Origin of the sequence: Paenibacillus humicus NBRC 102415 (genome assembly GCF_004000905.1) — a bacterium.
GTDB classification, from domain to species: domain Bacteria; phylum Bacillota; class Bacilli; order Paenibacillales; family Paenibacillaceae; genus Paenibacillus_O; species Paenibacillus_O humicus.
The window spans coordinates 1-57,346 of the sequence record NZ_BIMD01000003.1 but is presented as its reverse complement, the minus strand read 5'-3'; the positions used below and the strand labels follow the sequence as shown (position 1 = coordinate 57,346).

Below are 57,346 nucleotides of genomic sequence, written 5' to 3'. Positions count from 1 at the left end.
TGCAGGATGCTTTGCAAGGCTCATGCGCCCGGAATCTTGATCGGCCCGTTTTTCCCCTTGTCATCCAGCATGTTCCCATTCCGCTCCCGGTTCACATTCAGTTCACATAGATGTTCTAATCTTCATGGAGAATCATGACGAGGAGGAACTTACGTGAATCATATTCAGGCGAAAGAGCCCAAAGGCGAGTGGGCTGTCGAGGCAAGGGGCCTCGTCAAAACCTTCGGCGACAACCGCGCCGTCGACGGGGTGGATCTGAACGTGCGGGCCGGCTCGATCTATGGCGTGCTGGGTCCGAACGGAGCGGGCAAAACGACGACGATCCGAATGCTGGCCACGCTGCTGAAGGCTGATGCCGGATCGGCGAAAATATTCGGCCGCGATACGGTCAAGGAATCGCAAATCGTGCGGCAGCTGATCGGGGTGACCGGCCAGTACGCGTCGGTCGACGAGTCGCTCAGCGCGACGGAGAACCTCGTCATCTTCTCCCGCTTGCTCGGACTGGGACGCAAGGAGGCGAAGCGCAAGGCCGAGGAGCTGCTGGAGGAATTCGGCTTGACGGAAGCCGCCAGGAGGCCGCTTAAGAACTTCTCCGGCGGCATGCGCAGGCGGCTGGACCTGGCGGCAAGCCTCATCGCGCAGCCGCCGCTCATCTTCCTGGATGAACCGACGACCGGTCTGGACCCGCGCACCCGCTCGCAGATGTGGGAGACGATCCGCCGCCTCGTGAACACGGGATCGACTGTACTGCTTACGACGCAATACCTCGACGAGGCGGATCAGCTGGCCGACCGGATCGCGGTCATCGACAGGGGCCATGTCGTCGCCGAAGGCACCGTAGACGAGCTGAAAGCTTCGGTCGGGACTTCTTCGCTGCATTTGAGAGTAAGCGAGCCCCGCGACATCGGAAATGCCCGGCGCCTGGTGGAGCAGGTGCTGGGGGCACAGTCGAGCGTGTCGTCCGAAGCCGGCAAAATCACGGCGCCGATGGCCGATGCCGATGCCATCACCGACTTGCTCATCGCGCTTCGCGCGGAGGGGATTTCCCTGTCGGAGATGAGCGTGCAGAAACCGACGCTCGACGAGGTGTTCTTGACGATTACAGGCCAAGGGGTCAATCACGAAGCGGAAGCCGCTTCGGCTAAGGAGGTTACGGTATGAGCCAGCCGACCGCACGCACGCTCAAGAACCATACGAGCTTCGGCCAAACGATCCGCAATTCGCTGACGATGGCATACCGCGGCTTATTGAAAATCAAGCGAACGCCGGAGCAGTTGTTCGACGTCACGCTTCAGCCGATTATCTTCACCTTGATGTTCACGTATATTTTCGGAGGCGCCATCTCGGGCGATGTGGCGAGCTATCTGCCGATCATCATTCCGGGCATCCTCGTGCAGACGGTCATCGGGACCTCGGTCGTCACAGGCGTTCAGCTCAGGGAGGATATGGACAAGGGTGTATTCGACCGCTTCAAATCGCTGCCGATCGCGCGCATCGCGCCGCTGGCGGGAGCCCTGCTCGCGGATACGATCCGCTATACGATCGCAACCGTCCTTACCTTCACCATGGGCTTCATCATGGGCTACAGGCCGGAAGGCGGCTTCGGGAATGTCGTTTTGGCCGCTCTGCTGGTCATTGCCTGTGCCTGGGCGATCAGCTGGATCTTTGCTTTCTTCGGCGTCATCGCGCGCACCGCATCCAGCGTGCAAGGCATTTCGATGCTCGTGCTGTTCCCGCTCACCTTCTTGTCCAACGCTTTCGTGCCGGTCGACACGATGCCGAATTGGCTTCAATTTTTCGTCAAGATCAATCCGATCACCCATCTTGTCAGCGCGGTGAGGCAGTTGGCCAACGATGGAACCGTGGGCTGGGATCTGAGCTTGTCGCTCATTGGCGCGGCTGTCATCGTCGCTGTTTTCGCCCCGATTACCGTCCGGGCGTATATGAGGAGGACATAGGCTGCCGAGCTGCAGCACGGCATAACGAATCCGGCTGCCGGAAGGCTCGTCAATCCTTGGATGAAAAAACCGCCTTTCATCGGGGCGGTTTTTTTGCTTGCCATGGATTCAATGTCTCGAGAGCCGCTAGTGGCCGCAGCGTCTGCGGCTGCGACAGCGGGCATCCCGGTATTACCCATGCATAGCGGCTTTTGCGGCGGGCAACCTATTTGTGTTCGCAATTATATGACCAAATGGAGGCCAACCAATGAAAAAGCTCGCTCTTACAATCGTAGCTGCAGCCGGCATCGCCGGAACGATCGCAAGTCCGGCATTCGCCAACAACAACGACATGATGCGCAATATGGAACGGGGAATGAATGCCGAGCACTATAATGCAAGCATGAGTGGCTATGGCATGAAAAGCGCCGGCACGAACGGTGTCGGCATGAATGTCGTTCCAAGCTATCCAAGCAGCACATACGGCACAGGCATGAACCGCACCGGCTATGGAATGAATGGCGTCTCCTCGTATGGAACCGGATTGGACGGTACCCGCATGGACGACTATCGGACCAACAGCTACAACGGCTACCGGACCAACAGCTACAACAAGAACGGCATGGCCGCCAACAGCTACACGGCCAAAGCCGCAACGGGCAAAGGCTCCAACTGGGGCTGGCTCGGCTTGCTCGGCCTATTCGGCCTTGCGGGTATGAGAAGCCGCAATCCGGAACGCCATTAATCAAACGTAAGGGCCGCAGCGACGCTGCGGCCCTTTTTGCACCGCTCTGGACAAAAAAGAGGGGGGATGCGAAGAGGCCATTTTAAGGAGCCAGCCTACTCCGCCTTTCTTGTAAAGGAAAGAACGATGTCCTGGGCGTGGTCTCCGAAATCCGAGCCGAACAGGTTCAAGCCGCGGGGGTTGGCGGCATCCTCGGCGATCTCGAAGCGGACGCGGACGGGCTCGCTGAAGGAAAGCCCCAGCGCATCGATGGAAAGGTCTCCGCAAGAAGCTCCATTGATCAGGCTTCCCGTCCGGGTTACTTTCCATTCCGTCAGCAGGCCATACTCGGTATTACCCCGCCATTTTTCCGGCGTAAAACGGCCTTTTCGGTCGCCGAAATCACCCGGACTCGTCCAGGTTCCGACAAGCCGATCATTCATATAGAGCGATATGTCCGACGGCCAGTCTTCGCGGAAGCCCGGCGCCTCGGAGCACAGCTCCGCCGTCAGGCTGATTTCCTCCAGCTCGGTGCCGGGCGGCATCGGATTGGCGAAGCGGTATTCCAGGCTCCCGCTGCCGGAGAACCATACCACCGAGGCGTGAATGCGGTCCGGCATGTAGAAAACCCTCGGGTCGTCCGGCGATCCGATTCCGGAGCCGTCGCGCGAAGCCATGCCGCAGGGCGGCTGGATCGAGCAGGCGGAGAACATGCCGATCGGCATGCGGATCTGCTCCGTCCGGTGCAGGGCGTCGCCGGCTCTGGCAGGCATCTCGAGCAGGATGGAGCGGTAATTGACGGAGCAGATCTTCTCCCGGGCAGAGCCTTGGCGGCAGGAGATCAGCTCGGCCTGCTCCAGCGTCTGGACGTTGATGGATATGGTCGGCTGAGCCGCACCGAGCACCTCCGCCAGCTGGCTGACGCTCATCGGCTTCTCCCCGAGAGCCTCCAGGATGCGAAGGCGGACGTCGCTGGACAGAGCCTTGGCCACATCGATCATCCGGGAAGCGGGAAAGCGGATCAGTTCCTGTTTGGTTTCGCTCATGTCAACGCTTCCTTTGCATAAATGAATAGCTTCAGTCTACAAGGATTTCAGCATATTGTAAAATCATAATGTACATTGCCTAATTAATATATACCTGTTAGAATGGGGGCAATTCCCATTTGAAAGGTGTGTGCCGAATGCTTGATTCCTTAACCGCTCATGCGGGCCTTCTCAATCCCCGTCCCGAATATCCCCGCCCGGATTGGGAGAGGACGGATTGGCTCAATCTCAACGGCTCCTGGTCGTTTCGGCTGGATCAGGAAAGCATAGGAGCATCGGAAGCCTGGCAGCTCAAGGAGGAAAGCCATTTCGGCTCCACCATTGTGGTACCGTTTTCATGGTCGAGTCCTCTATCGGGAGTCGGAGAAAATGTAAAGGGAACGGGCTGGTATCGCCGAACCGTGAGCTGGGCTCCCTCGGAGGCAGGCTCGCTCGTGTTCCTCCGCTTCGGCGCCGTCGATTACGATTGCGAGGTCTGGGTGAACGGGGCGCATGCCGGTTCCCATCAAGGCGGATACGGCACGTTCGAGTTCGATGTGACATCGGCTTGGAAGACGGCGGAAGAGAACGTGATCGTCGTGCGCGCGCAGGATGAGGATCATGCCTACCAGGCCAGAGGCAAGCAGGGCTATGGGGAAATCCGCGGCATCTGGCAGACGGTCTGGCTCGAAGCCCGTCCCGAGGCTTATATCCAGCATGCGAAGTTCCATACTTTCATAGATGGACGCGTGGAGATCAGCGCGCGGATCAGCGCCGCGCGGGCTGGCGAAGCGCGGCTGGCGTTTGATTTCGGGGAGGGCTCCGTAACGGCGCAGTCGGTGCATCAGCTGAAGGCGGGCGACAATGAAGTCGCGGCGTCCTTCCAGGTAGCGGAGCCGCAGCTGTGGAGCCCGGACACGCCTCATCTGTATGAAGGAGCCGTCACTTTGACCTCCCTCTCCGGAGAGGACAGGGTGTCCACCTATTTCGGCATCCGCGAGATCGGATCGGCCCGGTTCGGCGAGCGCGGCTACCGCTGGCTGACGCTGAACGGCAAGCCGGTCTATTTGAACGGAACGCTGGATCAGGCCTATCACAAGACCGGCTACTTCACCTATCCAAGCGATGAGGACATGCGCGATGAGATCTACATGATGAAGCGCCTTGGCCTCAACTTCGTCCGGATCCACATCAAGCCGGAGGAGCCCCGCAAGCTGTATTGGGCCGACAAGCTGGGCATTCTCGTCATGGAGGATATGCCCTGCTTCTGGGGCGATCCGGACGAGACGGCGCGGGCGTCGTATGATCGCGAAGCGCTGGAGACGATCCAAAGGGATTGCAATCATCCGTCCATCTTCTCATGGGTCATGTTCAACGAAACCTGGGGGCTGAAAACGGACAGCAGGACAGTATCCGTGACGGGAGATTCGGCGCAGCAGCAGCTGTACCTTCCCGAGACGCAGGAGTGGGTCAGGGATCGGTACCGGTGGGCCAAGAGCATCGATCCGACGCGCATCGTGGAGGACAACTCCCCGTGCAACTGGGACCATGTGGAATCGGACATCAACACCTGGCATTTCTACATCAACGGCTACCAGCAGCTGCGCGACCACCTGGAGCATGTCGTCTCCGGCACCTTCCCGGGCTCGGAGCTGAACTATATCGGAGGCAACAAGCAGTCGGACGCGCCGCTGATGAACAGCGAATGCGGCAACGTATGGGGCATCGAAGGAGGAGCGGGCGACAGCGACCTGGCCTGGCATTACCGGTATATGCTCAATGAGTTCCGGCGCCACGACAAGCTCTGCGGATTCGTCTTCACGGAGTTCAGGGACGTGACCAACGAATTCAACGGCTATTACCGGCTGGACGGCTCGGCCAAAGACTTCGGCTATGACGGCATCGTGCCCGGCATGACGCTGCGCGACCTGCACTCGGCGGATTTCATCGTCGTGGATGCGGCCCCGTGCGTGACGACGGATGCCGGAGCCGAGGCAGCGGTTCCGCTGCTTCGATCCAGCTTCTCGGACCGCTATCACGGCGAGAGGCTGACGCTGGAATGGGAGCTTGCCTACGACGAGCTGGGGGTCCGCCGCGTCGAGAGCAGCGGTGTTGTCCAGCTGGACTGGGACGGCTACGGAACGTCCCCGCTGCAGCCTCTCGTGCTGACGATGCCGCAGCGCGACGCGCTGGCGATTCTCAGCCTTCGTCTAGTGGACGGCCAAGGGAAGGTCGTGACGCGGAACTTCACTGCGTTCGACGTGCGGAGCGGGCAGCCGGGCGGAGAATACGGAGCGGATGGCGGCACGCTCAGCATTCCGGTCCGCTCGTTCTCCGAACACAGCTTCGCGCATCAATGGGAGGCGATCGGCGGGCACAAGCAGAACGGCGGCAAGGAAGGCTCGTTCGTATTCGAGGCGGTGCTGCCGGATGCCGGAGAGCAGGCCTTGATCACGGACGTGGACATCTGGTTCGAAGCCAGCTCCAAGCGGCTGCTCGCCCGCAACTATGGAGTCGACAAGGAGCAGCGGACGGACATCAACTATATGCATGGGGACTCGGCGGATTCCGAATGGAACAGGAACACATATCCGATGACGGGAGAGCATAAGCACGAATCCCGGGTCGAGGTGCTGATCGACGGCGAGAGGGCGGCCAGCTTCGTGCTGCCGGACGATCCCGCCGACGCGCGCGGCATTCTCTCCTGGCATTACCAGCCTGCGGCGAACAAGCTGAATGAAGCCGGTTCCTACGGCTATCTGTGCCGGGCTTCCCTGCCGCCGAGCCTGACCGCCAAGCTGGATACGACGCGCCGGTTCAAGCTGGAGCTGAGGGCTTCGGAAGGCGGCCTCGCCCTGTACGGCCGCAACGCGGGCCGATATCCGGTGGACCTGGTTGTGCGCTATCGTTGAGAGCATCGGCAGCCTATGAACCTGAAGGGGCATTCCCCATGCGGAGGGGATGCCCCGTTGAAGGAGGAGAAGAGCATGAGAGGAATCGTGAATCCGATCGTACCGGGCTATTATGCCGATCCGGAAGCCCGGACCTATGAAGGGAAGTTTTGGATTTATGCGACCCGTTCTTTTACAGCCTATACCGATCAGATGAATCTGGATGCATTCAGCTCCGACGATCTGATCCATTGGGAGAAGCATGAAGGCATCGTCGAGATGGGGGATTTTCCGCACATCTGGAGAGCAGTCTGGGCTCCGACGGTCATCGAGCGCGGCGGGAGGTACTACCTGGTCTTCGCCGGCAACGACATCCAGTCGGACGAGGAGATCGGAGGCCTGGAGATAGCGGTCGCTGATACTCCGGCAGGCCCGTTCCGGGCGTATCTGGGCCGTCCGCTCGTAGACCGCTTCGTTCACCGCGCCCAGCCGATCGACGCTCATCTGTTCAAGGACGACGATGGAGAGGTCTATCTCTATTATGGCGGCTGGAAGCATTGCAACGCGGCCCGCATGAAGAGGGACATGACCGGCTTCGAGCCGCTTGAGGGCGGGGAGGAGATTCTCTCCGTCACGCCGCCCGGGTATGTGGAGGGACCCTGCATGCTGAAGAAGGACGGCCTCTATTATCTGATGTGGTCGATGGGCGGCTGGACCAACGGAACTTACTGTGTCGCCTACGGCACCAGCGGCAGTCCGCTGGGACCGTTCGAGAACAAGGGAACCATCCTGGAGAGCCAGCCGCCGATCGCCGAAGGTCCGGGCCATCACGGTTATCTGCATCTGCCGGAAGAGGATGAATGGCTGATCGTGTACCATCGCCGGATCATCGGCGACCGCGATCCCGGCAGCCGCATCCTTTGCATCGACCGGATGCAGGTGGAGGACGGCATCATCCGTCCTGTCGTCATGACGGATGCCTGGTAGGCAGGAATGAGCTCCGGATGGGATGAAAAAAGAAGGCAGCCGAAAAAGCCGGCCGCGTCTTTCGAGACCGCGGCCGGTTTTTCAATTGTCTGTTTTCTTCATTTGAAATGGTCGGAAAAAGCCTTGATCCTGTCCACGAAAATGCCCTTGAGCTGGTCGGCGCCTTCCGCGGGCGCGGCATAGGATTTGTAGCCTCCGAACGATTCGATGCCTACGGCCGCCTGCCTTAAATCCTCCGAGAAGTTCGCCTCGATGATTTCTTCCGTCTTTTTCGGCTTTTCATTGCAGATGAAATAACCGGTACGCTTGCCGAGCAGCTCGTCTTTGTTTTTTTTGATGTAGTCCCGGATCGGCTTATAGATTTTGCCGTCTCTTACTCCAGCTCCTACGATAACGGAATCAAAGGCGGCCAGATCCGGTTTTTCGGTCTCAATATTGCACAGGGTGCTGCCGGGAAGCTCTTCCGCCAATACGTTGGCGCACTGCTTGACGGCTCCGGTTTTGGTCGCGTACAGAACGATTGTTGCCATGATCTTCTCCCCTTAATATCGTTTATTTTCATCTCAAACGGATTTCCTTTATTCGTTCCTTCACCTGTGAATCGCTGTTCTTATTTTACTCCATTCAAACAGAAATTTCATCTATCGAGATTCTTGATTGTCGAACATCTTTGCGGAAGAGTTAGCAGAGGAAAGCAATGAATGCGGAATGACGGCCATTAATGGCTCCGGATAGCGAAAATAAAAGCGCTCGTCCAGAGGGACAAGCGCTGCGAATGCAGGATGAAATTCGAATGCAGCCTTAGGCCGATCCAATCCCGCCGGGCGAATCAGATGAAATTCATCCGGCCGAACGTTGAAATATCCTTCTTGACGGCTGCCGGCGGTTGACCGCGTGCTGGGCGAACGCCATCAAATCCTTTCGCCGTCATCGCGCGACTGTCAAGCCGTGCCCGATCGTTCTGCGAGCAGAACGCAGCCGAGATAAACGGCCGTTCCCCACATCATCAGCGCGGAAATACGGTTGATCCCCATCCGCATTCGTCCGGATGAATCGAGCTTTACCGCCGATTTGCCGGCAACGCCCAGGCCGATGAACCAGAGCCAGGAGACGGCCGCGCAGACGATCGTGAATGCGGCCTTCTCATAACCGGCGTAGCCGAGCGAGCTCGTGCCGACGACGCCGACAGTGTCGAGCAAGGCATGCGGGTTCAGAAGCGAGACCGATGCGGCGAAGGCCATCTGCTTTTTGGCCGACATGGCGCCGCCGGCTGCCGTGCCCGGGACGGCGGGCCTGGTTCTCCAGGAGGCGGCGCCCATATACATCAGGAAGCAAATGCCGGCGAGATAAAGGATGAGCTTGATTTCCTGATTGTCGAAGATAATGACGGAGACACCCCATACGGCGAGCAGAATGAGCAGCGTGTCGCATAGTCCGGCGGCGATGATGGCGGGCAGCGCGCGGGCGAACCGGACTTGAGAGGCTCCTTGATTGAAAATGAACACATTTTGCGGCCCTAAGGGCAGAATGAGCCCCAGCGCCAGCAGAAATCCGTGAATGGCTGCAGTCAGCATATGATCCTCCCGATGGTTGGTATAGCCATTGTAAGAGCAATCCGGCCGGGAGTCTCCATCCAATCGGTTGGCGGCAGAGCCAACCAATTGGTATAATGTCTCCACCGAAACGGATGGGGAGCAGGGGCATTCATGACCGAGAAATGGAAGCTGGAAAAGCGCGAGGCCGGGCCGCTCCACCAGCAGATCTATGATTTCGTGAAAGGAAAGATCAGAAGCGGCGAATGGCCGGTCGGGATGAGGATTCCTTCCCAGAGAGAGCTGGCAGCGGCGTTGGCGGTCAACCGCAGCACGGTGGTCCATGCGTTGGGCGAGCTGGCGGCTGACGGGCTGGTCGAATCCGCCGTCGGCCGGGGAACGGTCGTGGCGAACAGCACCTGGAATCTGCTTGCCGGCACCCGGCAGCCCGATTGGGGCCGCTATGTGAGCTCCGGCGCCTATCGGCCCAACCTGTCCCTGATCCGGCGGATCAATGAAGCCGAGCCGGATCCCAGCCTGATCCGCCTCGGAACCGGAGAACTGTCGCCGGAGCTGCTGCCGTCCACTCGGATCGCGGAGCTGCTGGCGGGCAGCGTCTCCGGACCGCTCAGCCTGGGATATCCGGAGCCGAAAGGCAGCTATCCCTTGAGGGAGGCTTTAAGCTCGTATTTGCAGCGAAAAGGGATCTCAGCCTCGCCGTCTTCCATTCTGATCGTGTCGGGGGCGCTCCAAGGCCTTCAGCTGATCTCGCTCGGGCTGCTGCGCCCGGGTTCCGTGATTTTAGCCGAAAATCCGACCTACTTGAATTCCGTCCATGTCTTCCAGTCCGCAGGCATGGAGCTTAGAACCGTCCCTATGGACGGGGACGGCATCCGGCCGGATGCCGTCGGGAGACTGATGCGCCAGCACGGAGCTTCCTTGCTTTACACGAATCCTACTTACCGCAATCCGACTGGCGGCGTGATGACGCTGAAGCGCAGGGAAAGCTTGATGCAGGCTTGCGCGGAGGCGCGGCTTCCGGTCGTCGAGGACGATGCCTACGGGGATCTGTGGCTGGACGAGCCGCCTCCGTCTCCGCTTAAATCGCTGGACAGCCAGGGACTTGTGCTGCATATGGGGAGCATGTCCAAATCGCTGGGACCGGGGCTGCGCATCGGCTGGATTGCCGGACCCGAGCCCGTCATCGAGCGCTTGGCCGATATCAAGATGCAGACGGACTATGGCTCCAGCACCCTTTCGCAGCATGCCGTCGCGGAATGGCTGGCGACCGGCTGTCATGAAGAGCATTTGTCCTTCCTGCGCGGAAAGCTGAGGGAGCGCAGGGGGATCGCTCTGGAAGCCCTGGAGGCCTCCTTCTCCGATCTGGCGGATTGGACGATGCCGCGGGGCGGATTCTATATCTGGCTGCGGCTGCGCAAGCCCTTGGACATGCGGCGCCTTTTCGAGACTGCGCTGCAAGCCGGAGTGCTGCTCAACCCGGGCAGCATCTACGACCGGGAGGACCGGCAGCATTTGAGGCTGTCCTATTCCTTTGCTTCCTTGAGCCAGCTGAGGGAAGGCTTGGCGGTATTGTCCAGCCTGATCCGATCGTTGACAGCTCCGTGATGGCCCGCTCAGGCTCGCATCAGCGTGCTGCTGCCAAGTTGGAAAGCTTCCAAGGAAGCCATCGACCTCGTCTGGACCTTGAGCATGAAGTTGTATGGGCCGCTCAGCTGATGCATCTCCGCGACATCCGGCGATTCGCGCCGGACTTCGCCAGCAGGATGGACAGCTTCTGAACGAACACCATCCTGGAGGAGATCGGAAGGGGCGGATGGATTAGCTAGAACCCGACCAGGGCTACCCGCTCCCCATCCCATCGCGGCTCTCACGAATCAAGTCGACGAGATTGGAGGCTGCCGGAGACAAGTTTTCTCCTCGGCGGGTACAGATCGCAATGCTGTTCCTCAGATTGACTCCCTCCACGTGCACGCGGCTCAGCTCGCCCCGGCGCACCTCGTCCCGGACGACGAGCGAGGACACGAAGCTGGCGCCGTAACCGGCGATGACGGCGCTGATCGCTTCATGGAGGCCGTTGAATTGGAGAGCGATCCGGGGGGAAGGGACATTATAGGTCCTGCAGAGGGAGAACAGCCTTTCTCTCGTGGAGCTGCCCTCCTCCCGCATGATGAAGGGCTCTCTCATCATGTCATCGAGGCCGATCGAGCCGCCGGCATGCCGATGCGTCGGGGCGACTACGAACCACAGCTCGTCCTGGAACAGCTCCTCGGCTTGAATCGTATCGGGATGCTCCTCCGGCAGCCCGCCGTATAAGGCGAGATCGGCTTCCATCCGCTGCAGCAGCCGCAGCGCTCCGCTGGAGTTGGTCGTCGTCACGCTCATTTCCACGCGTTCGTGCTTCTGCTTGAATTTGGCGAGCCAGGCGGGCAGCAGGAAGTTCGCGGGCAAATAGGTCGCCGCCAGCGAAAGCCGTCCTTGATCGCCTCGTCCGTACTGCTCCGCCAGCGTCTCGATCTGCCTCTCGACGGCAAAGAGGCGGTCCGCCAGCTCTTTCACCTGTCGGCCGGCGTCCGTGAGCCGTATTCCCCTTCCATCCGGCTGCAGCAGCGGCAGGGCAAGCTCCTTCTCAAACTTTTTGATCTGGGCTGTAATGGCCGGCTGGCTGATGCTCAGCTGCTCGGCCGCCCGGGTTACGCTGCCGGAGGAAGCGACGGCATGGAACAGGCGAAGGGCATGCAGGTTCATCGTTCATTCTCCTTTGCTCGGGAGTCGCTTTTCGATTTTCTATTTATAAATAAAATGTATCATTCACCGAATAACATATATTATATTTATATTTTCATTTCGAATATAGTGAAGTCAAGAGCCGAGGCCGCTCGGCTACTTCGCTGAAGGAGTGATTCATGATGATTCCGATCTGGACGCAAGTGGACGATTATATCGAGGACCGCCTGATCGAGGCGGATGGCGTATTGAGCGAGGTGCTCGCAGCCAATCGCAGGGAAGGGCTGCCGGAGATCGACGTGACCGCCGCTCAAGGCAAGCTGCTGCAGCTGCTCGTTCGGATGAAGGGAGCGAAGCGCATCCTGGAGATCGGAACACTTGGAGCGTACAGCACGATCTGGATGGCGCGAGGCCTTCCGCAGGACGGAACGGCCGTCAGCCTCGAGCTGGATCCTCGCCATGCGGACGTCGCCCGCCGCAACATCGCGCTTGCCGGCCTTGAGGCCAAGGTGGAGGTCCGGACAGGCGATGCTCGGGCGAGTCTGGAGGAGATGGAGAAGGCGGGGATCGAGCCCTTTGATTTCATCTTCATCGATGCCGACAAGCCGAACAACCCGGATTATCTGAAGTCGGCGCTGCGATTATCCCGTCGGGGCACCGTCATCATCGGCGACAACGTCGTGCGGAGCGGCGATGTCGTGAACAGGCACAGCACGGATCCGCGGGTGCATGGAGTCCGGACCTTCTTCGACCTGATGGCCGGAGACGCCAGGCTGTCCGCTACGGCGATCCAGACTGTCGGCCGCAAAGGCTATGACGGCTTTGCGATGGCGATCGTGCAGGGCTGACCTCATTGTCCGCAAGGATGCCAGCCGGTTATAAGCTGCATCGAAGAAAGCCCTCGGCTTCGATCTTCCTTGGATCGAAGCCGAGGGCATATTCCCGCAGCTTGCAGCGGCCGCCGGTCTGCTTGCGCGAATGTTTGCCGGAATCAAGCCATGAGAAACCGAACCATGCCGAGCACGGCGAAGGCGAACAGCGCCGTGCCGGAGCCGATGCCTGACAAGGCGCTGACGGCAAGCTTCAACCTGCGGGACAGGACCGATGCGGCCACAGAGACGGCAACGAGAAGCGCCGCCAGCACATGCAGGCTCCAGTCGTTGAAGACGCCTGCCAGCCCGATGAAATGAATGCCGACGACAAAGGAGATCCAAGCCGACACGTAAGCGGATTTCCGGGTACGGATCAGATAGAGGGCGCCGGCCCCGCCCAGCAGAACTTCGGCATAGACCGAAATCAGATAACCGCGGAATGATCGCGCTTCATTCAAGGCAGAGGGCGCATCCCAATTCCGAATGCTGGAATAAACGCCGAACAAGCATACGAGCATGGCGATACCCGAAGCGATGCCGAGGTATAAGCGCCAGCTCCTGGGCGGATTCTCCTGCGCCCAGCCGAACCAGCTGAAGCTGAACAGGCCGAATACAGAAGCGTACATAGCATAATCCCGCAAGTAGTCCATTCTGAACTTCCCCCTTTTTCAATCCTGACGGGCATGATGTTTTCTTTCTCCCATTATGAGGAGTTGGCTGGGCTGAAGCATCGGTCCGAAGGCGGAGCCGGGTCCTAAGCAATTGAGTTCATAATTCCACTCGTTCCGGCTTGACGTGTCCAATCCCGGCTCTTTCTCCCGGCATATTCTTATAGGGAAAGGAAGAGTAGAAGAGAGGGATCGGTTACATGAGGCTGAAAAAGGTGATGAAAAGCTATGACTTGATCGTCAGTCTGGGATCGTCCTGCTCCCCGGCCATTCACATGAGAAGGCACGGGCTCAGGAAGTTCTCCATGCCGCTCGACTGGATGGTGTCGCTCTCGCTCGGTGATGTGGCCCGGCTGTTCGATCATCGTTTCCATGATTTCATGAAGCTGGAGCATCTGGTCATGGCAGAGGAGACCTTTTATCCCCAATATTATCTGGACGACGGGGAGCCCATTTATTTGGAGCCGGTCGAAAAGACGCTGATCAAGTCCTATTTCATCAAGGATGCGCTGTACAATATCATTTCCGTCCATGATTTCCCCATTTTCGAGGGCCAGCACTGGACCTCCTCGTATCCGGCCTACAAGGCCAAGCTCGACATGCGCATAGCGAGATTGTGGGAGGGCCTGAATCAGAGCCGGCATCCTCTCTTCATCCGGTGGTACGCCGAATATGACCAGGCGGCCGCCATGCAAGCCGCGCTGACGAGAGTGCTTGGGGGCAAAGAATTCACCCTGCTTGTTCTGAATCCGGTTGCGGAGCTGAAAACGATTCAGGAAGCCGATTGGAAAATGAGCCAGGTCTGCGTTGTGGAAGTCCCGCATGACATCAAGGACGATTCGCTTTGGGACCGAATTTTAAGCGGCATCAAATTGAACTGATTCTCCGGGCGGTCTGCAGGCAAGTTAAGCTTTCAGCCTATAGGAATTTGATCGGGTCGAATAAAATTGAAACCGAACTCTACCTGTACAATCCGGCTTGATGCTGGATACAATAAAAGTACTGCGCGCGGCAAATCCCCATGGATGGAGGAGCCCGCCCTACAGGAGGTGAAGCAGGTGAACCGCGAATCGGCCCATTCCATCGTCAGCCGGCTGCCCATTGCCATGGCTGGCATCGTGCATGATTTTTCCGCGAACGGGATAACTCTGTCCATTTTGCCTGGTACGAACGGCCCAATCGCGAGAAGACGCCTGCCCTGACCTCTACGGATCGCCATGCCGAACCGAAGAGCCGCGGCCAGCTGCCGCGGCTCTTTTTTGCGCTGTGGAGCAGCGTCTTCCCTAACAGGAGATGAATGCATATGATTATCGTCAACGCTCAGAACGTAAGAAAATACCACGCGGCCCATCTTGTGCTGGACGGCGTATCCTTTCAAATCCAGGAAGGAGAAAAGGTCGGCCTGATCGGCCGCAACGGCAGCGGCAAATCGACGCTGCTGAAGCTCATATCCGGCCGGGAGCCTGCCGACGAAGGCATGCTGACGGTGCGCAGGGATGCGCGCATCGGATATTTGCCGCAGATTCCCGAAGCATACGAATCGATGACGGTGTACGAGGTGCTCGCCAGCGGATTCGGCAGCTTGATGAAGGCGAAGGAAGAGCTTGCCGCGCTGGAAAGCCGGATGGCCGATCCTGACCTGGCACCTTCCGCGCTGGAGCGGCTGCTGGTCCGCTATTCCGAGGTTCAGGAGATGTTCGAGCAGGGAGGCGGATACGACATGGATACATTCATCGACCAAGTCGCAAGCGGCCTGCAGATCGACCGCAGCCGGGACGGGCGGACGCTAGGGAGCTTGTCCGGCGGGGAGAAGACCCGGGTCGTGCTGGCTTCCCAGCTGGTGACGAGCCCCGATCTGCTGCTGCTGGACGAGCCGACCAACCATCTGGATCTGAAAGGGATGGAGTGGCTGGAGCAATTTTTGCGAGGGTATGCCGGCTGCTGCGTCATCGTCTCCCATGACCGCTATTTCCTGGATGCCGTCGGGACGAAGATGATCGAGCTGGAGGACGGCGAAGCCCATACCTATCTGTCCGGCTACAGCGGATACCTCAAGCAGAAGGAGGAGCTTCTGCTGCGCCAGTTCGCCGAATTCCAGGAGCAGCAGAAGGCGATCAAAAAGATGAAGGAGACGATCCGCAGGCTGGAGGAATGGGGACGGATCGGGGACAACGAGAAGTTTTTCAAGCGCGCGGCGTCGATCCGCAAGGCGCTGGAGAAGATGGAGGCGGTCAAGCGCCCCGTCCTGGAGCCGAAGACGGCGGAATTCAGCCTCCACCCGCAGGACCGGTCGGGCAAGCAGGTCATCGCCTACCAGCGGGTTTCGAAGCGGTACGGAGACCGCATCCTGCTGCAGGAGGCCGAAGGGGGGCTCCTTTATGGGGAAAAGGCGGTCCTGATCGGGGACAACGGCAGCGGCAAAACGACGCTGCTGGAGATGCTCCTAGGCCGGGAATCCGCGGATGAAGGCGAGCTGAAGCTCGGAACCCGGCTGGAGATCGGCTATCTGGCCCAGCAGGAGCCTGCCGCCGAGCCGGAAAAGTCCGTGCTGGACTACTTCCGGACGGAAGCGGGCATGGAAGAAGGCGAGGCGCGCCATCTGCTGGCGCGGTACCAGTTTTACGGATCCGCCGTGTTTCGTCCGCTCAAGGCTCTGTCCGGCGGAGAATGGTCCCGGCTGCGGCTCGCCCTGCTGGTGAGGAAGCGGCCCAATCTGCTGCTGCTCGACGAGCCGACGAACCATCTCGACACCGCCTCGAGAGAAGCTTTGGAGGAGGCGCTCGAGGAATTCCCGGGCACGATTCTGGCCGTGTCCCATGACCGGTATTTCATCAACCGCATTGCCGGGCGCGTCTGGGAGCTCACCGGAGGCCGCATTGCTTCCTGGAACGGAAACTATGACGCCTATAAGGCGGAGCAGGCCAAGCGGCCGGCAGCGGAAAGCCGGTTCACAGGAGAGCGCAATTCGGAGCGTGTCTGGAGCCAAAACGCTGCGGCTCCTCCGCTTGAGGCCGCCTTCTCCAGCGAGAGGAAGGAAGCCGAGAGCGGCAGCAAGGCGAACCGGAAGCAGCCGGCGCATCATGAAAAGCAAAAGGAGTACCAGGAAAAGCAAAAGGCGAAGCTCGAAAAGCAAAAGGAGCGGCTCGAAAAGGAGATTGCTCTTCTGGAAGCGAGGGTCGCGGCAGCCGGCTCCGAGCTTGAGCAGCTTGCCGTGAGCGGCAGCCCGGAGGCGCTGGAGCAGCGATGGAAGGAGCGGGAGATGGACGAGCGGCAGCTGGCCGGTATGATGGACCGTTGGCTGGAGCTGGCCGGAGAGTAAGCCATTCCTATAATGAAGGCGCAGCCGTCCGGCTGCGTCTTTTCCTCCTCTCCGGGGCGGCAATGCCTGCGCGGGCGTTCATGATATCGACACGGATTGCCTGCCATCGAAAAGAAACGCATGCCGTCTTGCATTGACTTCATCACTTTAGTTAGATTACTCTAAATAGAGTACTCAATATAAAGTAAAGAGATGGAGTGGAAGCATGAAAGCATTTCTGAAAAACAAGATGATTATGAGCGGCGTATTCATGATCGTTTTTTACCAGATCATCATGATCGGCATCTTCATGTCGGGATACAGCGCGGTTCCTAAAAATCTTCCGGATTTGACGGTGGCCATCGTCAACGAGGATCCGCAGTCCGGAGCCAAGTTCGTCGAGCAGCTGAAGGAGCAGCTTCCCTTCCATGTCGTGACGGATGCCAGCCTCGATCAGGCCAAGCAGCAGCTTGAGGACAGGGAGATTCCGTTCATCATGCATATTCCGGCTGATTTTACAGGCAAGCTGTCTGCGCAAGGGGAGCAGGCCAAGCTGGACTTTTTCATCAATGAATCCAATCCCGCTACGGTCACGAGCAGCATGCACAGTGTGGCGAACCAGGTTTCGTCCAGCATCATCGCTCAGATTCAGTCCCAGAGCTTCGAAGGGCTGCTGCAGGGCATGAAGATGCCTGCCGACCAGTCGAAGCAGACCGTGGAAAGCATCATGGGCAAGGTCGAGACGAATATCGTGTCCACCAACCCGCAGCCTGCGGGCACGCATAATCAGATGGCGCCGATGTTCCTGACGATGGCATCGTACGTCGGAGCGATGATCTACTCCATGATGAGCATCGGAACGCTCAATCAGCTCAAGGGACGCATGGGCAAATGGCGCGCGTTCGGAGCTTTGCAGGGAGTGAACGCGCTGCTCTCGCTGATCGCTCCGCTGGTCGGGCTTGCGGTCTACTTCTCCGTCCATGGCTACGGGGCCGAAGCCTTCCTGCAGATGTGGATGGTCCACGCGCTGGAAATGTTCGTCGCCATTACGTTCACGAGCCTGTTCTGCCTCCTGCTCGGCCAGGCCGGCATGATCGTGAACCTGCCGATACTGCTGACGCAGACGATCGCGAACGGAGCCGTCGTGCCGCGCGAGATGATGCCGGCTTACTTCGAGTGGTTCAGCTACATTTCACCGATGTACTATACGGTCCATCTGGACTACAACGTCCTGTTCGGCGGCGGCCGGACGGCCGAATATCTGCTTGGCCTCGGCCTTGTCGGGCTTGGCGCTCTGATCGTCAACAGCGTCATCCATCAGTTCAAGGCGGTCAGGAAACCTCTGGACAATGCCGAGACTGCAGGACAGCCGGTTTTCATGTAAACTGAATATCAAAGGGGCTGACGGGCCATCCGCCCGGTCGGCCTCTATTCGGTTCATGATCGACGTTAAGGAGGCTTGCCGATGTCGCTTCAAATCTTCATCCTCGGAACGCTCAGCGAAGGGGATCGACATCCGTACGATATCAAGAAGCAGGTTATGAAGCCGCTGGACGGCAATGTGACGATCAACGACGGAACGCTCTATTATCAATTCGAGGTGCTGGCCAAAAAAGGGCTGATCCGTAAAATAGAGGTCGTCCAAACCGACAACCGCCCGGAAAAAACGACCTACGGCATTACTGAAAAAGGCCGGAGGGCGCTGGAGGAGGAAATCTATGCCGCCTTCCAGAAATTCACCTCGGCAGCCTCGCTGTATTCCTCCCTCATGTTCCTGGACAAAGTGGACAAGCAGAAGCTGTCCTATCTGATCCGGGAGGCGGTCGCCAGGCTCGAGAGCCGCATCCGCCAGATCGAGGAGTCCGATCCCGAGCTCGGGAGCATACCCGATGCGAAGCGGACCGCCGTTCGGCTGATCATCGACCATGCCGATGAGTCCATCCGCAACGACATCCGCTGGCTGCGCAAGGTGCTGGAGCAGCTGAATGAGTCTTGACCGCGACAGGGCAGACCGCTGATCCAACGGCATAGATAGGGGATAGACCCAGACCGGTCCTTCGGAGCCCGCCTGGGTTTTGTTCGGTTCGAATCAAACCATTCCTCCCTTCCAGCATCCCGGCCGACGCCATTTCAACTTGGCGCCGTCTTGCATTCCATTTCCTGAGAATTGACGTATAATAGAGTTCATTCCAACATGGCCAGCCGCAGAGGGGAATGGATTCAGTGCTTCAATGGGCAAAAGGGAAGATAGGACGGGGGACGGCCGTTCCGCCGGAAAGGAAGCTGAGCCGGGATGCGGTCACCTCGCTGATCATCCATAGCTGCTTCCAGTTCGGGGCATCGATGTCGGGCTTGTTTCTTAACCTGTACTTGTGGAGGCTGACCGAGGACCTCGCGATCAACGGGCTGTACAACATCATCTGCTTTGCCATGACTCCGGCGGCGTTCGCCGCGGGCGGCTGGCTCGCCAAGCGCAAGGACCGGATGGCGGCCTACAGGCTTGGCATCGTCATGATCGCCGTCTTCTACCTGCTCGTCGTCATCGCTCAGGAGCGGGTGGCGGAATATTATGTCCTGTTCGCGCTGTTGAACGGAATATCGTCCGGCTTCTATTGGGTCGGCTACCTCGTGCTTCAATACGACGTGTCCACGGAGACGAACCGGATCCGCTATCTGGCGATCAACATGATCGCCTTCAATTCCGCCGGCCTTGCCGGTCCGGCGCTGGCCGGGCTGATTATCCGCAGCAGCGAAGGGCTGCAAGGGTATATCTTTATTTTCTCCTTGGCCTTTGTCATGTTCGCAGCCGCGGCCGCGATCAGCTTTCGGATCCCGATGCAGACCGTGCGCCACCGAACCTATTATCTGAACCTGATGGGCTTGCTGATGTCCAAGCACAGACGGTGGCGCAGGGCGTTGTACAGCTTCTTCGTCTTCGGCCTGTTCCAGGGCATCATGCTGTTCCTTCCCAATATTCTGCTGTTCCGCACCGTCGGCCGCGAGGACTGGGTCGGCTATCTCGGCGTGCTGTTCTCCGCCTTGACGGTCGCTACCGGGTATGTCATTTCCCGCTCCGCCCAGCAGGAGCATGTGCGCATCTACCTGCTGATCTCCTCGATCGGAGTTACGCTCGGGTCGGCGCTCCTGCTGCTGGACGTGAAGCTGTGGTCCGTCGCCGCCTTCATGATTCTGTTCTCGGTGTTCAACCCGCTCGCGGTCAACACGCTGACCTCGTATTATTACCGGCTGATCGGCCAGCTGCCGCTCAAGGGGCAGCTGCGCGTGGAGTCCGTCATCATGAGGGAGCTGTTCCTCAACGCCGGCCGTGTCGCATCGATCGCGCTGCTGCTCCTGTGGGCGGCCGACATGCAGCCGTCGTTCATGGCGGCGGTGCTGTTCGGCATGGCGGCGCTGCAGTTCACGCTGCTGGGACTGGTGAAGGAGCGTCAGTGAATCGAAAAGGAAGAGGATACCGTTGGAGGGACCCCCGGAAAGTCCGTTGAGAAGCTGATAACCTCTCGCTCAACGGGCTTTCAGCAAAATCTGGAGAGTTGATAAACAGCTTTCAACCGTTTTGGGTACTGCGAATAATCCGACAAAAAATGTTTTATAGCTTTCATCCACAAGTGTCTGCTTGCCAATCATCGACAGATGTACTCATCAAGGGCTCCTCCATCCGGAGGAGCCCTTTTTGGTTTCCGCTTCTTTCCCCAGCTTTGCGATACGCAGCCGCGGAGGTCTGACATGCCATGATGATGAAGATGCAGGAAAGCCGTTCGGTGAATGCCGCTTTATCCGAAGGCTACTTCCTTTCATCCGGAGCCGTCAGCCGGATCGCTCCATCCGCCAGCTCCAGCTTGACCTTGTTGCGGTCCTTGGCGCCGATGGACTCCAGGTAGGACGCCGGAACCTGCAGCCGTCCGGCTTTGTCGAGGACGGCGTATTCGACATGCGAATCCGCTTCGTCCTGCGCGCCGGAAGCGATGCCTTGCTCAAGCTCCAGCAGCTCCTGGGCATAGGACTTGCGGCGGATCATTTCGGAGGAGGTCTTGCCGTCGCGGATGGCGACGACCCGCTCCACCTTCCGGGCGAGCAGCGGATCGTGGGTGACGATGACGATCGTGATTCCCGTCGTCCGGTTCAGGTCGCGGAACAGATCGAGAATCTGGTCCGACATCCGGGAGTCGAGCGACCCCGTCGGCTCATCCGCGAGCAGCAGCCTCGGTCCGCCTGCCAGCGCGATCGCGATGGCGACCCGCTGCTGCTCGCCGCCGGACAGCTGGTGCAGTCTGCTGCCGCGGCGATGGCCGAGGCCGACCGCCTCCAGCAGCTCCTGCGCTCGATCACGGCGCGGCTTCCCGCCGAGCAGGAGAGGCAGCTCGACATTTTCCTGAGCGGTCAGGTAAGGAATGAGGTTGCGCGCGTTGTTCTGCCAGACGAAGCCGACACTGCTGCGCTTGTACTCGACGAGATCCCGCTCGCTCATCTTGAGCATGTCGCGCCCGTTCACGACCAGCTTGCCGGCTGAGGGACGGTCAAGTCCTCCCAGCATATTGAGAAGCGTCGACTTTCCGCTGCCGCTGTTGCCGATGATGGCCATCAGCTCGCCGGACTCGACCTCGAGATCGAGTCCCTGCAGGGCGAATACCTTCAGCTCGGCAGCCTTATAGATTTTGACGAGCCCTTCGCATTGAATCATTCCATCAATCCTCCCCGAGCTTGAGCGCTTGATGGATCCGGCTTCTGGACAGCATGATCCCGAGCACGGTCAAGCCGATCAGCAGCGTCATGCCGACCATCCCGTACAGCTTGGCGAAATCGCCGGCGGCAAGGACGACCCGGAATGGCGGGACGAGAGCTGCCGGATCGAATGCAAGCTGAAAATTGGGGACGAACAGGCGGCTCGCCGAATAGCCTGCGGCCATGCCGATCAGGACGGCCGTCCCCGATGTGAGAAGCTGCTCCAGGGCGAGCATGCCGATCAGCTGCCGCAGCGACAGGCCGACGGCCCGCAAAATGCCGTTTTGAAGCGTACGCCCTTTCAAGGTCAGTATCCAGTACAGCATGAACCCGGAGAAGGCGACGAGAATCGAGATCAGGAAGCCCAGCGTCAGGATGCCGTTGAGCGCCATGAAAAACGGATCGTTTTTGGCTCGCGCGAGCTCATCTCTCGTATTCGCGATGCTGGTCAAGTTCAGGCCGGCATGGGAAATGCCCTCGTAGAGCCGCGCCGTGGAGGCGCCGGGCTTCATCTTCAGCCAAACCTGATAGGGCTCTAGCGCGAGCTGGAACTGAATGCGCGACAGATGGCCGACGATGAGCATCGGCGCGCTGCCGGAGGCGGAGCCTTGAGAAGCCTGCAGGCCGTCCGCCGCTCCCGGATTCGGATTGAAGGATGGAAAGAAAGGCAGGATGCCGTATACGACGAACGGCTGCGGATCGATCTTGTCCCAGCCGGCCCAGATCGTGTCGCCGGGCTTCACCTTCTTGTCTTCGGCCAGCGTCTGGGAGATCAGAACCGCGCGCGGATCCGGGGCGATCAGATTGAGATAATCGGCCAGCGGATAACGGAGGATGTAGTCGCCGAACCAGGCCGTCTCTCCGAAATCGTCCGTATCGATGCCCATGAGCTCGGCGGTGCCGCCGCTTCCGCCTGCGGTGAAGGCGGCCTCCTTCTTGATGAACACTTTCGCCGCGTGTTCGACTCCGGGCAGAGCCGGGTAGGCGTCGAAGGGAGGCTCCGTATAATGAACGACAGGGGCGTCGGTCCCGGCCGCCTTGGCTTCTCCGCCGCCAGGCGAATAAGCCGAAGCGTCCGCCGGCACATCGGTCTGCCACGGGCCGGAGAGGACGAAATCCGCTCCGTTGCGGTACCGGATCTGTTCCTCGCGGTTGTTGTTGATCGTCCTGGCTGCCCCCGCGCTGAACACGCCGGAGGCGATCGTCAGGATGAGGAAGAGCATAAGGAATTGATACTGGACGAGAGAGCGGCTCACCTGGATCAGGGAAGCGTACCAGGCCGGCGGCCACCAGCGGCGTCCAAGCCTGTAGACGGCGGCGAGCAGCAGCGGGTAGAGGCGCAGCAGCAGCAGGCCGGCTCCGATCATGAACAGCGCGGGCATGACGAACTGAAGCGGATCGATCCGCAGGTCATCCGAGCCGAGGCCGAGCGTCTTCAGGCTGTTCAGCCGTTCCCGGAACGTATAGAGACCGTAGAAGGAGATGCCGAGCAGGATGATGTCCACGAAAGCTTTGCGCCATAAAGGCGTCTGGCCGGCTCTTGCCAGTGACTGCTTGTGGCCGACGATCGTGACGCGTGTGGCGGTGATGACGGGCAGCAGCGTCATGGCGAAGGCGATGGCGGCCGCCGCTCCCGAGTAAGCGAACGCCTCGGCGCCGACATGGACGGGAAGGCTGGAGCGCTGGACGAATTGCAGGAAGCCGCTCGATGCGCCGAGCAGCTCCGTCAATCCGGATGCGAGGTACGGTCCAGCCGCGAAGGCCGCTCCGGATATCAGGAGCCCTTCGGCGGCGAACGCAGAGATGATCTGCAGCCTCGATGCGCCGCGGCTGCGAAGGACGGCGATCTCGTTCTTCTGTCTGCCGGCGATGAGATCGGAAACCATGTACATATAGAAAGCGAGCATGATCAGCACCGGGATATTGAGGGACCACATCAGCGTGGCGAGGCGCTGCGACCGTTCCTCGTAGCCGCCGATCGCCGCGGCGGCCGGGACGTCGAACTTGGTTTGGCTGACCGGAACGAGCTTCGCTGCCGCGCTTCGGATAGCGTGATCGGTGTTCTGGAAAGGCTGTATATCGCGCAGCGTCATCTTCGTATAGTCCAGCACGAAATACCAGCTGGCGGAAAATAGGGGGGCCTTGCGGGCTGTCAGCATCTCCTGGGCGAACAAGCCTTCATCCATGACGAAGACGCGGTTGTAATCATCCAGCGACGGGTCGCGGAAGAAGAGATCGCCTTCCTGCTTGGCGCCGAAAATGCCGACGGGCTTCAAGCGCAGATGCAGGTCGAGGCTGTCGTCGTCGAGCTTGACGATCCGTCCCAGCACGAAGTCGAGCTCCCGCAGCGTCCGCTGGTTGACCATGACTTCATAAGCGCCGTCGGCATCCGGCCGCGGCGACGGCAGCCGGCCGTCGATCAGACGGATATGATTCTGGATGCCGCTGACGGAGCGGACGGCTCCGGTAGGCTTGAGCTGCTTGGGATCGGCGGCGGAGCCTTCCACCTCCAGCACCAGCTGCTCGGTCTGCAGCTCGGCCGCAGCCTGCTTGAGCGGCAGTCCGAAGCCGGGGATAGCCTCGTCCTTCATGAACCGGTCGAGACTGGAGACGGCCTGAAGCTTCTTATCCGGCTTCATGTCCATCAAGGTGATTTTGGAGAAATAAGTGCCGGAGTGCACCCCCGAATCCAGCTGCTGCCTTTCAAGATCCTTCACGAGCATACGGGAGAGGATGGCGTCGGAGTAGACGGGCATGGTGCTGACGAGGCCGGTCGTCAGCGCCATGCCGAGAAGCAGGCTGGCGGCCAGCCATTTGTTGTTCGCCATCTTGCGGAGAATCATCGTCAGCAGGGCCATGGCCGGGCCTCCTCTAAGAACGGGATAAGAGAGCGGCTATTGGAGGACAATGACCTGTCCCTCCTTCAAGCCTTTCAAAATCTCCACCTCGGTGGAGCTGGAGATGCCGGCCTCGACATCGGCTTCCCGCAGCCGCTTGCCGTCCTCCAGCAGCCGGACGAACGTCCGTCCCTGGTACGTCCGCAGGCCGCTCTTCGGAATGACGAGCGTATGGCTGCGCTGCTCGGTGATGATGAGGACGCTTGCCTGCGTGCCGATCCCTGCACTCTCCGGCAGTCCCTGGACGCTCAGGTACAGGGTGGAGGCGTATTTGTCCGCCAGCGCCTTGTTCGGCGTCTGCGGAGCCGAATCCGGCGTCTGCACCACTTTGGCCGCATAGGTCTTGTCCTCGATCTTCACTTCGGCCGGCGAGCCGAGCTTGACGCCGCCGAGATCCGCTCCGGAATCGATTCCCATCGCCAGCCGCAGCTTGGATGGATCCGAGACGACGGCGAGCGTCTGGTAGGGCGCGACGAGATCTCCTTCCTGAAGCGAGTCCGCGAACGTGACGACGCCGCTGAGCTTGGCTCGGATGACGGTATGGTCCAGCTGCTCCTTCAGCCTCTCGTATTTGAGCTGCTCGATATCCAGCTGCAGGCCCGCCAGCCGGCGCCCTTCCTTGTCGGATGAGGGCAACTGCTTCAAGGCATAAGCAGCGCGCTCCGCAGCCAGCTCCTGTTCCTTCACCTGCAGGTCCAGCCCGTCCACAAGCAGCCGGGCCAGCACGTCTCCGGCCTGGACGCTGTCGCCGGCCTGGACTTCGATCTTCTCCAGCCTGCCTGCCTGACCCGATAATTGGGCGCGGTCGGTGCGCAGGGATTCAAAAGCTCCGGTGCCGCCGACTTCTTTCCGGACCGTTCCTTCGGCAACTTCGGCCGTCCGGTAGTTTTCCGTCGCGGGCTTGACGAGGGGCGGCTTCAGCTCCGCTTCCTCGCGCGGAAGAAGGGAACAGCCGGATACGGCCAGGGACAGGACGAGAAGCGCGGCTGCAGCGGATCTATTAACGGACTTCGGCAATGTGGCCATCCTCCAATTCGAATACGAGATCGACAATCTCCATGACGGCGGGGTCGTGGGTGGCGAGTACGACGGTCAGGCCTTGCTGGACAAGCTCGCGAAAGGCTTTCATGATCGTCAGGCCGGTCCGGCTGTCGAGCTCGGCCGTCGGTTCGTCGGCAAGGACGAGCCTCGGCTTGCGGGCGATCGCCCTGGCGATGGCGGTGCGCTGCTGCTCGCCTCCGGACAGCTCGAACGGCCGGTGATGCATGCGTTCCGCGAGTCCGACCTGCTGTAGGGCTGCGATTGCGGCAGCCTGGCGTTCCTTGGCGGGCACTCCCGCCACCCGAAGCATGAATTCGACGTTCTCGTAGGCGGTCATGAGCGGCACGAGAGCGAACGACTGGAAGATGAGGCCGATTTCGGTGCGCCGGAGCTCATCCCGCTGGCGCCCGGTCAGCTTCGTGAGATCGCGGCCGCCTAGCTCGATGCTGCCTTCGGTCGGCGTATCGAGAGCGCCGAGCAGGTTGATCAGAGTTGTTTTGCCGGATCCCGATCTTCCCTTGAGGGCAATCAGCCTGCCTGCCGGAAGGGAGAGATCGATTCCCTTCAGCACGGTGACGGAGCTCTTGCCCCGGCCGAAGGTGCGCGTGATGCCGGAAGCCTGGAGAATAAGCGGGGAATCTGCGGGCATGGATCGTTCACCTCCCAAGGTTCCATTCCTTTACCCTTAATTTACTTCATCTGGGAACGGTTGCAAGGTCAGAATCCATCCCGGTTATGTCGGATCTTATGATCTTGGGCTGCTGGTTCGCGACATCCCGGGCGGCCGGAGGTGCGAAATCGCGACAACATGGGCCTGAACGTACTAAAGGGCCAAGTCCGGCCGTATGTTGGTATTGGCATTTCGTAAGCGTTTGCATCGTGAAGCGGATATCGGGAGGGGATTCCATGAGGCCAGGCAATCGGAGGCTGATGGCTGCGGGCGCAGTCGTCATGTGCACGGTGATGGCGATAGGCTGCAGCAGCCAGTCCGGAGACGGCGGCAAGACCAGCTCCGGCAAGACGACGGTAACCATTACGTACAGGGATGACGGAATCGGAGAGAAGGGCGTTCTGTACAAGTGGATCAAGGAGGTCGCCTCCACGTTCCCGGACAAAAGCATCGAGATCAAGCCGACTCCGATCCAGGCGTCGGAGGGCGATTATTTCGCCAAAATCGCGCTCGCTCTGAAGTCCAAGGACACCGCTCCCGACATCGTGACCGAGGATACGTTCATCCTCAACTCCGACGCCGCGGCGGGTTACCTGGAGCCGCTGGACGAGAGGCTGAAGGGCTGGAAGGACTGGAGCAACGGCTCCTTCATCGAGGCGATGAAAAAGGGCGTGACGGCCAGCGACGGCAAGGTGTACGGAGTTCCCTACAACACGGATTCCAGGGGACTCTGGTACAACAAGGATCTGTTCAAGAAAGCGGGATTGCCGGAGGACTGGAAGCCGAAAACCTGGGATGAGGTGCTGGACGCCGCCAGAGCGATCAAGGCCAAGGTGCCGGATGTCGTGCCGATCTGGATGAACATGGGCAAGGCGACGGGCGAGGCGACCTCAATGCAGACGTACGAGATGCTGCTCTATGGAACCGGGGAGAGGCTCTACGACGACGCCAGCGGCAAATGGGTCACAAAGAGCCAGGGAATCACCGATGCCCTGTCCTTCATCGAAACGGTCAACAAGGAAAAGCTGGGTCCCCCGCTCTCCAAGGTGCTGAATGGGCAAGCGGGCAATACGGCGTCGCGGGAGTACTTGCCGAAGGGCAAGCTCGCCATCTCGCTCGACGGCTCGTGGATACCGGGCAATTACCTCGACGGCGGAGCCGCCCCGTGGCCGGAATACAAGGATGTGCTCGGCTTCGCCCCGATGCCGACGAGCAAGGGGCAGGCGCCGGGCTCCATCACGCTGGCCGGCGGCTGGGCGCTCTCGATCCCGAGCAACGCCAAGCATAAGGACGCGGCATGGGCATTCATCCAGTACGCTCTGAACAAGGAGAACACCGCCAAGCTGGTCATCGCCTCCGGCAATATTACGGTTCGCGCCGACGTGTCCAAGGACCCGGCCTACACGAAGATGCCGTTCAACGAAATCGCTACCGATTACCTGAAAAATGCGGAGTTCCGCCCTGCGCAGGATAAATATCCGGAGGTGTCCACCCAGATCCAGGCGATGGTGGAATCGGTCGCGACCGGCACATCGCCGGCGGATGCGGCCAGCAAGTACGCGCAGGACGTATCGAGAATCGTGGGAGCCGACCATACGATGGAGAAATAACATGCCTGCCGCGGCCTCGGATCGCAAGAAGGTCCGGGGCATCGGCATCCGGGCGAAGCCGGCGGCGGGACGTCCGCGCAGCGGAATATCCGATAGGAGGGAACGACCATGAGCTCCATAGCGGCCGCCGTGCCGGGCAGGACGCGCAAGAACCGGACGTGGATCTACTTTTTGCTTCCGTCCGTCGCCATCATGCTGCTCTTCTTCGTCTATCCGATTCTGCTGACCTTCTTCTACTCCTTCACGAATCTGGCGCTGACCGGGGAATCCGCGAAGGAATTGAAGTTCATCGGCATCGACAATTACACGCATATGTTCAAGGATCCGACGGTGCGGACGGGCATCTGGAACACGATCGTCTTCCTGTTGGGATCGGCGGTCATCGGCCAGCAGGTGCTGGGCTTTCTGATCGCGCTGCTCATGAAGCGCAAGAACAAGACGTTCCGTCGCATCATCGGCACGGTCGTGCTGGCGGGATGGGTGACGCCGGAGATCGTATGCGCGTTATGCCTGTACAGCTTTTTCGGAGACGAAGGCACGCTCAACGCCATCCTCGGATTTGTCGGAGCGAAAGGAATCGCCTGGCTGTACACGATGCCCATGTTCACGGTCATTCTGGCGAACATCTGGCATGGCACCGCCTTCTCCATGCTTGTGTTCCAGGCAGCGCTGGACGATGTGCCGAGCGAGATCGAGGAGGCTGCCGTCGTGGACGGCGCTTCGAGATGGCAGATTCTGATCCGGATTACGATTCCGTACATCAAGGATTCCATCACGACCAATATGATGCTCGTGACGCTGCAGACGCTGGGAGTGTTCGGCCTCATCTACGCGATGACAGGAGGCGGGCCCGGCACGGCGACGACGACGCTGCCGATCTTCATGTACAATCAGGCCTTCGTCAATTATCAGCTCGGATACGGAACCGCCATCTCGCTGCTGCTCCTGCTGATCGGAATCGTGCTGAGCCTGTTCTACATCCGTTCGATGAAGTCTTAAGGAGAATCCGCCCTATGAAGAGGATGAAACGCAAGCATGCGGTCCGGATGGTTCCCTATGCCATCCTGGCCGCCATCGGCCTTTGCTTTGTTCTGCCCCTTTTGTGGGTGCTGGTCGCGTCCGTGGACCCCAATGCGATGCAGACGCTGAAGATGCCAAGCCGCCTGACCGGAGGGAATTACGCGTCCGTGCTGTCGGACAGCGGCAACCAGCGCGCGTTCGCGATCGGACTGCTGATGTCGCTCGGCCAGGCCGTGCTCGTCGTGCTGCTGGCTTTGCTGGCGGCGTATCCGCTCTCCCGGTATCAGCTCAAATACAAGAAGCCGTTCATGCTGACGGTGCTGTTCATGACCTCGCTGCCGATTACGGCGGTCATGGTGCCCGTGTATCAGTTGTTCCTGAGCCTCAAGCTCTACGACAACGTATTCGGCGTCGTCCTGTTCTACGTCGCCTCTTCGATGCCCTACGGAATCTGGATGCTCAAGAACTTCCTCGATGCCGTTCCGGCCGATCTCGAAGAGGCGGCTTGGGTAGACGGCGCGTCCGTATTCGCCGGAATCCGCAAGGTCGTGGCTCCGCTCATGGTGCCGGGCATTTGCACCGTCGCGATCTTCACCTTCTCCGGCAGCTGGGGAAATTTCTTCGTGCCTTACATCCTGCTGCAGTCGCCGGGCAACTTCCCGGCCTCGCTCAAGCTGTACCAGTTTTTCGGCCAGTATGGAATGGCGGATTACGGCAAGCTGGCCGCCTTCTCGGTCATGTACGCCATGCCGTCCATCGTGCTGTACGTGCTGTCCCAGCGCTTCATGTCCAAAGGGTTCGGGCTGCAGGGCGGGACGAAGGGGTAGGAGGTTGCAATCGGATGATGCGGAGGGAGAGCGGAAAAGACGAAAAAGGGGCGGCAGCCTGCGGGATGCCGTCCTTTTTTTGCATGAGATCTGGCAGGATAAACCAAACTAGGAAGCCGGTTCGGAAATATCCTTTAGTACTGAATTAATAAGGGCGGCAAAGGGTAATGACAGGACAGGAGAGGCAAGACAGAAAAGACCAGCATACGAGGAGGAAGACAGCATGAGATTCAAGGATAAGGTCGTTGTCGTAACGGGCGGGGCGAGCGGAATCGGAGAAGCGACCGCGCGCAGATTCGCCGCGGAAGGTGCCTCGGTGGTCATCGCGGATTTCTCGGAACACGGACAAGCCGTGGCGGACAGCCTCGAAGCGGGACTGTTCGTCCGCACCGACGTGACCAGGGAAGATCAGGTGCAGGCGATGGTGGAGCAGACGGTCGCCAAGTTCGGCCGCCTCGACATCTTGTTCGCCAACGCCGGCATCGCCCATGACGCGCCTGCGGACAAGCTGGCTTCCGACGCCTGGCAAAAAACGATCGACATCAACCTGTCGGGCGTCTTTCTATGCGGCAAATACGCTCTGCAGCAAATGCTGAAGCAGGGCGGAGGCGGCGCCATCGTCAACTGCGGCTCCATCCACAGCCATGTCGGCAAAGCGGGAGTGACCGCTTATGCCGCAGCCAAAGGCGGCGTCAAGCTGCTAACCCAGTCGATGGCCGCCGACTACGCCGGCAAAGGCATCCGCGTGAACGCGGTCTGCCCGGGATATATCGACACTCCGCTGATCGGAGGCCGCAGCGAGGCGGTCACCGATCATCTCGTCGGCCTGCACCCGATGGGAAGGCTCGGCAAGCCGGAGGAAGTCGCCGCTGCCGTCCTGTTTCTCGCCAGCGACGACGCTTCCTTCGTCACGGGAGCAAGCCTGCTCGTCGACGGCGGCTACACGGCTGTTTGACGGAAGAAGAGGAGAGGCGAGTTCGTCATCGAAGGCGGCGCCACGGCCAGTAAGCCGAGCTTCGCTCAAGCCTCCGGGATAATGCCCGGATTGGGCTGGCACAGGCGCTTTGCTGAAATACCCCCCTTGGAATGGAAATCGGAACGTTCCGATCCACTCCCGAGGGGGGTGTTTTTATGGAAATATGGAGGGGCAGGCCGCTATTCTGCCGTCAGAATGCGCGGGGAGGTCGTCCGTATGGCTTTGGACGATGCCCACGAGCCCGCGAAGGCGGCGGCGACAGGAATGGATGCAAAGGCCGGAATTCCGGCCCAGTGGAGTATGACCGGCAGCTCGACGATGCCGTAGCCGGCGAGAACATTCTCCAGCAGGAGGGGCAGCGCATAAACGCCGACGAGGATGCCGAGCATGGATCCCAGAAGCGCAAGAGCCGTTATGCCAAGCGCGACGGACATCCGGATCCGTGTTGAGGTCATTCCGATGGATTTATAGATGCCGTAGGTTTTGCTCTCTCTTCGCATATTGATGCGGCAGCTGCTGTAAATAATGATGAAGGCCACGAGGACGAACAGCGCTCCGAGCAGGCTTATGGGATAGACAAGGATGTCGGCGGCTTCCTTGAAGACGGAATCCAGCAGCGTTTTCTGCGTCACGACGGAGGCGGAGCCCTTGAAGGCGGCGTCGAGGCCGCTCGCGACGGCTTCAGCCGCCTCGATGTCCTTGACGTTGATCAGAGACACGTCCATATCGTTGAAGGACGGACTTGCCGCCCGGACGGCCTCGATCGTCACCCGCGCCGAATACGAGGCGTTGGCGATCGACTGATAGACGCCGGTGATGAGCAGCGATTGCTTTTTGCCCTCGATGTAGATGTCCACGAAGTCGCCCGGCTCCTTGTCCAACGTTTTGGCCACGTTGACGCCCAAGGCGATTTCATTGTTCTGGCGGGGATTGCGCCCGCTCAAGGTTCCGAAGCCCATCTGCTCGTAGCTGCCGTCCAGGACGCTCAAATAAAGGCTCAAAGGCTGTCTGCCGGCCGCTTTGCCGCGGCCAGAGGGCTCCGGATTCACGACCGCGGTCCGGTTTCCCTGCCAGCTCGCATTTTTGATGCGGGGGTCGGCAGATAAGGCGCGCTCGAAATCGCTGCGGGAGAACGTGGTTTTATTGACGACAATCGCCGCGACATTGGCGGAGTCGTAGCCCCATTTCGCTGTCGTCTGCTGAATGTGGATGATGCTGTTCAGCAGGACATAACCGAGCACGAGCACGGAGGAGGCCGCCATCGTGAGCGCCAGCATGAGAGCGGAGACTTTTCGGTTCTTGATCAGGTTTCTCAAGCCGATGACCGCGAACACAGGCAGCCTCCCGAATTCAAGCCGGCTCGCGGCAGCCTCGTTCAACGCTGCGGCCCGTCTGCTTTCCGTTTCGGACATGCCGTACCGAATCGCCTGGGCAGGCTGGATGGAGCGGGTCCTGCCGGCCTGCCAGGCCGCGAACAGGACAACCAGGACGAAGACAAACAGTCCGACGAACATGGCCGTGCCGATTCCATGAACAGCCAGCTCCTCGTTTTTCGTCTTCAAGGAGGACACGGACAGGTTCAGAATCGCTTTGGACAGCAGGATGCTGAGGGCAAGCCCCGGAAGGATGCCCAGGCAGGCCAGCAGGCCGTATTGGCATACATAGGCGAGGACCGTGCCGCGGGAGGTCAGGCCGAGCGACTTGATCACGCCTATCGTTCGGTAGTGGGCGAGAATGGCGTCGGATAGGGTGAAGCCGATCGTAATCAGCGCGATCAGCATCATGACGAGCCCGAGGACAATCATGATGAAGCCGATGATCTGATTGATGATCAGGTAAAAGGAGGAGATGGCCTCGAACTCCATTTTTGTTTCGAGGAAAGGTCCGCCAAGCTCCCGCGCAAAGCGGTCCCAATAACCGGCTTGGCTGCTGTAATCATCGAACCGAAGCCCGATCATGCTGCTGTCTGTGCCTGGGAGAGGCGTCATCGAGTCCCGGTAATCGTCGCTGTTCATCCATATGCGGGCCGTATTGGTGAACGGCGCTCCGAAAGGGACGTCGATCACGACGGCGGAAACCCGCTGCTGCAGCTGCCCCGATCCGGTGTGGAAGGAAATCTTGTCTCCGACCGAAATTCCGTACGAATTGGCCATCGAGGTTGGAATCCATACCGTTCCCCTCTCCGGAGCATCGCTTTGGACGCCCTGCGCGAAAACAAGAGTGTCCACGAGCAGGGGCGGTTCGGGCGTATTCATCATGTACAGATAGAGATTGGGGGCGTCATGGCCGTTGTAGGTAATTCCGGATAGGGCCCGGAAGCGCAGCAGCCGGGAGGTTTCGACGCCTTGCTGCGCCTCCCACCATTGATGGACGAACTGCGGATCATGCAGTCCTTTCTCCAGCAATAGGAGCTGATGCGATCCATGGGTCTTGTCGTGCATGTCGGTGAACGAGCGGCCTGTGTTGGCCATGACGATCGCCGCCGTCGCGACCAGCAGGGTGGACAGCAGGATGAGCAGGGCGACGAACAGGTTTTGCGTTTTGCTGTTCTTGAGGCGGGAGCGGCACAGCAGCCAGATTGCAGCCATGGAGATCACTCCTTCCCGGTAACGAAGGCAAAGAGGATGGATTCCTTGTCCCCGGTGTCGCTGCCGTCATATTTGTCGAATTCGAGAATGCCGCCGACTTTTCCATCCCGGATCAAAATCAGGCGGTCCGCCCTGCAGGCAGCCTTGATATCATGCGTGACCATGACTACCGATTGTCCGGCCTGGTTGATGCGGGTCAGAATATCAAGCACGGCGGTGCCCTGCTCGATGTTCAGGCTGCCGGTCGGCTCATCCGCGAAGATGATGTCCGGCGAATTGATCAATGCCCGCGCTATCGCTGCGCGCTGCTGCTGGCCGCCGGATGTTTGCGAGGGAAGCCGGCTGTTCTGTCCGTCGATTTCCATCGCCTGCATCAGCTCGGCCGCTTTTGCTTTTACGGCGCTTTTCTTGCGGCCCGCGATATAGCCGGGCAGAGCGATATTGTCCCGGATGGATAGATCGGGAACCAGGTTGATGCCCTGATAGACATAACCGATCGTTGCCGCCCGGAACTCGGAAAGCTCCTTCTCGCTGTAATGGTCGATGCGCCGGTCGCGGAAATGCACCTCGCCTGCCGACACCTGGTCGAGTCCGCTGAGCAGATAGAGCAAGGTGGACTTTCCTGAGCCCGAATTGCCCATGATGACGGTGAAATCCCCTTCATAGATGTCCAGATCCACATTGCGGATGGCATGATAGGGCTCCTTGCCGGTTTGATAGGTTTTGCTGAGGTTTTTGGCGCGCAGGATCGTTCTTTTGGCCACGAAGCATCACTCCCGGATTGTCTATGATAAGGAGTGTACCTCCCGGATCTTTTAGAAAGCTTATCAACTTATTGCGGAAATATTACAGAGCCGATCACGACAAGGGCAAAGTGAAGGAAAAGGCCGTTCCTTGGCCCTGCTTGCTGGCGAAGGAGAGGGAGCCGCCGTGGGCCTCGACAATCGTCTTGCAGATGGAAAGGCCGATTCCGGTCCCTGTTTGGGGAATCATACCGCTGTCTGAAGGGGGTTGACCCCGGTAATAACGCTCCAGGATAAAGGGCATGTCCTGGGGCAGAATGCCTCTGCCCGTGTCGGACACGGTGATTTTCAGCTTGCCTGCCTCCAGTCCTGCATCCACTTGAATCGTGTCGCCGGGAGAGGAGTTCTTGATGGAATTGAAGACAAGATTGGAAATGACCTGCTCGATGCGGACGGCATCGATCCCGATCAGCACATTGGGCATATTCTCCGGCTCTACATAGGACAGGCCGCTTGTCCGCACATAATGGCCGATAGGCGTCAGCATCCGGCGGAATACGTCCCGGCTGTATTGCTCCCTGGGCTCCACAGCGATCCGTCCCAGATCGCGCAGGGCATGAAGGAGGAGATCCTCCGTCAGCCGGCCCATCTTATCGATATGGGACCGCATGACGCCGACATAGTCGAGCATCGTCTCCTTATCCGTGCAGACATCTTCGAGAATGGCATCCGCATAGGCTTTTATCGTCGTAATCGGCGTTTTGATCTCATGGGAAATGTTGGCGATGAGTTCCTTTTGCGCCTGATCCTGCTTGTTCTTCCGGATGCTCGAATGCAGGAGCTCCATCCGCATCCCGTCAAACATCGCATAGAGATCTCCCATCTCGCCCGCTTCCGGATAGGCGGCCGTCTCCCCGTAGTTTCCTTTCCGGATTTCTTCCGCATGGCGCTTGAGCCGGACGAGAGGAGATAGGAGGCGGCGGTCTATGCTCCATCTCATGTAGAAGAGCAGGCTGGCGATGGAGAGGAAAGAAACCGCAAGGACAAGCAGCAGAAGGGCGGGGCGAAGGGCGGATTCCGGCTGGACGAGCCTGTCCTTCGCCAGGAAGTAAATGGCGTTTCCGACCTGCTTTTGCGAAATTTCGTCCAAGACCGGAAAAGCGATCTTGAACTCCCGCTTGGCCGAATACAGGTCGTAGTGAAGCTCGCGGTTGGCGTTGTCCACTCCTGGAAGAAGGGAGTCGGACGAGCGGAAGGAAACCGTCCCGTCCAATCGGGCGTAGGCCAGGTCCACCTTGCTCGCGGCCGCCAGCCTCTTCAGCTCGGCCTGCGCCTCTTCGGTGCCGCTTCTTTCGTGGTTTTGCTCGAGATAGAGCATAAGCGGATTGACCGCCAGCCGAACCTGATTCATGACATGGGCGGGAGAAGGCTCCCGTTCTGCGGAGAAATCCTTCGCCGCCATATAGGCGGTGCTTCCGGCAAGCAGGAGAAGCAGCAGCAGGACAGCTGCCATCCATCGTTTGAACCCGTTGCGAAATGACATTTTTCATCCCCAGACGCATTTGTTAGTCGACGCTGAATTTATAGCCGACGCCCCATACCGTTTTGAGATAGACGGGATTGGAAGGGTCGGCCTCAAGCTTTTCCCGCAGCCTTCGGATATAGACGGTGACTGAATTCTCATCGCCATAGGCGGCATGTCCCCACAGCGCGTCCAGCAGCTGGGCTCTTGAGAACACCTGGTTTTTGTGGCTGGCCATATGGAACAGAAGCTCGAATTCCTTGGCGGACAAGGCGATCTCTTGCCCGTCTGCCATAGCTTTATAGGCTTTGCGGTCCAGCTCCAGTCCTCCGAAGCGCAGCCAATCCGGATCATGGGCCGGCGCGGCCAGGCGGTCATGCCGGCGGAAGTAAGCGTTGATGCGTGCCAGAAGCTCGCTTAGCGAGAACGGCTTTGTCATATAGTCATCGGCGCCGAAGCCAAGCCCGAGCACCTTGTCCGTATCGCTGGTGCGGGCGCTCAGAATGAGAATAGGCACCTCGCTCCGTTCCCGGATCTCGCGGCACAGCTCGATGCCCTCCATATCGGGAAGCATGAGATCGAGAATGACATAATCCGGCTGAAGCAGCTCGATGATCTTCAAGCCGTCCCGGCCGTTTCCGGCCACGGCGGCTTCATAGCTGTTGCGGGTCAAATAATCCCGCAGGATGCGGGAAATATCCTTTTCATCCTCGATGATAACAATTTTTTTAAGTCTATTCATGTGACCATCCTTTTCAGCATGCGCATGATTCCGATCATAATTTTTTCCTCGATATCCTTATTGTAGCCGATGCGGCGCCCGGTTGGACAGCCATCTGCGCGCAGCAAAAAAACCTGCCTCATGGACATGGACAGGTTTAAAAAATTCTCCATCGGCTGTTTTTCCGGGCCTGCTCTCCTGCCGGAGCGGAGAAGCTCGAGGAAAACGGGCAGCCTGCGTCTTTACGGGAAGAACACAGGCTCCTGCGAAGCGGCGCTACTTCAAAATCTTCCTGATCCACTTCAGCTTGTCTCCGTATGGCGGGTACAGGAAGCTGGAGTTGAACTTCGTGCTGCGCTTCATGACGCTCTTCTTGTGGGAGAACAGCTCGTAGCTGTGGCGCCCGTGGTAAGCGCCGATGCCGGAACTGCCGACGCCTCCGAACGGAAGCTCGGGATTGACGATATGGGAGATCGTGTCATTGACGCTGCCTCCGCCGAACGGCACGCGGGCCAGCACCTCCTCTTCCACCTCCTTGCTGGAGGTGAACAGATAGAGAGCCAGCGGCTTGGGACGGCTGTTGATGAGACGGATCGCTTCATCCAGGCTTTCGTACTCGAGGATGGGAAGCAGGGGGCCGAACAGCTCCTCCCGCATGGAAGCCGAGCGGTGGAAGTCGGCCTCCAGCAGCGTCGGCTCGATATAGAGAGAGTCCCGGTCTCTTTTGCCTCCGTGAAGAATGGTTTCCTTGTCCTGCTCCAGCACGTCCGCGAGCCGGTCGAACTGGCGGGCGTTCACGATCCGGCCGAAGTCCGGGCTGACGGAGGCATCTTCTCCATAAAAGCGGGTGAAGGCTTCCTTCAGCCGGGCTGTCAGCTCCTGCTTGACCGATTTGTCCACGAGCAGGTAGTCCGGAGCGATGCAGGTCTGGCCGGCGTTCATCAGCTTGCCCCAGGCAATCCGCTGCGAGGCTGTTTTCAGGTCGGCCGTACGCTCGACGATGACGGGGCTTTTGCCGCCAAGCTCCAGCGTGACGGGAACGAGATTTTTCGCCGCGGCCTCCATGACGATGCGGCCGACGGGCACGCTGCCGGTGAAGAAGATGTAATCGAACGGAGCCGCCGTCAGAGCTGCGGTCGTTTCCTTCTCGCCTTCGATCAGGCGGATATAGGAAGGGTCGAACGTGTCCCGGATGAGCTCCGCGATGACAGCCGACACATGGGGCGTATTCTCGGAAGGCTTGAGCACGGCGCAGTTGCCGGCGGCGATCGCCCCTAGCAGCGGCTCGATCAGCAGCTGGAACGGATAGTTGAACGGGCCGATGATGAGCACGGTGCCGTACGGCTCCCGAAGGATGCGGCTGCTGGCCGGCATTTGGAATATCGGGGTGCCGGTCCGTTCGGGCTTCGCCCAGCGCTTGAGCTTGCGCGTCATCAGGCGCAGGCTGCTGAGCGTGTACCCGATCTCGGACATATAGGCTTCGGTTTCGCTTTTGTGCAGATCCTGGTAGAGAGCCTCGCTAAGGCGCTGCTCATACCGGCGTATCGCCTCGCCAAGCCGGTTAAGCTGCCCGATGCGGAAGGCGATCGGAAGAGTGGCGCCGGTGGCGAAGAAGCGGCGATGCTCTTGAAGAACGGCTTCGGCATCAGGGGGGCTAACGGTATTCATCCAGCTTCCTCCTCGACAATAAGGATGGCTTACAGGCAGTCTTCTTCCAGTGCGGCGAGAAGCTTCTTCAACAACGCGGCGGAAGCCCCCAGGGTGATGGAGTAATGGCGCTGCGTGCCCTGCTGCTCGCAGGCGACGAGTCCGGCCTGCAGGAGCAGCTTCAGATGGTGGGAGACGGCGGGCCTCGAGAGGCGGAGCTTGTCGGTCAGCTCGTTCACGGTCAAGGTTCCATGCTCATGCAGCAGCATCAGAATTTCCTGACGGTTGGAATCTCCCAGCGTCTGAAAGACAGGAAGGCATTCCCGCAGATGCTGAAGCGCCAGCTTGCCCATGGGAATCTCCTCCTTCTATCTATAGTCCAAAGGTTTAAAAACTTGAACGGTCGATGAAATCATATCATGAGTGCCCCCGGTTCTCCAAACCTGCGGCTGGCGCCGAGAAGCCGGTCCGGGCAGCGATTTCGGTGTCCGATCCAAACATGCCGAGATCGCTCCCGGGCTTGCTTCCGCCTATTTCTTCTTGAGCACATCCCACGAAGCGGCGCTGATGGCTTCGATCTCGCTCCGTGTCAAGGAGAGCTTCATCGCGCTGACGTTCTCCTCCGCATGCTTGACCTTTGTCGCTCCCGGAATGGCGAACACCGTCTGGCCATGGAAATGAATCATCCAGCTCAAAGCGACCTGGGTCGGCGTCGCGTCATGCTTGGCGGCGGTATGCTCCAGCAGCTCGATGAGCGGGAGCGATTTTTTCAGGCCGGCAGCCCGGAAGCCGGAGCTCCACCTTCTCGGCCCCTTGACGGCCCGAACCAGCGCTTCGCTGCGATGGAATTTGCCGCTCAGCAGCCCTTGCTCCAGCGGCGAATAAGCGATAATCGCAACGCCAAGCTCCTTGGCCGTATCCAGGCTGTCATTCTGCTCGATTCTGCGGTCCAGCAGGCTGTATTTGACCTGGTTGGAGACGAGGCGAAGTCCATGCTCCTTGAGCGCCCGGTCCGCTTCGCGCATTTTGGCCGCGGAGAAGTTGCTGACGCCGACATATTCGATTTTGCCCTGCTTCACCAGTTTCGCCATTTCGTTCATTTCGCTTGTTGCCGACGAGAAGGAGAACGGCTGATGCACCTGATGAAGATGAATCGTGCGGTGATCGAGCATTTGCAGCCGGACCCCGATCGTCGCGCCGATGCTGCGGGCCGTTCGGAACGCCGGCCACCATTTTGTCGCAATATGGGCTTCCTCCGCCAGAGGGCTGTTCGTTTCCTTGAGCGCCTCCGCCAGCATCTGCTCGGATTTCCCGCCACCGTAAACCTCGGCGGTATCGAACCAGTTGATGCCTCCCGCAAGGCTCGTCTGGACGATCTCGACGATATCCGGCTTCGGCAGCGCGGGCCAAAACTTGCCGATCAAGCCTTTGCCCCCGCTGAACTGCCAGCAGCCAAGCCCGAGCGGCGAAAGCATCAAATCCGAGTTCCCCAGCTTGCGGCGCGGAGCCGATGTCTCCATATTCATCCCATCACGTTCCTCTCGTTTTGAATTCACGTTCAAGGCGCGATGCCTTTGAAAAACAGCTCGAAGCTGATCGCCATCTGATTGGACAGCCGATCGTCTCCCAGTCCCTTGCCCCAGTAAAGCAGAACGCCGTCATACGTCTGTACGGCCAGATCCGCGATCATCCGGGCAGGGATGGAAGCGTTGATCTCTCCTCTGAGCTGGGCGGAGGCGATAATCCCGGCGAGCATCTCCTTGAAGGGCTCGTTTTTGGTTTTTTCCAGCTCCAGCAGCTTCCGGTTGGTCAGCGTCGATTGGTTCAATGCGAGTATGAGCGGACGGTCCGGCGGAAGCTTGCGGCACATATCCATCAGGAACTCGCGGACGAGCGGAATGATCGGACCGGGATGCTCCGCCAGCTTCGACAGCTCCTCGGCAGCGAACGTCAGCTGAATGTCGCAGAGCACCTCTTCCTTGCTTTCAAAATAATTGAAAAAGGTTCCTTTGGCTACGCCGGCATGATCGGTAATCTGGTTGACTGTCGTCTCCGCGTATCCATGCCGGGCGAACAGCTCCAGCGCGCAGCGGACGATGGCGTCTCGGGTCGCTTTTTTTTTCTCTTCTCGGTTGATCGGAACCAGCTCCAGACAACGTAAATTCGGCCGAAAGTGGACTGTATTGATTTATGACCCAAAGTACACGGTTTAAATGTCGCTCTACATACAGCATCTTTTTTTAAAAAAAATCGGTTCGTTGCAATCGAGCAGAACGAATGGTTCCATTGTATGCGGATAAATGACTATTGGTCAAGATAATGAAATACACCCCAGCCGCGCAAGCGTGGAGCACGCCAGTTCGAAGCCCGGTTTTCCGATGCGCCTTCATCGGCATGCTGAACAAGCCCGGGATTGCTCCCGGGCTTGTTTCTTTTCCATCGAATTCGTCATACGGCTCCGGCTGTGCCTTCTCCGCCGCGAGGCTGCCTGGACGCAAGGCAGTACCAGGCCAGCACGGCCGAGGAAATCAGGCTGACTCCCAGCAGGACGGCATAAACCTTGGAATAGCTGTCGGCAGCGGGCAGAGCGGAATAATGATGCAGCAGCAGGCCGCATACGGCGGTGGAGACCGAGCCTCCGAAAAACTGCATCAGCTGCATGAAGCCCATCCCCGAGCCGAGGGATTCTCTCGGCAGCAGCTGCGACGTCTCGTTGTTCAGCGATGCGGTCGAGGCCGATATGGCCGGCGAGAACAGCAGATAGCCGCACAGGATGAAGGCGGCGGAACGGGACACGCCGAGCATCTGGGCAAGCAGCACCCCGGCCAGCACGCCATGCCCGATGAGCAGGAACAGCCGGTTGCCGAAGCGGTCGATCCAGCGGCCGACGAACGGCGTCAGAATCGCGGACAGGACCGCTCCCGGAGCGATCGTGAGGCCGATCGCCAGCGGAGAGCGCCCGTACAGATCGGCCAGGGCGAGCGGCATCAGGAACAGATTGCCGAGGTTCATGACGAGCACGCACCAGCCGACGGCCAGCAGCTTGCGGTAGCTCCGGTTTTTCAGCAGTCCGGAATTGAGGAAGGGGGACCGGCTGCGGCGGATATGCCATACATGGACGATCAGCGAGAGCAGGCTGACGGCAAGCCACCACGGCGAGAGCCTCGTGATTGCGAGCAGCAGCGACAGCGCGTTGATGACGGTGAGAGCCGCTCCGGCCGCGTCGAAGCCGCTGGAGGGCGGGGCGTCCTTCGGCAGCAGCCGGAGCAGGAAGGGCACGACGAGCAGCACGAGGCAGGTGAAGCCGAACAAGCCGTTCCAGCCCCAGTATTCCGTAATCAGGCCGCCGACGATGGGACCCATCCCGAAGGCCATCGCGCTGCCTGCCGAAATCATCGCAATGGCGCTGCCTCTGCGGTTAGCCGGCACATAACGTCCGGCGATGATCAGGCCGAGGCCGGCCATGACGCCCGCGCCGGCCGATTGCAGCAGCCTCGCGGCGAGCAGGATCGCGAAGCTGCGGGCGAACAATCCGGTCATCGAGGCGATGCCGAGCACGGTCAGGCCGATGACGAGCAGCCGCCGGAGCGGCACGGAATCCGAGAGCCGGCTGTAGATCACGGTCGAGAGGGCATATCCGATCGAGTAGCCGGAGATGATCCAGGAAGCGAGATCCGCCGTAATATGGAGATCCCGGATGATGCTCGGCATGGAGACATTGAACATGGTGGTGTTCATGATGACGATAAAGAGGCCGCAGGTCCATACCGTCATGATCAGACGATCGTTGACGGGCTGCGGCGATGATGCGGAAGCGGATGACAAGGTCAAGGATTCCTTTCCAGGTTTTCTATACTGATTTCGTATATCCTATTTTAGAAGGAAGTCTTATTCTCCGCCAGCTCGCTTCACCCTGCATTCACTCCTAGAAACGAGAGGAACAGCTGTTCCAGGAACGTTTCCGACGACATGCCCCTTGTCTTCTTTTGGAACAGATAGAAATCGCTGCTCAGTGCGGTCAGCAGCAGATCGGCGGTGAAGATGCTGTCGGGCTGATGCTGCCCTGCGGCCGCCATTTCATCGAGCAGCCTGACCAGCAGCCCATGGAGCTCCTCGTAGAGAGGACTCGCCGCTCTGGCTTGAAAGCCTCTTCCGGAGGAAGCGGGATTTTCCACGCCGGCGAGAAGCTGGACCTTCTTTTCCCTGAACCTCAAAAAGAGAGCGAGAACCCCTTGAAGCCGCTCCCTTGGAGGAGCGGAAGCATGAAGCTCGAGGAAAGCCTCCATTTCTTCGAACAAGAGCACCACCGTATCCTTGATGAGATCGAGACACAGCTCGCTCTTGTTGCGGTAGCGGCGGTACAGCGTTCCGGGCCCGATTCCGGCTTCGATGGCGATCTGGTTCATGCTGACATTCTCGACTCCGTGCCCGTCGAACAGCCGCTGGGCGGCATCCAATATCCGCAGCCGGTTCTCGGCGGCGTCCCGTCTTTCCATTCGAGGGGCTGGTATTTTATCATCCTTCATTTTCGATCCCATCCTCAATCCAGATAGAGAAGGCTTCATTGACAAGCGGAGATGTCTCCGCTTAACATGAAGAGGAGAGCTCTCCGTTTATAGGCACCCTTCCATCATAACCAACGAAAGAGGTGCAGTAAACATGCAGCAGCCATCCTCAAACGCCGCGCTTCCGGTCATGGACATGCAGAACGGCATCGTGTCCCGCTTCGCCGGCCAGACGTAAGTGCCGGAGCCTTTTCAGCTGGCAATAGCGGCGGCCCGCAGCCATGGGATTCCGGTAATTTTCGTAAAGCTCGCCTTCCGCAGCGGAGCTCCGGAAATCAGCATGCGCAACAAGGGGTTTACGGTCTATGCGGGAGCGACCGATAGGGGCGAATCCGATCCGTTCTCGCAAATTCATGAATCGGTTCAGCCTCTGCCGGGCGAGGCGGACGGAAAGGAAGTCTTGGTCATGCCGTTATGGAAACGAAATATGATCTTCTGCTGGTTCGGCATGTTCGTCACCGGCGTGGGGATGAGCCAGATCGCGCCGATCATGCCGCTCTACATTCAGCATATGGGCGTGCACAGCTCGGCCTCGATCGCGCGGCTGTCCGGATGGGCCTTCGGAGTTACCTTCATTCTATCCGCTGTCTTCTCGCCGATCTGGGGCGCGGCAGCCGACAAGGTCGGGCGCAAGCCGATGCTGCTGCGGGCCAGCCTCGGCATGGCTGTCGTCATCTTCTGCATGGGCTTCGCGGCGAATGTGCCGGTCCTGATCGGACTGCGGCTGCTGCAGGGAGTCATAACCGGCTACAGCACGGCCTGTACCGCGATGATCGCGGCGCAGACGGATCGGGAGCATGCGGGCTGGGCGCTCGGAACGCTCTCCACCGCCAATGTGTCCGGAGGCCTTCTCGGCCCGATGATCGGCGGTTTCATGGCGCAGTCGTTCGGGCTGCGATACGTCTTTTTCATTACCGGCGCGCTGATGCTGGTCGCTTTTCTCACCACCGCTTTTTTCGTCAAGGAATCCTTTGTCCGGGAAGAGAAACGGAGGCCGGAGATGGGCGGGATATGGAGCTCGATCCCCGAGAAGGGCCTGACGCTCACCTTGTTCGTGACCTTCTTCATCCTCACCGTGGCGCTTTACTCCGCCGAGCCGATCCTTGCCGTCTACATGACGGAGCTGGCCCGAGGCAGCGGGCACATTGCCCTGATGGCCGGAATCACCTTCTCGGCATCAGGCGTGGCGACGATTGTCGCTGCTCCGAGACTCGGCAGGCTGTCCGATCGGATCGGGGCGCATAAGATCATTCTGGCCGCTTTGATTGCCGCCGGCGTCCTCTTCATTCCGCAGGCGTTCGTTGCCGATCCCTGGGAGCTTATGGGGCTCAGGTTTTTGCTCGGCCTGACCGCGGCGGGACTGACGCCGTCCGTGAACGTGCTGTTGAAGAAAATCACGCCTCCGTCCTTGACCGGCAGGATGTTCGGCTTTTCCATGTCGGCCGGATATTTGGGCGTGTTTGCCGGATCGGTTTTGGGAGGACAGATTGCGGCGTGGCTGGGCATCCGGTACGTCTTTTTCCTCACCGGCGTCTTGTTGCTGCTGAATGCGGCATGGGTCTATTGCAAGCTGTACGAACCGATAAAGGAGAGATCCGCGACATGAATGTCAAGCAAGTGTCGGAGCATATCTGGAGCTTGAAAGCCTGGATGATCATCCCGGTCCATGTGTGGGCGGTCGTCGGCAAGGACGGCGTGACCTTGGTGGATGCGGGCGTGCCGTGGATGGCGAAGAACATCACCCGCCTGCTGGACGGGCTTCAGGCGGGTCCGCTGCAGCGGATTCTGCTGACGCATGGCCATGCCGACCATGTCGGCTCGCTCAAGAAGCTTCTCGAAGCGAAGCAAGTTCCCGTATACGCCCATAGCCGGGAAATTCCTTATGCCGAGGGGCGGACGCCTTATCCGAAAAAAGACAAGGTTTCGGCCGGCGTCCCTGAAGGCACGCTGACAGCGCTGCCCGAAGAGGCATCGGGAGCACTGGCGCCAATCGGAGAGTTGAAGCCGTATTTCACGCCCGGCCACTCGCCCGGCCATGTCGTTTATTATCATGAAGGCGATGATGTCCTGCTGGCGGGGGACTTGTTCAACTCGCGGAAGGGCAAAGTTCTCCAAGCCAGGTTCACGCCGGATCCGGACGAGGCGATGCGCAGCAGCGCCATCCTCAAGGAGCTGCGTCCGGCCAAGCTGGAAGTTTGCCACGGAGATACCGTCCTCCAGCCTGCGGATCAGTGGGATGACCTGATGAAGCCATATGCAGGAGACAACAACTAAAGCCGCCCGGATGCATCCGGGCGGCTTCGCGGTCGGGACGGTCCATTCGGACCGTCCCGTTTTTCATGAATCAGGCTTTTTTGAGCAGAAGATAGATGAAGTAAGGGGCTCCGATGAACGCGGCCACGGTTCCGGCCGGGATGCCGGCCGGATCGGCCATGTTGCGGCCGATCATGTCGGCCGCCATCAGCAGCACGCCGCCGGTAAGGATGGCGATCGGCAGCGACAGCTGGTTGCGCGGCCCGACAAGCGTCTTGGCGATATGCGGCGCCATCAGCCCGATGAAGGAAATGCCGCCGGTGACAGCGACCGAGGAGGCCGCCAAGGCGACGGCGGCGATGAGCAGCTTGACCCGCTCCCGGTTCACGGGCAGGCCGATGCCGACGGCTACCGTCTCGCTCAGCTCCAGCAGATTGAGCTGGTTGGCCTTGTAGAGAGTGAACGGAATCAGGATGACGAGCCAAGGCAGGAGAGCCCAGATGAAGATCCAGTCGGTTCCCCAGATGCTGCCCGCGAGCCATTTGGCGATGAAGTCCACCTTCTCGCGCGTGGCCGAAGAGATGATGACGACCATGATGCCGGAGAGGGACAGGGAAAATCCGACCCCGACCAGCACGAGCCGGACAGGCTGGAGGCCTTCTCCTCTTCGGTAGGAGAACAGGTAGATGAGCAGAGCCGTGACCATCGCGCTGGCGAAGGAGACGAACGTGATCAAGTACACGAACGAGCCGGGCTCGATGGGGGCGAACAGGAAGAAGAGCGCGACGCCGAGGCCGGCGCCGGTATTGATGCCGATAATGCCGGGATCCGCCAGATCGTTGCGGGTCACCCGCTGCAGGATGGCGCCGGAGAGGGCGAGGCCCATGCCGGCCAGGAACGTAATGAAGATTCTCGGGAGCCGGATCGAGAGGATCAGATCTTCCTTGACGGTTCCGTGGCCGAACAGCACCGGGAGCAGGCGCTTGTAGCCGAGGCTGGAGTAGCCCCATCCGGCGCTGATGAACATGACGGCTGCGGCGAGCGCGATCAGGACAGCGACGATGATGCGCTGCCTGCGGATAATCGAAGGGGCGATCATTGGAATGCACGCCCTCCTTTCTTCACGATCCAGAGGAAGAACGGCAGGCCGATCATGGCCACGATGGCCGTAATCGATGTTTCGTACGGAGCGTTGATCGTACGGCCGAGCGTATCGGCAACCAGCATGAGCGCTCCTCCTCCTGCAGCCGATATCGGGATGACGAACCGGTAGTCGGGTCCGACGATCTTTCTCGCGATATGCGGCACGAGCAGCCCGAGGAACGCCAGGTTGCCCACCAGGGCGACCGACGCGCCGGCCAGGATGATGACGACGACGTACAGCAGCATTTTGATCCGGGCGATGTTCTGGCCGAGCCCGGTCGCCACGTCCTCATTCAGGCTCATGATCGTCAGATGTCTGGAGAACAGCAGCGCCAGCACGATGCCGGCGGCGATGAAAGGCGTAATCGCGCCGAGCTGCTTCCAGGTCGTGCCGATGACGCCGCCGGAGTTCCACAGAGATACTTGCTGCGATATTTTGAAATAAAGGCCGACCGCCTCGGCGACCGCGTAGAGAAGAGCCGATACGGCCGCTCCCGCAAGCACGATGCGCAGAGGCGAGAAGCCGCCCTTCTGCACGGCCCCGATTCCGAAGACGACGAGCGCGCCGAAGGAGGCTCCGGCGAAGCAGCTCAGCATGATGCCGAAGTAGCCGGCCTGAGGGAACAAGGCGATCGTGATGGCCAGCATCGCGTTGGCTCCGGCCGTCAGTCCCAGCAGGCCCGGATCCGCGAGCGGATTGCGGGTCATTCCCTGCATGACGGCGCCGGATACGGCGAGCGCGGCTCCTACGGCAAGCGCGGCCAGCTCGCGGGGCAGGCGGAATTCGCGGATGAGCAGGATGTTTTTGCTCGTTTCGCTGGAGGTCATGGCCAGCCAAACTTCGCGGAAGCCGATGTCGGCCGCTCCGAGCAGCATCGAGGCGAGGAAGGCGGCGGCAAGGACAAGCAGGGAGGCGGCAAGCTTATACCCGAAGGGAAGCCTGCGGCGGATTGGACTGGACATCGATGATCATTCCTTTACCCGAAATAGAGGAAAGGAACTCCAGATAGAGTTCCTTCCGGCTTTCATTCGTTTCCGAGGAAATGCTGCTTGAAGAATTCAAGCTGGTATTCGAGCGAAACCGGGTCGTTGAAGTAGAATTCTTTGGCGTTGGCTTCGAACACCCGGTTGTTTTTGACGGCCGGAATGTTTTTGTACGTTGCGGATTCCTGGTAGGAGTTGTCGGTGTCCGGGTTTTTGCTGACGATCATATAATCGCCGGCGAATTCCGGGAGCACCTCGATCGACAAGGCGTAATAGCCTTCCTTGAGCGCGTTGTCGATGACCTTTTGCGGCATCTTCAGCTTCATTTCCTGGTAGAGGATCTCCGTTCCGCGTCCCCATGCGTCTCCGAATACGTAGATCTGCTTGTCGAAGTTCTCGGTGACCGAGACGGTCGCGTCCTCTCCGATCTTCGCCCGGATCTCCTCGCCGGCAGCCTTGGAGCGCGCTTTGAAGTCGTCGATCCAGGCCTGGGCTTCTTTTTCCTTGTTCAGCAGCTTGCCGATCTCCAGATGCTGGGTCAGGTAGTCGACCTTGTTGTAGGTGAACGTGACGGTAGGAGCGATTTCCTTGAGCTTGTCGATGTTCTTGTCCGTCGACGCCGCGATGATGAGATCGGGGTTCAGCTCCACGATCTTCTCCAGGCTGTCCGCGCTGACTTCCTGAGCGCCTGCTAGCTTATCCTGGAAGCGGGGATTGTCTTTGGACCAGCTGTCCACGCCGACCAGGTTGACCCCGAGCGCAATCACGTTGCCTGTATAGGAGGCGAGGACGACGACCCGCTGCGGATTGGCAGGCACTTCGACGGGACCATTTTCCGATTGATATGTAATCGTTCCTGTCGCTGCCGGCCCGGCCGCAGTTTCCGTTCCGGAGGCGGTGTTTTGAGCGGCTCCGGCGTTGGCGCTGCCTGTATTGGCGCTGCCTGCATTGCCGCTGCCTGCATTTTCCGAGGTTGTGCTGCCGCATGCGCTCAGGACAAGGACCAGGGCCAGCAGGGCAGGAACTAGAAGCTTTTTCAACTATGAACTCCCCTTTTTAATTGATAATGATTATCAGTATTAGTTCGTTTCCCACTATAAAACGAGCGGGAGGAGGTTGTCAATACGAAATAACGAGCATAAACAACCGATCGAGGCAGGACTGAAGTCCTTCTCCGGAAGTCCCAACGTTAACAGGGAGTTAATGAAAATCCTCATGTTCGTTAACTTTCCTCTGCTAGGATAGATGCGGAACTAGCATAAATTGGCATCATGCGGGGGCTGACGAGATGAAGAAGATAAGCGCGGTTGCAAGGTCCATGAAAATGAAGCTGGCGGCAAGCTTCCTCTTTATTGCCCTCTTTTTCCTGGCGGCGGTCCTTTATCAGGACGGCATGCAGGGCGGCGTCAGGAATTCCATGACGCAGCTGAAGACGGAGATGGAGAAGCGGATCACGACGGCCAAGATCAATCAGTTCCTGCAGGAAATGAACGCGGCCGAGAGCCAGCTGAAGCAGACGAGCGACACGGATACGGCCAAGCCGTTCGGGACGATGAGCGCGGCCCTGCACAAGGAGCTGGACAAGCTGTCGTTTCCGGAAGGAGGAACGGCTGCGGAGGATCTATCCAATCTGAAAAGCAAGGTCGGCGAGTACGAGAAGGATTTTGCCGGCATGGTCGAGGCTCTCGACGATCCCGACATGGATCCGCTCGCCGTCCTCGAAAAAGTCGATCAGCTCCATACGAAAGCGTCGGCGGAAAGCCAGAACATGCTCGACATCACCTCGCGGCTGGGAGCGGCAGCAGACCGGAACGCGCGGTCGGCCCAGGAGCGGTCGTTCGAGCTGCTCAGCCAGACATCGGATGCCGCCCTGTACGGACTCGGCATCGTCCTCCTGTTCACGGTTCTGGTCGCCTTCTTCCTGATCCGCTCGTTCGCCTCCTCGGTCAACCGGCTGCAGAAGGCGGTCGCGGCGCTGGCGGCCGGGGATATGCGCGTGCGGATCAATTCCCGCAGACGGGACGAGCTCGGCGAGCTTAGCCGGCACTTCGACGATATGGTGTCCAAGGTCCGCAGCATGCTGGGCCAGACGCGCGGAGTGGCCGCCTCGATGACGGACTACTCCGAGTCGTTCCGCTCCTCTGCCGGCGTGACGGCCAAGGCCAACGAGGACATTCTCGTTTCCATCGGGGAGATTTCCGCCGGTGCGCAGCAGCAGTCCGGATTGTCGGAGCACAGCGCCCTGCTTATCGGGCGGCTCGAGCATGAGCTCGATGAGATGCTGGAGGCGATGGACGCCGTCATGTCGGCAAGGAAGCAGTCCGGCGCCAATATCGGCAACGGGCTGTCGGCGATGGGAGAGCTGGGCGGTTCGGCGAGACGCTCCGGCGAATCGATCGAGGGGATGTACAGGCAGCTGGATACGTTGAGCCGCCAGTCGGAGGAAATTACCGGCGTGACGCGGCTGATCGCGCAGATATCGGCCCAGACGCAAATTCTGGCCTTGAATGCCTCTATCGAAGCGGCCCAAGCCGGCGTCCACGGCAGAGGCTTCGCCGTCATCGCGGAGGAGGTCCGCCAGCTGGCGTCCCAGACGAAGCAGTCGACCTTCCATATCGGTGGCTTGATCGAAAGGCTCCAGGAAGGGATGGCGAGCTTCCGGGAGTCCATGCTGGAGACGAAGCGCGGACTTGACGAGCAGGAAGGACAGGTCGCGGTCACGCTCGACGCCTTCGAATCCATCAGCCGTTCCATGGAAGACATCGGCACCCGCATCCATCATGTCCACGGCCAGGTGCAGCGCACGCGCAGCAGCAACGAGGAGCTGGCCGAAGCGGTCCGCAGCGTCGCCGCCATAGCCGGGCAGACCGCAGCGGGAGTGGAGCGGATGAGCGCCTTGAGCACGGAGCAGCATGAGGCGATCCGGGGAATCGCGGGCCAGGCGGGAGATATCCATGACCTGTCGGGCCGTCTGTTTGGGGAGATCAGCGTTTTCGTTCTTGAAGACGAGGATTCCCATTCTCAGTCGTAAATGAAAAAAAACGCCTTCGCAGGCGTTTTTTTGTTCTTATTTGGCGCCCGGAATCTCGACCTGGGGGTCGACATCCTGGTCGTAATCGACGCCTTCCGTCTCGAATCCGAACAGCTGGAAAAATTCGCGGCGGTAGCCTTCGAGATCCGTCAGGCTGTAGATGGAATCGGTGTCGACGCGGTTCCAGACGGCATCCACTTCCTCCTGCACGTCCGCTCGCAGCTCCCAGTCGTCGATGCGGATGCGGCCCTTCTCGTCGACCGGCGTGCCGGCCGGATGGTAGAGGCGGTCGGCGAAGAGGCGGTGGGACTGCTGGATCGTATTCTCGTGCAGGCCCTTCTCCTTCATGATCTTGTAGAGAGCCGAGACGTAGAGGGGAACGACGGGAATCGCCGAGCTCGACTGCGTCACGAGCGCCTTGCTGACCGAAACGTAAGCGCGGCCGCCGATCGGGGAGAGCTGATCTCCGAGGCGCAGCGCCGTCGCTTCCAGGTCGTCCTTGGCCTGCCCGATCGTGCCGTCGCGGTAGATGGCCTGCGTGATTTCCGAACCGATATAGGAATAGGCGATTGTCACCGCGCCTTCGGCGAGCAGGCCGGCAGCCTGCAGCCGGTCGATCCAGCGCTGCCAGTCGGCTCCGCCCATGACGGCTACCGTCTGGGCGATGTCGTCGCCTTCGGCCGGCTCGATCGTCACGTCGGTCACTTCGCCGGTATGGAAGTTGACGGTTTTGTTGCTGTAAGGAGCGCCGATCGGCTTCAGCACCGAGTTGAACGTCTCTCCCGTATCGGGATCGGTACGGCGGGGAGCCGCGACGCTGTAGACGACGAGATCCACCTGGCCGAATTCCTTGGCGATGGCGTCAAGGACGCGGTCCTTCGTCTCGTCGGTGAAGGCGTCTCCCGTCACGCTGATGGACTTCAGTCCAGCCTCGGCCGCCTTGCGCTCGAATGCGGCCGAGTTGTACCAGCCGGCGGACGCGGTGCGCTTGTCGGTAGCGGCGCTCGGGCGGAAGACGCCGATCGTGTCGGCGCCGGCTCCGAATGCGGCGGCGATGCGGGCAGACAGGCCATATCCGGTCGAAGCGCCGAGCACGAGCACGCGCTTGGGGCCTTCCCACTTCGGCTGGCTTTGTATGTAGTCGATCTGCTCCTGGACCTGTTTGGCGCAGCCTTCCGGATGGGCTGTCGTGCAGATGAAGCCGCGGGTTCTTGGTTTGATGATCATGGAACGCTTCCTCTCTGTGCCGATAATGAATACGGTCTATATTTTAACGAGTTTGGCGCCAAAAGGGAAACAAAAGGGCCGACGCCGTCATGACTTCCGTCCGGCATGGGCATTCTAAGCAGGCTTCGCTGCCTGGCTGGCCGCCTGCCAGTCCGGCTGTCTGCAGGCCGTGCCGCTGTCGGGCCGCCTGCCAGCGGAGCGGGTGCAGGTCCAGGCGAGAAAGGAGGCATGAGCCATGTCGCGCAACAAAAAGCATTCGTTCGAGGACAAGCAGAAAGGATACGCGGAGCGGAGCAAGGAAGCCGAGAACAATCTTGCCGCTTCCACGAACGAGAACAGGAACCAGAAAGGCCATGTGCCGAACAGCCCTTCGACAGGCTGACCGGGGCAAGCGCCAAGCGTGAATGGGGGCCGGACCGGGCGGAAGCCGGGTCCGGCTTTTTTGCAGGTTTGACGGCGGCTCCCCAAGGTAAAGTATGATAGGCAGGAACGCCGAAAGGGGAGGATGCAGGGTGAGATTCAAAGGAAAGACGGTCGTCGTGACCGGAGCCGGCTCCGGAATCGGACGTGCAGTCGCGCTGGGATACGCTGCGGAAGGCGCGGATGCCGTGCTTGTCGACCGAAATCGGGCCGGCGCCGATGAAACCGCGTCTCTGATCCGGGCAAGCGGAGGAAGCTGCTCGGCATGGACGGCCGATCTCGGCAAGCCTGAGGACATCGCCGCTTTGTTCGCAGGCATCAAGGAAAGGTATGGAAGAGTCGACATTCTGATCAACAATGCCGGCATCAGCGCCTTCAAGTCCATCTGGGAGCTGAAGGTGGAGGAATGGGACGAGGTGCTGAACAGCAACCTGCGCGGCACCTTCCTCTGCAGCCGCGCTGCGGCCCTCCTGATGAAGGAGGACGGCCGGGGAGGCTCCATCGTCAATATGGCCTCGACGCGCGCGTTCATGTCGGAGCCTTCCTCCGAAGCGTACGCCGCCTCCAAGGGAGGGATCCTGTCGCTTACGCACGCCTTGGCGTTGTCGCTCGGCGGGGAAGCCATCCGGGTCAATTCCGTGAGCCCGGGCTGGATCGAGACCGGCAGCACGGCCAAGCTGAGCGAAGCCGACCACAGGCAGCATCCGGCGGGAAGGGTAGGACGTCCGGAGGATGTCGTCCGGGCCTGCTTCTACTTGACCGATCCGGACAACGATTTCGTCACGGGTACGAATGTGACGGTCGACGGGGGCATGACCCGCAAAATGATCTACATCGAATAAGCGGCCGCACCCGTACCTGAATGCCGACGCGCAAGAAGTGGGGCCAGCAGGGGAGGCCGCTGAAAAAGCTGTCTTCTGCGTTCGCGGATCATTCTTCCGATCGCCGTTGTCCCCGAATTTCTCTGATCCTTGCCATTGTTGCGGTCGAAATCCGGTGACAAAGGCGACCCCATTCGTTTCTCCAGAACGATTCCGCGCCTTTCGCTTGTTTTTCAGCCGCCTCCAGCCGGGGGCGGCTTTTTTCTTTTCCCCGGGGACTAATTCGGCCCACTGCGATCCGCGGACAATGGCTGTAGCAGAGGGGCTCCAGGCTTCAGTGGATAAAGTTTCCGCCAGAGGGATAATCTAACCTCGAAAGAGGTGCGGAGATGAAAAAAACGAATTTGTTCGGCCTGCTGCCGGCTGTCATGATCCAAATCCTGTCTGTCGGCCTCGTCAACCATGTCCTCATCGTGCCTCTTATTCTGCACACCGCCAAGCGGGACAGCTGGATGTGTCCGGTGATCGCTTGGATCATCGCCGTTTTATGGGTCAGCTTTCCCGTATACGGCACGATGAAGCGGCTGAACGGATCCTTGAAGTCCATGCTGGAGAGGGTTATGGGCAGAGCCGGCTCCTGGACGCTCAAATTCCCGCTCGCCGTCATGCTGTTCGGAATTACGCTCAATACGCTGGTCGACACGATCTCATGGTCGAAGACGACCTACCTGCCCAAGACGCCGACCTGGGTCATTTCAAGCGCCATTATCCTCATTGTCTTGTATGCGGTTGGCACCGGCCTCCGGACGATCGCCTACGCCTCGGCCGTTCTGCTCCCGTTTGTCTTGCTTCTCGGAGACTTCGTCATGACGGCGAATCTGCCCCATAAGGACTATTCCTATCTGAAGCCGTATCTGGAGCATGGCTGGACTCCCGTGTGGTACGGGGCGCTGCTCAGCGTCTGCGCGCTGGTGGAGCTCTATACGCTCGTCCTCTATCAGCATCATCTGAAGAAAAAGTTCAAATGGATCCACATGTTCGTGCTGATGACGATCCTGTCGCTCCTGACGCTGGGGCCGCTGACGGGAGCCATTACCCAGTTCGGGCCGGTCGAAGCGGAGAAGATGAGGTACCCGGCCTTTTCCCAGTGGAGGCTCGTCCAGATCGGCAAGTTCATCGAGCATCTGGATTTCTTCGCCATTTACCAATGGATATCCGGAGCGATGATTCGGCTGTCGCTGTCGCTGTTCCTCATGGCCGACATGCTGTCCCTTCGTTCAAAGGGCAAAAAGTGGGGATTCGCGATCGTCCTGCTGGTCCTGCTCGTTCCTTTGTGTCAGGCAATCAGCGACAATATGGTGCTTTACCGTAAAATCATGATGTATTACTTTCCCATCGCGGGTGCTGCCGTCGTCGCCATCAGCATGATCATCTGGCTGCTGACGGTCATGGACGCGCGCAGCAGCGACAAGAAAACCTCTGCGGCCGGGATGCCAGCGGAAGGAAATGGAGGGCCGTCATGAGCCAGCAGACCCAGAATAGTGCCTATTCCCAAAGCAGGACGTCCTCGTCGTCTGCCGACGACGGGACTGCCGCAGCCTCCGGCTCCAAATGGACGCTGCGGCAGCTGCAGGAAAAGCTCGAAGGCTGCCAGGATGTCGTCCATATCGAGACCAGCTTCATTCTCGAAAACGGAGAGCACTTTCCCGCGACTTTATTCTACTGCACCCAGATGGTGGATACTTCCTTGCTCCAGCAGTCTCTGCTGCCCGCTCTCCAGACGGACGGAGGCAGGCTGAAGGAGGGCTCCGACACCAATCTCATGATGATCAGCGACGAGTCGGACGCCGGCCAGGATCTTTTTGAAATGCTGTTCAGCGGCGCCGTCCTGATCGTGCTGGACGAAGGGGCCAGAATCTACGCCTCCTTCATCGGGAACCTGACGGAGCGGCAGCCCGACGAATCCGTCATGGAGGTGTCGCTCAAAGGACCGAGGGACGGCTTTGTGGAAAGCGTCAACGTCAACATCAGCTTGGTCCGCCGCCGTCTCAAGACGCCTGATCTCCAGTGCGAGATCATGACGATCGGTTCCAGATCGGGAACCCAGGTCGCCCTGATGTATATGGCCAGTCTCGCGGACGAGGAGATGATCGCCGAAGCGAGGCGCAGGCTGCAGGAGATCGCGAAGAACGTCGTTTCCATCGACAGCAGCACCCAGATCGAATCCCTGATTTCCGACAAGCGCTTTACGCTGTTCCCTCTGACGACCTACACCGGCCGTCCCGATTATGCCGCCTCCTCGCTTATGTCGGGGCGGTTCATCGTCATCGTCAACGGCAATCCTGCGGTCATCATGGGGCCAACCGATCTGGCCTTCCTCGTCAAGTCTCCCGAAGATCTGCATATGCCTTATTTTTATGTTTCCTTAGAGAGGCTCTTGCGTTTCTTGGGGCTTTTTTTCAGCATCTTCCTGCCGGGCTTCTGGATCGCTCTCTGCTCCTTCAATACCGATCAGATTCCCTTCAACCTGCTCGCGACCATTTCCACGTCCCGGAACGGCCTCCCGGTATCGACCACCATGGAGATGTTCCTCATGCTGCTCATGTTCGAGCTGTTCCGGGAAGCAGGGGTCAGGCTCCCGCGGGCGGTCGGCCAGACCGTGTCGGTCGTAGGGGGGCTGATCGTCGGCAATGCGGCGATCGACGCCGGGCTCACTTCGCCCACGATGCTGGTCGTCGCGGCCGTGACGGCCGTGTCCACGTTCGCCCTTGTGAACCAGACGCTCAACGGGACGGTCACAGTGCTGCGGCTGCTCGTGCTGGTCATGGTCTCGTTCATGGGCATGCTCGGCTTTTTCCTCTCGATGTTCGCGATCGTCATCCACCTGTGCTCGCTGGAATCGTTCGGAAGGCCTTATATGGCTCCCCTCGCTACGATGAGGTTCAGGCTGATGCCGCAGGCATTCCTGCAGCTGCCTTGGGTCAAGCGGCGGAGAAAGGGAGGCCGATTCTGATGAGGGCCGTGCTGCTGCTTGCCGTGCTTGCCGCCTTGTCTCTGCTGACCGCTGGATGCTGGGATGAAGTCGACCTGACCGATCAAGGCTATGTGACGGCGCTGGGGATCGATTATGCGGACGGCCAGTACAGGATGACCGTGCAGCTCATGCAGATGAGCTCGGTCGCCAAATCCCAGGATCCGATGAGTACAAACGGGACTACCGTATGGGTCGGCAATGGAAAAGGAAAGACGATGCTCACCGCATTGGGCGATCTGCAGAAGTCGTCGCAGTTCGAGGTCAACCTGGACCATATGAAGGTGCTGGTCGTTCAAGAACGGGCGCTGTCCCGCATGGAGGATATCCTGGATGCCAACAACCGGCAAAGGGCTTCCCGGTACACTTCGCTCGTATTCGTCACTAGAGAGCCGTTCGAGAAGCTGTTCAACACCGACACCTTTTTCGGCCGCTCGCCTCTGCTGAGCATCATGTACAACCCCAAGATCCAGTTCAACCAAAACAGCCTGATCCGCCCGGTTACGATGCAGGAGCTTGTCAAGGCGATGGAAGAACCGGGGTTCACGGCGGTGCTTCCCGTCATCGGAACCAATGCCAGCGACTGGCAGGAATCGGAGAAGAAGCTTTTGGTCCAGCAGTATGAGGGCATCGTCCCCTTCTATCTGAAAAAAGCGAAGCCGTTCATGGATGTCGATGAAATCGGCGGCATGCGCTGGATCGATCCGACCTTCCAGCAGCATTATATCTACACCGGGTTGAATTCGGGCAAGGACGGAGGGCGGCAAGAGAATATCGCAACCTTGAACATCACTTCCTCCAAGCCTGCCTACCGTCTCGTGCAAGCGGGCCAGAATCCCGAGATCAAGCTGGATATCCGCGCGAAGGGCCATCTGATCGAGCTGACGGGCCCGATGACGGAGCGGGAAATATCCCGTCAGGTCGAACAGAAGATAAAGGCTGAAATCGAGCGGACGTTCGCGATCGGCTGCAGCAAGCACGTCGACATCCTGCAGCTGGAAGAATTCCTCTACCGGAATCACAACAAGCTGTGGAAGCAGCTGACCAAAGCCGGCGAATGGATCCCGATTCCCGGCGAGCTGAAGGTCGACGTTCATTTCGACCTGGTCCACACCGGCAAATTCGATCTGACCTGAGCCTGGCCAGCGGTAAAAAGGCGGACAACCATCGCATCCCCCTGTTATCGGCATAGGATAATCTATCAAATGCTGATAGAGGGGGGAGCAGGAATGAAAGATTCTTCCACGGGCTCGCTTGTTGCGATCATCGGCTCCATGATCGGGTTTGCGTTCGGCGCCTGGCATCAATCGCTGACGCTGCTGCTCGTCTGCATGGCGGTCGATTATATTTCCGGAATGGCGGCCTCGCTGAGCGAAGGCAGGCGTCTGAGCAGCCTCGTCGGCTGGTGGGGGCTGGCCCGCAAGGGACTGACGCTGCTCGTCATCCTCATCGCGCACCGGATAGACGAGCTTATGGGAGGCAACGCCGTCATGACGGCTGCGATCTTCTTTTATACGGGCAACGAGCTGTTGTCCATCACGGAGAATTACGGCCGGATCGGCTTGCCGCTGCCGGGAAGGATCAAGGCTTTCATTGAAATCTTCCGCAAAAAAGATTCATGATCGCCACGGAATGTTCATGAATCTGTCAAACATTTCGGGATAAAATAAAATTGAAAACGGTTAAAGCTTGTGATCATTTCCTGTTCTTAGGTATTATAGAAGCAGTCATGGTCAAATATGGGCATCTCATCTAAGCATGAAGGGGAGCAAGGAACGCATGAAATACGTAATGTCGACAATGCTGATTATCGCAGCCCTGCTGGGTCTGTACATGCTGACGCTCGGACTTCCGCTGCCTCCGAAGGACGAAAGCGCCGGACTGCCCGAGGGCGTCGAGCTGCTGAAGGTAACCGCATCGCAGGACTTCGTGTTCGACCAGAAGGAATACAAAGTCAAGGCCGGCCAGAAGTACAAGCTCGTCCTGCACAACAAGAGCGGCATGCACGGCCTTGCCATCGAGGACTTCGGCATCGACCTGCAAGGCGACAAGATGGAGCAGGAAGTTACCTTCGACAAGCCGGGCCGCTACAAAATGCACTGTTCCGTCATGTGCGGAACCGGACATGCGAACATGGTATCCGAGCTCGTCGTCGAGTAGCATGCAGATGGGAAAAGCGTTTCTCCTTAA

Annotated in this window: 51 protein-coding genes and 1 pseudogene; 27 read left to right on the top strand and 25 right to left on the bottom strand. The window is 59.5% G+C overall.

Going from position 1 to position 57,346, the window contains the following annotated elements:
- Window positions 1-153: 153 nt before the first annotated feature.
- The 3 genes from PHU01S_RS03195 (at window position 154) to PHU01S_RS25575 (ending at window position 2,682) form a co-directional block, all read left to right on the top strand.
- On the top strand, window positions 154-1,161 hold the full coding sequence (locus PHU01S_RS03195) for an ATP-binding cassette domain-containing protein (RefSeq protein WP_127506075.1): 1,008 nt from the start codon (window positions 154-156) through the stop codon (window positions 1,159-1,161).
- Window positions 1,158-1,958, top strand: coding sequence for an ABC transporter permease (locus tag PHU01S_RS03190; RefSeq protein WP_021880275.1), 801 nt, complete (start codon window positions 1,158-1,160; stop codon window positions 1,956-1,958). Before PHU01S_RS03195 ends, PHU01S_RS03190 begins: the two co-directional genes overlap by 4 nt.
- Window positions 1,959-2,205: 247 nt before the next feature.
- Complete coding sequence (locus PHU01S_RS25575; protein ID WP_021880274.1) at window positions 2,206-2,682, top strand: WGxxGxxG family protein; 477 nt, start codon at window positions 2,206-2,208, stop codon at window positions 2,680-2,682.
- A 95-nt stretch (window positions 2,683-2,777) separates the two neighbouring features.
- Here the strand turns inward: PHU01S_RS25575 and PHU01S_RS03180 are convergent, their stop codons facing one another.
- Window positions 2,778-3,707, bottom strand: a complete 930-nt coding sequence (locus PHU01S_RS03180; RefSeq protein WP_048748613.1) for an ArsR/SmtB family transcription factor — start codon at window positions 3,705-3,707, stop codon at window positions 2,778-2,780.
- Between the two features lie 137 nt (window positions 3,708-3,844).
- Between PHU01S_RS03180 and PHU01S_RS03175 the strand changes: the two genes are divergently transcribed.
- Window positions 3,845-6,598 (top strand): glycoside hydrolase family 2 protein, encoded by a 2,754-nt coding sequence (locus PHU01S_RS03175; RefSeq protein WP_127506071.1) that lies wholly within the window; start codon window positions 3,845-3,847, stop codon window positions 6,596-6,598.
- Window positions 6,599-6,673: 75 nt separating this feature from the next.
- On the top strand, window positions 6,674-7,564 hold the full coding sequence (locus PHU01S_RS03170) for a glycoside hydrolase family 43 protein (RefSeq protein WP_127506069.1): 891 nt from the start codon (window positions 6,674-6,676) through the stop codon (window positions 7,562-7,564).
- A 98-nt stretch (window positions 7,565-7,662) separates the two neighbouring features.
- On the opposite strand, the gene PHU01S_RS03165 is transcribed toward PHU01S_RS03170, so the two are convergent.
- Both PHU01S_RS03165 and PHU01S_RS03160 read right to left on the bottom strand, forming a co-directional pair.
- The gene (locus tag PHU01S_RS03165) at window positions 7,663-8,094 is read right to left on the bottom strand and encodes a flavodoxin domain-containing protein (protein WP_048748611.1); all 432 of its coding nucleotides are present in this window, start codon (window positions 8,092-8,094) and stop codon (window positions 7,663-7,665) included.
- Between the two features lie 411 nt (window positions 8,095-8,505).
- On the bottom strand, window positions 8,506-9,138 hold the full coding sequence (locus tag PHU01S_RS03160) for a LysE/ArgO family amino acid transporter (protein ID WP_127506067.1): 633 nt from the start codon (window positions 9,136-9,138) through the stop codon (window positions 8,506-8,508).
- A gap of 132 nt (window positions 9,139-9,270) precedes the next feature.
- On the opposite strand from PHU01S_RS03160, the gene PHU01S_RS03155 reads away from it, so the two are divergent.
- The gene (locus PHU01S_RS03155; protein WP_127506065.1) at window positions 9,271-10,722 is read left to right on the top strand and encodes an aminotransferase-like domain-containing protein; all 1,452 of its coding nucleotides are present in this window, start codon (window positions 9,271-9,273) and stop codon (window positions 10,720-10,722) included.
- 8 nt (window positions 10,723-10,730) lie between these two features.
- Here the strand turns inward: PHU01S_RS03155 and PHU01S_RS27070 are convergent, their stop codons facing one another.
- Window positions 10,731-10,976 (bottom strand): Lrp/AsnC ligand binding domain-containing protein, encoded by a 246-nt coding sequence (locus tag PHU01S_RS27070; RefSeq protein ID WP_164762956.1) that lies wholly within the window; start codon window positions 10,974-10,976, stop codon window positions 10,731-10,733.
- A complete protein-coding gene (locus PHU01S_RS03145; RefSeq protein ID WP_127506061.1) occupies window positions 10,957-11,862 on the bottom strand; it encodes a LysR substrate-binding domain-containing protein in 906 nt (301 codons plus the stop codon). Before PHU01S_RS03145 ends, PHU01S_RS27070 begins: the two co-directional genes overlap by 20 nt.
- Window positions 11,863-12,020: 158 nt before the next feature.
- On the opposite strand from PHU01S_RS03145, the gene PHU01S_RS03140 reads away from it, so the two are divergent.
- Window positions 12,021-12,689: an O-methyltransferase gene (locus PHU01S_RS03140; RefSeq protein ID WP_021882157.1), complete on the top strand. Its 669-nt coding sequence runs from the start codon at window positions 12,021-12,023 to the stop codon at window positions 12,687-12,689.
- A 143-nt stretch (window positions 12,690-12,832) separates the two neighbouring features.
- Here PHU01S_RS03140 and PHU01S_RS03135 read toward each other — a convergent pair whose 3' ends face one another.
- Window positions 12,833-13,363, bottom strand: a complete 531-nt coding sequence (locus PHU01S_RS03135; protein WP_048748608.1) for a hypothetical protein — start codon at window positions 13,361-13,363, stop codon at window positions 12,833-12,835.
- 218 nt (window positions 13,364-13,581) lie between these two features.
- On the opposite strand from PHU01S_RS03135, the gene PHU01S_RS03130 reads away from it, so the two are divergent.
- The 6 genes from PHU01S_RS03130 (at window position 13,582) to PHU01S_RS03110 (ending at window position 20,132) form a co-directional block, all read left to right on the top strand.
- Window positions 13,582-14,262, top strand: coding sequence for a DUF1796 family putative cysteine peptidase (locus PHU01S_RS03130; protein ID WP_048748607.1), 681 nt, complete (start codon window positions 13,582-13,584; stop codon window positions 14,260-14,262).
- 177 nt (window positions 14,263-14,439) lie between these two features.
- The gene (locus tag PHU01S_RS25570; RefSeq protein ID WP_164762955.1) at window positions 14,440-14,583 is read left to right on the top strand and encodes a hypothetical protein; all 144 of its coding nucleotides are present in this window, start codon (window positions 14,440-14,442) and stop codon (window positions 14,581-14,583) included.
- 101 nt (window positions 14,584-14,684) lie between these two features.
- On the top strand, window positions 14,685-16,700 hold the full coding sequence (abc-f, locus tag PHU01S_RS03125) for a ribosomal protection-like ABC-F family protein (protein ID WP_127506059.1): 2,016 nt from the start codon (window positions 14,685-14,687) through the stop codon (window positions 16,698-16,700).
- Window positions 16,701-16,905: 205 nt separating this feature from the next.
- On the top strand, window positions 16,906-18,063 hold the full coding sequence (locus PHU01S_RS03120; protein ID WP_021881267.1) for a YhgE/Pip domain-containing protein: 1,158 nt from the start codon (window positions 16,906-16,908) through the stop codon (window positions 18,061-18,063).
- Between the two features lie 81 nt (window positions 18,064-18,144).
- A complete protein-coding gene (locus PHU01S_RS03115) occupies window positions 18,145-18,675 on the top strand; it encodes a PadR family transcriptional regulator (protein ID WP_049867041.1) in 531 nt (176 codons plus the stop codon).
- A 218-nt stretch (window positions 18,676-18,893) separates the two neighbouring features.
- Window positions 18,894-20,132, top strand: a complete 1,239-nt coding sequence (locus PHU01S_RS03110) for an MFS transporter (RefSeq protein ID WP_049867042.1) — start codon at window positions 18,894-18,896, stop codon at window positions 20,130-20,132.
- A 349-nt stretch (window positions 20,133-20,481) separates the two neighbouring features.
- Here PHU01S_RS03110 and PHU01S_RS03105 read toward each other — a convergent pair whose 3' ends face one another.
- From PHU01S_RS03105 to PHU01S_RS03090, 4 genes are read right to left on the bottom strand one after another with little or no spacing between them, the layout of a single operon-like run.
- Window positions 20,482-21,378 (bottom strand): ABC transporter ATP-binding protein, encoded by an 897-nt coding sequence (locus PHU01S_RS03105; RefSeq protein WP_049867043.1) that lies wholly within the window; start codon window positions 21,376-21,378, stop codon window positions 20,482-20,484.
- Window positions 21,379-21,382: 4 nt separating this feature from the next.
- Complete coding sequence (locus PHU01S_RS03100) at window positions 21,383-24,277, bottom strand: ABC transporter permease (protein WP_049867044.1); 2,895 nt, start codon at window positions 24,275-24,277, stop codon at window positions 21,383-21,385.
- A gap of 36 nt (window positions 24,278-24,313) precedes the next feature.
- On the bottom strand, window positions 24,314-25,342 hold the full coding sequence (locus PHU01S_RS03095; RefSeq protein ID WP_069202407.1) for an efflux RND transporter periplasmic adaptor subunit: 1,029 nt from the start codon (window positions 25,340-25,342) through the stop codon (window positions 24,314-24,316).
- Window positions 25,317-26,006, bottom strand: a complete 690-nt coding sequence (locus tag PHU01S_RS03090) for an ABC transporter ATP-binding protein (RefSeq protein ID WP_049867045.1) — start codon at window positions 26,004-26,006, stop codon at window positions 25,317-25,319. The genes PHU01S_RS03095 and PHU01S_RS03090 overlap by 26 nt, the downstream gene beginning before the upstream one ends.
- Window positions 26,007-26,287: 281 nt before the next feature.
- Here PHU01S_RS03090 and PHU01S_RS03085 point away from each other — a divergent pair, with 281 nt between their 5' ends.
- The 4 genes from PHU01S_RS03085 (at window position 26,288) to PHU01S_RS03070 (ending at window position 30,439) form a co-directional block, all read left to right on the top strand.
- On the top strand, window positions 26,288-27,637 hold the full coding sequence (locus PHU01S_RS03085) for an ABC transporter substrate-binding protein (protein ID WP_373864519.1): 1,350 nt from the start codon (window positions 26,288-26,290) through the stop codon (window positions 27,635-27,637).
- Between the two features lie 108 nt (window positions 27,638-27,745).
- The gene (locus tag PHU01S_RS03080) at window positions 27,746-28,636 is read left to right on the top strand and encodes a carbohydrate ABC transporter permease (RefSeq protein WP_021879304.1); all 891 of its coding nucleotides are present in this window, start codon (window positions 27,746-27,748) and stop codon (window positions 28,634-28,636) included.
- 23 nt (window positions 28,637-28,659) lie between these two features.
- The gene (locus tag PHU01S_RS03075; protein ID WP_373864518.1) at window positions 28,660-29,484 is read left to right on the top strand and encodes a carbohydrate ABC transporter permease; all 825 of its coding nucleotides are present in this window, start codon (window positions 28,660-28,662) and stop codon (window positions 29,482-29,484) included.
- 223 nt (window positions 29,485-29,707) lie between these two features.
- Window positions 29,708-30,439, top strand: coding sequence for an SDR family NAD(P)-dependent oxidoreductase (locus PHU01S_RS03070; RefSeq protein WP_048748166.1), 732 nt, complete (start codon window positions 29,708-29,710; stop codon window positions 30,437-30,439).
- A 200-nt stretch (window positions 30,440-30,639) separates the two neighbouring features.
- Here PHU01S_RS03070 and PHU01S_RS03065 read toward each other — a convergent pair whose 3' ends face one another.
- The 11 genes and pseudogenes from PHU01S_RS03065 to PHU01S_RS03020 form a co-directional block, all read right to left on the bottom strand.
- Window positions 30,640-33,048, bottom strand: coding sequence for an ABC transporter permease (locus PHU01S_RS03065; protein WP_049867047.1), 2,409 nt, complete (start codon window positions 33,046-33,048; stop codon window positions 30,640-30,642).
- 5 nt (window positions 33,049-33,053) lie between these two features.
- Complete coding sequence (locus tag PHU01S_RS03060) at window positions 33,054-33,812, bottom strand: ABC transporter ATP-binding protein (RefSeq protein ID WP_021879301.1); 759 nt, start codon at window positions 33,810-33,812, stop codon at window positions 33,054-33,056.
- 94 nt (window positions 33,813-33,906) lie between these two features.
- A complete protein-coding gene (locus PHU01S_RS03055) occupies window positions 33,907-35,334 on the bottom strand; it encodes a sensor histidine kinase (RefSeq protein ID WP_049867048.1) in 1,428 nt (475 codons plus the stop codon).
- Window positions 35,335-35,356: 22 nt separating this feature from the next.
- Window positions 35,357-36,055 (bottom strand): response regulator transcription factor, encoded by a 699-nt coding sequence (locus PHU01S_RS03050; protein WP_049867049.1) that lies wholly within the window; start codon window positions 36,053-36,055, stop codon window positions 35,357-35,359.
- Window positions 36,056-36,310: 255 nt separating this feature from the next.
- Window positions 36,311-37,702: an aldehyde dehydrogenase gene (locus tag PHU01S_RS03045; protein WP_049867050.1), complete on the bottom strand. Its 1,392-nt coding sequence runs from the start codon at window positions 37,700-37,702 to the stop codon at window positions 36,311-36,313.
- Between the two features lie 29 nt (window positions 37,703-37,731).
- Window positions 37,732-38,034: an ArsR/SmtB family transcription factor gene (locus PHU01S_RS03040; protein WP_048748163.1), complete on the bottom strand. Its 303-nt coding sequence runs from the start codon at window positions 38,032-38,034 to the stop codon at window positions 37,732-37,734.
- A 177-nt stretch (window positions 38,035-38,211) separates the two neighbouring features.
- Complete coding sequence (locus tag PHU01S_RS03035) at window positions 38,212-39,201, bottom strand: aldo/keto reductase (protein WP_048748175.1); 990 nt, start codon at window positions 39,199-39,201, stop codon at window positions 38,212-38,214.
- Between the two features lie 38 nt (window positions 39,202-39,239).
- Window positions 39,240-39,653, bottom strand: a complete 414-nt coding sequence (locus PHU01S_RS03030) for a hypothetical protein (protein ID WP_048748162.1) — start codon at window positions 39,651-39,653, stop codon at window positions 39,240-39,242.
- A 6-nt stretch (window positions 39,654-39,659) separates the two neighbouring features.
- A pseudogene (locus PHU01S_RS27065) lies at window positions 39,660-39,779 on the bottom strand (TetR/AcrR family transcriptional regulator); the annotation flags it as partial.
- A 350-nt stretch (window positions 39,780-40,129) separates the two neighbouring features.
- Window positions 40,130-41,455 (bottom strand): MFS transporter, encoded by a 1,326-nt coding sequence (locus PHU01S_RS03025; protein ID WP_127506295.1) that lies wholly within the window; start codon window positions 41,453-41,455, stop codon window positions 40,130-40,132.
- Window positions 41,456-41,589: 134 nt separating this feature from the next.
- Window positions 41,590-42,177, bottom strand: coding sequence for a TetR/AcrR family transcriptional regulator (locus tag PHU01S_RS03020; RefSeq protein ID WP_246029126.1), 588 nt, complete (start codon window positions 42,175-42,177; stop codon window positions 41,590-41,592).
- Between the two features lie 247 nt (window positions 42,178-42,424).
- Between PHU01S_RS03020 and PHU01S_RS03015 the strand changes: the two genes are divergently transcribed.
- A complete protein-coding gene (locus PHU01S_RS03015) occupies window positions 42,425-43,852 on the top strand; it encodes an MFS transporter (RefSeq protein ID WP_307721772.1) in 1,428 nt (475 codons plus the stop codon).
- Window positions 43,849-44,520, top strand: coding sequence for an MBL fold metallo-hydrolase (locus tag PHU01S_RS03010; RefSeq protein WP_127506050.1), 672 nt, complete (start codon window positions 43,849-43,851; stop codon window positions 44,518-44,520). Before PHU01S_RS03015 ends, PHU01S_RS03010 begins: the two co-directional genes overlap by 4 nt.
- Window positions 44,521-44,590: 70 nt before the next feature.
- Here the strand turns inward: PHU01S_RS03010 and PHU01S_RS03005 are convergent, their stop codons facing one another.
- The 3 genes from PHU01S_RS03005 to PHU01S_RS02995 form a co-directional block, all read right to left on the bottom strand.
- On the bottom strand, window positions 44,591-45,598 hold the full coding sequence (locus PHU01S_RS03005) for a FecCD family ABC transporter permease (protein ID WP_127506048.1): 1,008 nt from the start codon (window positions 45,596-45,598) through the stop codon (window positions 44,591-44,593).
- Window positions 45,595-46,605, bottom strand: coding sequence for a FecCD family ABC transporter permease (locus tag PHU01S_RS03000; protein WP_127506046.1), 1,011 nt, complete (start codon window positions 46,603-46,605; stop codon window positions 45,595-45,597). Before PHU01S_RS03000 ends, PHU01S_RS03005 begins: the two co-directional genes overlap by 4 nt.
- Before the next feature lie 62 nt (window positions 46,606-46,667).
- On the bottom strand, window positions 46,668-47,666 hold the full coding sequence (locus tag PHU01S_RS02995; protein WP_127506044.1) for an ABC transporter substrate-binding protein: 999 nt from the start codon (window positions 47,664-47,666) through the stop codon (window positions 46,668-46,670).
- Window positions 47,667-47,914: 248 nt separating this feature from the next.
- On the opposite strand from PHU01S_RS02995, the gene PHU01S_RS02990 reads away from it, so the two are divergent.
- Entirely contained in the window at window positions 47,915-49,657 is a 1,743-nt protein-coding gene (locus PHU01S_RS02990) for a methyl-accepting chemotaxis protein (protein WP_049867056.1), read from the top strand.
- 36 nt (window positions 49,658-49,693) lie between these two features.
- Here PHU01S_RS02990 and fabV read toward each other — a convergent pair whose 3' ends face one another.
- Window positions 49,694-50,884, bottom strand: a complete 1,191-nt coding sequence (fabV, locus tag PHU01S_RS02985) for an enoyl-ACP reductase FabV (protein ID WP_048748156.1) — start codon at window positions 50,882-50,884, stop codon at window positions 49,694-49,696.
- 235 nt (window positions 50,885-51,119) lie between these two features.
- On the opposite strand from fabV, the gene PHU01S_RS25565 reads away from it, so the two are divergent.
- The 7 genes from PHU01S_RS25565 to PHU01S_RS02955 all read left to right on the top strand — a co-directional run bounded on the left by PHU01S_RS25565 (window position 51,120) and on the right by PHU01S_RS02955 (window position 57,316).
- Complete coding sequence (locus tag PHU01S_RS25565; protein ID WP_164762954.1) at window positions 51,120-51,266, top strand: hypothetical protein; 147 nt, start codon at window positions 51,120-51,122, stop codon at window positions 51,264-51,266.
- Between the two features lie 94 nt (window positions 51,267-51,360).
- A complete protein-coding gene (locus PHU01S_RS02980; protein WP_127506042.1) occupies window positions 51,361-52,146 on the top strand; it encodes an SDR family NAD(P)-dependent oxidoreductase in 786 nt (261 codons plus the stop codon).
- A gap of 368 nt (window positions 52,147-52,514) precedes the next feature.
- Entirely contained in the window at window positions 52,515-53,648 is a 1,134-nt protein-coding gene (locus PHU01S_RS02975) for a GerAB/ArcD/ProY family transporter (protein ID WP_021880361.1), read from the top strand.
- Window positions 53,645-55,138, top strand: a complete 1,494-nt coding sequence (locus tag PHU01S_RS02970; protein ID WP_084781199.1) for a spore germination protein — start codon at window positions 53,645-53,647, stop codon at window positions 55,136-55,138. Before PHU01S_RS02975 ends, PHU01S_RS02970 begins: the two co-directional genes overlap by 4 nt.
- Complete coding sequence (locus PHU01S_RS02965) at window positions 55,138-56,292, top strand: Ger(x)C family spore germination protein (RefSeq protein ID WP_127506040.1); 1,155 nt, start codon at window positions 55,138-55,140, stop codon at window positions 56,290-56,292. Before PHU01S_RS02970 ends, PHU01S_RS02965 begins: the two co-directional genes overlap by 1 nt.
- A gap of 93 nt (window positions 56,293-56,385) precedes the next feature.
- Complete coding sequence (locus PHU01S_RS02960) at window positions 56,386-56,778, top strand: phage holin family protein (protein WP_049867060.1); 393 nt, start codon at window positions 56,386-56,388, stop codon at window positions 56,776-56,778.
- Between the two features lie 157 nt (window positions 56,779-56,935).
- Window positions 56,936-57,316 carry a cupredoxin domain-containing protein gene (locus tag PHU01S_RS02955; protein ID WP_048748152.1) on the top strand — a complete coding sequence of 127 codons (381 nt, stop codon included), beginning with the start codon at window positions 56,936-56,938 and terminating at the stop codon, window positions 57,314-57,316.
- The last annotated feature ends 30 nt before the right edge of the window (window positions 57,317-57,346 follow it).

Coding starts and splice junctions, on each gene's coding strand:
- PHU01S_RS03190 (WP_021880275.1), top strand. CDS start 1,158: ATGAGCCAGCCGACCGCACGCACGCTCAAGAACCATACGAGCTTCGGC.
- PHU01S_RS25575 (WP_021880274.1), top strand. CDS start 2,206: ATGAAAAAGCTCGCTCTTACAATCGTAGCTGCAGCCGGCATCGCCGGA.
- PHU01S_RS03180 (WP_048748613.1), bottom strand. CDS start 3,707: ATGAGCGAAACCAAACAGGAACTGATCCGCTTTCCCGCTTCCCGGATG.
- PHU01S_RS03175 (WP_127506071.1), top strand. CDS start 3,845: ATGCTTGATTCCTTAACCGCTCATGCGGGCCTTCTCAATCCCCGTCCC.
- PHU01S_RS03170 (WP_127506069.1), top strand. CDS start 6,674: ATGAGAGGAATCGTGAATCCGATCGTACCGGGCTATTATGCCGATCCG.
- PHU01S_RS03165 (WP_048748611.1), bottom strand. CDS start 8,094: ATGGCAACAATCGTTCTGTACGCGACCAAAACCGGAGCCGTCAAGCAG.
- PHU01S_RS03160 (WP_127506067.1), bottom strand. CDS start 9,138: ATGCTGACTGCAGCCATTCACGGATTTCTGCTGGCGCTGGGGCTCATT.
- PHU01S_RS03155 (WP_127506065.1), top strand. CDS start 9,271: ATGACCGAGAAATGGAAGCTGGAAAAGCGCGAGGCCGGGCCGCTCCAC.
- PHU01S_RS27070 (WP_164762956.1), bottom strand. CDS start 10,976: ATGGGATGGGGAGCGGGTAGCCCTGGTCGGGTTCTAGCTAATCCATCC.
- PHU01S_RS03145 (WP_127506061.1), bottom strand. CDS start 11,862: ATGAACCTGCATGCCCTTCGCCTGTTCCATGCCGTCGCTTCCTCCGGC.
- PHU01S_RS03140 (WP_021882157.1), top strand. CDS start 12,021: ATGATGATTCCGATCTGGACGCAAGTGGACGATTATATCGAGGACCGC.
- PHU01S_RS03135 (WP_048748608.1), bottom strand. CDS start 13,363: ATGGACTACTTGCGGGATTATGCTATGTACGCTTCTGTATTCGGCCTG.
- PHU01S_RS03130 (WP_048748607.1), top strand. CDS start 13,582: ATGAGGCTGAAAAAGGTGATGAAAAGCTATGACTTGATCGTCAGTCTG.
- abc-f (WP_127506059.1), top strand. CDS start 14,685: ATGATTATCGTCAACGCTCAGAACGTAAGAAAATACCACGCGGCCCAT.
- PHU01S_RS03120 (WP_021881267.1), top strand. CDS start 16,906: ATGAAAGCATTTCTGAAAAACAAGATGATTATGAGCGGCGTATTCATG.
- PHU01S_RS03115 (WP_049867041.1), top strand. CDS start 18,145: ATGTCGCTTCAAATCTTCATCCTCGGAACGCTCAGCGAAGGGGATCGA.
- PHU01S_RS03110 (WP_049867042.1), top strand. CDS start 18,894: ATGGATTCAGTGCTTCAATGGGCAAAAGGGAAGATAGGACGGGGGACG.
- PHU01S_RS03105 (WP_049867043.1), bottom strand. CDS start 21,378: ATGATTCAATGCGAAGGGCTCGTCAAAATCTATAAGGCTGCCGAGCTG.
- PHU01S_RS03100 (WP_049867044.1), bottom strand. CDS start 24,277: ATGGCCCTGCTGACGATGATTCTCCGCAAGATGGCGAACAACAAATGG.
- PHU01S_RS03095 (WP_069202407.1), bottom strand. CDS start 25,342: ATGGCCACATTGCCGAAGTCCGTTAATAGATCCGCTGCAGCCGCGCTT.
- PHU01S_RS03090 (WP_049867045.1), bottom strand. CDS start 26,006: ATGCCCGCAGATTCCCCGCTTATTCTCCAGGCTTCCGGCATCACGCGC.
- PHU01S_RS03085 (WP_373864519.1), top strand. CDS start 26,288: ATGGCTGCGGGCGCAGTCGTCATGTGCACGGTGATGGCGATAGGCTGC.
- PHU01S_RS03080 (WP_021879304.1), top strand. CDS start 27,746: ATGAGCTCCATAGCGGCCGCCGTGCCGGGCAGGACGCGCAAGAACCGG.
- PHU01S_RS03075 (WP_373864518.1), top strand. CDS start 28,660: ATGAAACGCAAGCATGCGGTCCGGATGGTTCCCTATGCCATCCTGGCC.
- PHU01S_RS03070 (WP_048748166.1), top strand. CDS start 29,708: ATGAGATTCAAGGATAAGGTCGTTGTCGTAACGGGCGGGGCGAGCGGA.
- PHU01S_RS03065 (WP_049867047.1), bottom strand. CDS start 33,048: ATGGCTGCAATCTGGCTGCTGTGCCGCTCCCGCCTCAAGAACAGCAAA.
- PHU01S_RS03055 (WP_049867048.1), bottom strand. CDS start 35,334: ATGTCATTTCGCAACGGGTTCAAACGATGGATGGCAGCTGTCCTGCTG.
- PHU01S_RS03050 (WP_049867049.1), bottom strand. CDS start 36,055: ATGAATAGACTTAAAAAAATTGTTATCATCGAGGATGAAAAGGATATT.
- PHU01S_RS03045 (WP_049867050.1), bottom strand. CDS start 37,702: ATGAATACCGTTAGCCCCCCTGATGCCGAAGCCGTTCTTCAAGAGCAT.
- PHU01S_RS03040 (WP_048748163.1), bottom strand. CDS start 38,034: ATGGGCAAGCTGGCGCTTCAGCATCTGCGGGAATGCCTTCCTGTCTTT.
- PHU01S_RS03035 (WP_048748175.1), bottom strand. CDS start 39,201: ATGGAGACATCGGCTCCGCGCCGCAAGCTGGGGAACTCGGATTTGATG.
- PHU01S_RS03025 (WP_127506295.1), bottom strand. CDS start 41,455: ATGACGGTATGGACCTGCGGCCTCTTTATCGTCATCATGAACACCACC.
- PHU01S_RS03020 (WP_246029126.1), bottom strand. CDS start 42,177: ATGGAAAGACGGGACGCCGCCGAGAACCGGCTGCGGATATTGGATGCC.
- PHU01S_RS03010 (WP_127506050.1), top strand. CDS start 43,849: ATGAATGTCAAGCAAGTGTCGGAGCATATCTGGAGCTTGAAAGCCTGG.
- PHU01S_RS03005 (WP_127506048.1), bottom strand. CDS start 45,598: ATGATCGCCCCTTCGATTATCCGCAGGCAGCGCATCATCGTCGCTGTC.
- PHU01S_RS03000 (WP_127506046.1), bottom strand. CDS start 46,605: ATGTCCAGTCCAATCCGCCGCAGGCTTCCCTTCGGGTATAAGCTTGCC.
- PHU01S_RS02990 (WP_049867056.1), top strand. CDS start 47,915: ATGAAGAAGATAAGCGCGGTTGCAAGGTCCATGAAAATGAAGCTGGCG.
- fabV (WP_048748156.1), bottom strand. CDS start 50,884: ATGATCATCAAACCAAGAACCCGCGGCTTCATCTGCACGACAGCCCAT.
- PHU01S_RS25565 (WP_164762954.1), top strand. CDS start 51,120: ATGTCGCGCAACAAAAAGCATTCGTTCGAGGACAAGCAGAAAGGATAC.
- PHU01S_RS02980 (WP_127506042.1), top strand. CDS start 51,361: ATGATAGGCAGGAACGCCGAAAGGGGAGGATGCAGGGTGAGATTCAAA.
- PHU01S_RS02975 (WP_021880361.1), top strand. CDS start 52,515: ATGAAAAAAACGAATTTGTTCGGCCTGCTGCCGGCTGTCATGATCCAA.
- PHU01S_RS02970 (WP_084781199.1), top strand. CDS start 53,645: ATGAGCCAGCAGACCCAGAATAGTGCCTATTCCCAAAGCAGGACGTCC.
- PHU01S_RS02965 (WP_127506040.1), top strand. CDS start 55,138: ATGAGGGCCGTGCTGCTGCTTGCCGTGCTTGCCGCCTTGTCTCTGCTG.
- PHU01S_RS02960 (WP_049867060.1), top strand. CDS start 56,386: ATGAAAGATTCTTCCACGGGCTCGCTTGTTGCGATCATCGGCTCCATG.
- PHU01S_RS02955 (WP_048748152.1), top strand. CDS start 56,936: ATGAAATACGTAATGTCGACAATGCTGATTATCGCAGCCCTGCTGGGT.